General features: G+C 68.8%; 44 protein-coding genes, 1 tRNA gene, 1 pseudogene and 1 riboswitch (1 of these 47 running past the window's edge). Of the genes and pseudogenes, 40 read left to right on the forward strand and 6 right to left on the reverse strand.

Annotation, left to right across the window (positions count from 1 at the left end):
• Positions 1 to 68: 68 nt before the first annotated feature.
• Both IAI58_RS20580 and IAI58_RS20585 read left to right on the forward strand, forming a co-directional pair.
• Positions 69 to 1,259, forward strand: a complete 1,191-nt coding sequence (locus IAI58_RS20580; protein ID WP_207448980.1) for an AAA family ATPase — start codon at positions 69 to 71, stop codon at positions 1,257 to 1,259.
• Between the two features lie 13 nt (positions 1,260 to 1,272).
• A complete protein-coding gene (locus tag IAI58_RS20585; RefSeq protein WP_237182538.1) occupies positions 1,273 to 2,361 on the forward strand; it encodes a ParB/RepB/Spo0J family partition protein in 1,089 nt (362 codons plus the stop codon).
• 14 nt (positions 2,362 to 2,375) lie between these two features.
• Here the strand turns inward: IAI58_RS20585 and IAI58_RS20590 are convergent, their stop codons facing one another.
• From IAI58_RS20590 to IAI58_RS23420, 3 genes are all read right to left on the reverse strand, one after another.
• Positions 2,376 to 3,173, reverse strand: a complete 798-nt coding sequence (locus IAI58_RS20590; RefSeq protein WP_207448978.1) for a glucose 1-dehydrogenase — start codon at positions 3,171 to 3,173, stop codon at positions 2,376 to 2,378.
• 67 nt (positions 3,174 to 3,240) lie between these two features.
• Entirely contained in the window at positions 3,241 to 3,597 is a 357-nt protein-coding gene (locus IAI58_RS23415; protein WP_336512370.1) for a serine hydrolase domain-containing protein, read from the reverse strand.
• Position 3,598: 1 nt separating this feature from the next.
• On the reverse strand, positions 3,599 to 4,183 hold the full coding sequence (locus IAI58_RS23420; protein WP_336512369.1) for a serine hydrolase domain-containing protein: 585 nt from the start codon (positions 4,181 to 4,183) through the stop codon (positions 3,599 to 3,601).
• 200 nt (positions 4,184 to 4,383) lie between these two features.
• Here IAI58_RS23420 and IAI58_RS20600 point away from each other — a divergent pair, with 200 nt between their 5' ends.
• Entirely contained in the window at positions 4,384 to 5,124 is a 741-nt protein-coding gene (locus IAI58_RS20600; RefSeq protein WP_207448976.1) for an SDR family NAD(P)-dependent oxidoreductase, read from the forward strand.
• A gap of 107 nt (positions 5,125 to 5,231) precedes the next feature.
• Here the strand turns inward: IAI58_RS20600 and IAI58_RS20605 are convergent, their stop codons facing one another.
• Positions 5,232 to 6,890, reverse strand: a complete 1,659-nt coding sequence (locus IAI58_RS20605; RefSeq protein WP_207448974.1) for a M28 family peptidase — start codon at positions 6,888 to 6,890, stop codon at positions 5,232 to 5,234.
• Positions 6,887 to 8,623 carry a M28 family peptidase gene (locus IAI58_RS20610; protein ID WP_207448972.1) on the reverse strand — a complete coding sequence of 579 codons (1,737 nt, stop codon included), beginning with the start codon at positions 8,621 to 8,623 and terminating at the stop codon, positions 6,887 to 6,889. The genes IAI58_RS20605 and IAI58_RS20610 overlap by 4 nt, the downstream gene beginning before the upstream one ends.
• A 299-nt stretch (positions 8,624 to 8,922) precedes the next feature.
• Between IAI58_RS20610 and IAI58_RS20615 the strand changes: the two genes are divergently transcribed.
• From IAI58_RS20615 to IAI58_RS20665, 11 genes are all read left to right on the forward strand, one after another.
• On the forward strand, positions 8,923 to 10,608 hold the full coding sequence (locus IAI58_RS20615; protein ID WP_237182973.1) for an ABC transporter substrate-binding protein: 1,686 nt from the start codon (positions 8,923 to 8,925) through the stop codon (positions 10,606 to 10,608).
• A gap of 10 nt (positions 10,609 to 10,618) precedes the next feature.
• Complete coding sequence (locus IAI58_RS20620) at positions 10,619 to 11,593, forward strand: ABC transporter permease (protein ID WP_207448969.1); 975 nt, start codon at positions 10,619 to 10,621, stop codon at positions 11,591 to 11,593.
• Complete coding sequence (locus tag IAI58_RS20625; RefSeq protein WP_208776290.1) at positions 11,580 to 12,506, forward strand: ABC transporter permease; 927 nt, start codon at positions 11,580 to 11,582, stop codon at positions 12,504 to 12,506. The genes IAI58_RS20620 and IAI58_RS20625 overlap by 14 nt, the downstream gene beginning before the upstream one ends.
• Complete coding sequence (locus IAI58_RS20630; RefSeq protein WP_207448965.1) at positions 12,503 to 13,522, forward strand: ABC transporter ATP-binding protein; 1,020 nt, start codon at positions 12,503 to 12,505, stop codon at positions 13,520 to 13,522. The genes IAI58_RS20625 and IAI58_RS20630 overlap by 4 nt, the downstream gene beginning before the upstream one ends.
• 77 nt (positions 13,523 to 13,599) lie before the next feature.
• Positions 13,600 to 14,514, forward strand: coding sequence for an oligopeptide/dipeptide ABC transporter ATP-binding protein (locus tag IAI58_RS20635; protein WP_237182975.1), 915 nt, complete (start codon positions 13,600 to 13,602; stop codon positions 14,512 to 14,514).
• A 26-nt stretch (positions 14,515 to 14,540) separates the two neighbouring features.
• Positions 14,541 to 15,305 (forward strand): IclR family transcriptional regulator, encoded by a 765-nt coding sequence (locus tag IAI58_RS20640; protein WP_207448961.1) that lies wholly within the window; start codon positions 14,541 to 14,543, stop codon positions 15,303 to 15,305.
• 28 nt (positions 15,306 to 15,333) lie between these two features.
• Positions 15,334 to 16,476 (forward strand): M20/M25/M40 family metallo-hydrolase, encoded by a 1,143-nt coding sequence (locus IAI58_RS20645; protein ID WP_207448958.1) that lies wholly within the window; start codon positions 15,334 to 15,336, stop codon positions 16,474 to 16,476.
• On the forward strand, positions 16,473 to 18,248 hold the full coding sequence (locus IAI58_RS20650) for a hydantoinase B/oxoprolinase family protein (RefSeq protein WP_207448956.1): 1,776 nt from the start codon (positions 16,473 to 16,475) through the stop codon (positions 18,246 to 18,248). The genes IAI58_RS20645 and IAI58_RS20650 overlap by 4 nt, the downstream gene beginning before the upstream one ends.
• Positions 18,235 to 20,277, forward strand: coding sequence for a hydantoinase/oxoprolinase family protein (locus tag IAI58_RS20655; protein WP_207448954.1), 2,043 nt, complete (start codon positions 18,235 to 18,237; stop codon positions 20,275 to 20,277). Before IAI58_RS20650 ends, IAI58_RS20655 begins: the two co-directional genes overlap by 14 nt.
• Complete coding sequence (locus IAI58_RS20660; RefSeq protein ID WP_208776291.1) at positions 20,274 to 21,677, forward strand: M20 family metallopeptidase; 1,404 nt, start codon at positions 20,274 to 20,276, stop codon at positions 21,675 to 21,677. The genes IAI58_RS20655 and IAI58_RS20660 overlap by 4 nt, the downstream gene beginning before the upstream one ends.
• Positions 21,674 to 23,020: an LLM class flavin-dependent oxidoreductase gene (locus IAI58_RS20665; protein WP_207448950.1), complete on the forward strand. Its 1,347-nt coding sequence runs from the start codon at positions 21,674 to 21,676 to the stop codon at positions 23,018 to 23,020. The genes IAI58_RS20660 and IAI58_RS20665 overlap by 4 nt, the downstream gene beginning before the upstream one ends.
• 362 nt (positions 23,021 to 23,382) lie before the next feature.
• Here the strand turns inward: IAI58_RS20665 and metZ are convergent.
• Positions 23,383 to 24,570 (reverse strand): annotated as a pseudogene (metZ, locus tag IAI58_RS20670) (O-succinylhomoserine sulfhydrylase); the annotation flags it as partial.
• 54 nt (positions 24,571 to 24,624) lie between these two features.
• A riboswitch (SAM riboswitch) is annotated at positions 24,625 to 24,703 on the reverse strand.
• A 65-nt stretch (positions 24,704 to 24,768) separates the two neighbouring features.
• Between metZ and IAI58_RS20675 the strand changes: the two are divergent.
• From IAI58_RS20675 to IAI58_RS20800, 26 genes are all read left to right on the forward strand, one after another.
• A tRNA-Gly gene (locus tag IAI58_RS20675) sits at positions 24,769 to 24,843 on the forward strand.
• Between the two features lie 382 nt (positions 24,844 to 25,225).
• Positions 25,226 to 26,662: a M20 family metallopeptidase gene (locus IAI58_RS20680; protein ID WP_237182537.1), complete on the forward strand. Its 1,437-nt coding sequence runs from the start codon at positions 25,226 to 25,228 to the stop codon at positions 26,660 to 26,662.
• 24 nt (positions 26,663 to 26,686) lie between these two features.
• Positions 26,687 to 28,273 carry an ABC transporter substrate-binding protein gene (locus tag IAI58_RS20685; RefSeq protein WP_408906212.1) on the forward strand — a complete coding sequence of 529 codons (1,587 nt, stop codon included), beginning with the start codon at positions 26,687 to 26,689 and terminating at the stop codon, positions 28,271 to 28,273.
• A gap of 372 nt (positions 28,274 to 28,645) precedes the next feature.
• Entirely contained in the window at positions 28,646 to 29,236 is a 591-nt protein-coding gene (locus IAI58_RS20690; protein WP_207448944.1) for a response regulator transcription factor, read from the forward strand.
• A gap of 246 nt (positions 29,237 to 29,482) precedes the next feature.
• Positions 29,483 to 29,833 carry a hypothetical protein gene (locus IAI58_RS20695; protein ID WP_207448942.1) on the forward strand — a complete coding sequence of 117 codons (351 nt, stop codon included), beginning with the start codon at positions 29,483 to 29,485 and terminating at the stop codon, positions 29,831 to 29,833.
• 3 nt (positions 29,834 to 29,836) lie between these two features.
• On the forward strand, positions 29,837 to 30,421 hold the full coding sequence (locus IAI58_RS20700) for a Pvc16 family protein (RefSeq protein ID WP_207448940.1): 585 nt from the start codon (positions 29,837 to 29,839) through the stop codon (positions 30,419 to 30,421).
• A 5-nt stretch (positions 30,422 to 30,426) separates the two neighbouring features.
• Positions 30,427 to 31,485, forward strand: a complete 1,059-nt coding sequence (locus IAI58_RS20705) for a carboxypeptidase-like regulatory domain-containing protein (RefSeq protein WP_207448938.1) — start codon at positions 30,427 to 30,429, stop codon at positions 31,483 to 31,485.
• 27 nt (positions 31,486 to 31,512) lie between these two features.
• Positions 31,513 to 33,588, forward strand: a complete 2,076-nt coding sequence (locus IAI58_RS20710; RefSeq protein WP_207448936.1) for a phage tail sheath family protein — start codon at positions 31,513 to 31,515, stop codon at positions 33,586 to 33,588.
• A gap of 13 nt (positions 33,589 to 33,601) precedes the next feature.
• A complete protein-coding gene (locus tag IAI58_RS20715; protein ID WP_207448934.1) occupies positions 33,602 to 34,039 on the forward strand; it encodes a phage tail protein in 438 nt (145 codons plus the stop codon).
• The gene (locus tag IAI58_RS20720) at positions 34,039 to 36,336 is read left to right on the forward strand and encodes a phage tail sheath C-terminal domain-containing protein (RefSeq protein WP_207448932.1); all 2,298 of its coding nucleotides are present in this window, start codon (positions 34,039 to 34,041) and stop codon (positions 36,334 to 36,336) included. Before IAI58_RS20715 ends, IAI58_RS20720 begins: the two co-directional genes overlap by 1 nt.
• On the forward strand, positions 36,333 to 36,851 hold the full coding sequence (locus IAI58_RS20725) for a phage tail protein (RefSeq protein WP_207448930.1): 519 nt from the start codon (positions 36,333 to 36,335) through the stop codon (positions 36,849 to 36,851). Before IAI58_RS20720 ends, IAI58_RS20725 begins: the two co-directional genes overlap by 4 nt.
• Positions 36,852 to 36,862: 11 nt before the next feature.
• The gene (locus IAI58_RS20730) at positions 36,863 to 37,078 is read left to right on the forward strand and encodes a hypothetical protein (protein WP_207448928.1); all 216 of its coding nucleotides are present in this window, start codon (positions 36,863 to 36,865) and stop codon (positions 37,076 to 37,078) included.
• A gap of 1 nt (position 37,079) precedes the next feature.
• Positions 37,080 to 37,781, forward strand: coding sequence for a CIS tube protein (locus IAI58_RS20735; protein WP_207448926.1), 702 nt, complete (start codon positions 37,080 to 37,082; stop codon positions 37,779 to 37,781).
• Positions 37,778 to 38,983, forward strand: coding sequence for a phage late control D family protein (locus IAI58_RS20740; RefSeq protein WP_208776293.1), 1,206 nt, complete (start codon positions 37,778 to 37,780; stop codon positions 38,981 to 38,983). The genes IAI58_RS20735 and IAI58_RS20740 overlap by 4 nt, the downstream gene beginning before the upstream one ends.
• Entirely contained in the window at positions 38,980 to 39,525 is a 546-nt protein-coding gene (locus IAI58_RS20745; protein ID WP_207448922.1) for a phage baseplate assembly protein V, read from the forward strand. The genes IAI58_RS20740 and IAI58_RS20745 overlap by 4 nt, the downstream gene beginning before the upstream one ends.
• Positions 39,526 to 39,533: 8 nt before the next feature.
• Positions 39,534 to 40,292 carry a hypothetical protein gene (locus tag IAI58_RS20750; protein ID WP_208776294.1) on the forward strand — a complete coding sequence of 253 codons (759 nt, stop codon included), beginning with the start codon at positions 39,534 to 39,536 and terminating at the stop codon, positions 40,290 to 40,292.
• A 2-nt stretch (positions 40,293 to 40,294) separates the two neighbouring features.
• The gene (locus IAI58_RS20755) at positions 40,295 to 40,690 is read left to right on the forward strand and encodes a GPW/gp25 family protein (RefSeq protein ID WP_207448918.1); all 396 of its coding nucleotides are present in this window, start codon (positions 40,295 to 40,297) and stop codon (positions 40,688 to 40,690) included.
• Positions 40,690 to 42,699: a putative baseplate assembly protein gene (locus tag IAI58_RS20760; RefSeq protein WP_207448916.1), complete on the forward strand. Its 2,010-nt coding sequence runs from the start codon at positions 40,690 to 40,692 to the stop codon at positions 42,697 to 42,699. Before IAI58_RS20755 ends, IAI58_RS20760 begins: the two co-directional genes overlap by 1 nt.
• The gene (locus IAI58_RS20765) at positions 42,696 to 44,873 is read left to right on the forward strand and encodes a phage tail protein (protein ID WP_207448914.1); all 2,178 of its coding nucleotides are present in this window, start codon (positions 42,696 to 42,698) and stop codon (positions 44,871 to 44,873) included. Before IAI58_RS20760 ends, IAI58_RS20765 begins: the two co-directional genes overlap by 4 nt.
• A gap of 11 nt (positions 44,874 to 44,884) precedes the next feature.
• Positions 44,885 to 47,524 carry a hypothetical protein gene (locus IAI58_RS23350; protein WP_272874862.1) on the forward strand — a complete coding sequence of 880 codons (2,640 nt, stop codon included), beginning with the start codon at positions 44,885 to 44,887 and terminating at the stop codon, positions 47,522 to 47,524.
• 30 nt (positions 47,525 to 47,554) lie between these two features.
• The gene (locus IAI58_RS20775; RefSeq protein WP_207448912.1) at positions 47,555 to 49,417 is read left to right on the forward strand and encodes a hypothetical protein; all 1,863 of its coding nucleotides are present in this window, start codon (positions 47,555 to 47,557) and stop codon (positions 49,415 to 49,417) included.
• Positions 49,414 to 51,456 (forward strand): hypothetical protein, encoded by a 2,043-nt coding sequence (locus IAI58_RS20780; protein WP_207448910.1) that lies wholly within the window; start codon positions 49,414 to 49,416, stop codon positions 51,454 to 51,456. The genes IAI58_RS20775 and IAI58_RS20780 overlap by 4 nt, the downstream gene beginning before the upstream one ends.
• A gap of 11 nt (positions 51,457 to 51,467) precedes the next feature.
• The gene (locus tag IAI58_RS20785; protein WP_207448908.1) at positions 51,468 to 51,668 is read left to right on the forward strand and encodes a hypothetical protein; all 201 of its coding nucleotides are present in this window, start codon (positions 51,468 to 51,470) and stop codon (positions 51,666 to 51,668) included.
• A gap of 4 nt (positions 51,669 to 51,672) precedes the next feature.
• Positions 51,673 to 53,346 (forward strand): hypothetical protein, encoded by a 1,674-nt coding sequence (locus tag IAI58_RS20790; RefSeq protein ID WP_207448906.1) that lies wholly within the window; start codon positions 51,673 to 51,675, stop codon positions 53,344 to 53,346.
• A 3-nt stretch (positions 53,347 to 53,349) separates the two neighbouring features.
• The gene (locus IAI58_RS20795; protein ID WP_207448904.1) at positions 53,350 to 55,425 is read left to right on the forward strand and encodes an ATP-binding protein; all 2,076 of its coding nucleotides are present in this window, start codon (positions 53,350 to 53,352) and stop codon (positions 55,423 to 55,425) included.
• A 10-nt stretch (positions 55,426 to 55,435) separates the two neighbouring features.
• On the forward strand, positions 55,436 to 57,671 hold the beginning of the coding sequence (locus tag IAI58_RS20800; protein WP_207448902.1) for a hypothetical protein. It continues 4,712 nt past the right edge of the window; only the first 2,236 of its 6,948 coding nucleotides appear in the window; it begins with the start codon at positions 55,436 to 55,438; the stop codon falls past the right edge of the window.

Raw genomic sequence — 57,671 nt, forward strand, 5'->3', positions numbered from 1 at the left:
TCATCTATCTTGATTCCGTCGGTAGATCCCTTAACACAGCCGAAGGGGCATGTTTGGGGGAATCGGCCATGGGCGATCACGTCACGGCCTTCCGTAATGTTGCGGAAGTGCTGCGCGCCGCGCAACAGGTCGCTATCGAAGTCGAGAACGCGCCGGAGCGACGCAAGAGGCTGCGCGGTTTCTCCGCCGCCGAATGCGCCGCTCTGCTCGGCATGACAGCGCCGGAACTGCGCGGACTGGCACGTCGTGCCCTTCCAGACGCTCCCCCGCCCCGTGGCCGATTTACCTTCGAGCAGCTTACCATGTTGCGGCAGCAGCCGGGCGGCAGCCGGGCCAGGGCACGCCTGAAAGCGCCACGCGATCCGAAGCGGGAATCCCTGGCGACCGTGGTCTTCACGAACTTCAAGGGAGGTTCGGCCAAGACGACCAGCAGCGTGCATTTCGCGCAGTTCATGGCACTCGCAGGCTATCGGGTACTGCTGGTGGATCTCGACAGCCAGGGAAGCGCGACGGCACAATTTGGCTTCGATCCCGCGCATGAAGCTGGGCCGGAGGAGAGCTTCGCCGCCTGGACCACGGCCCGGGAGGATGGTCAGGAGATCGACGCCGCAAAGCTCTGCCGCCGGACCTACTGGCCAAGCATCGACATCGTGCCTGCCGGCGCCGCCCTTGCGGCAGCCGAGGAAAGCTTGGCGCGCCGTGCCGCATCGGGTCAACCGGAGGAGACCCTCTATTTCGAGGAATTTGGCGCCTTCCTCGATGCCCTGCCGCCCAGGTATGATGTCGTGGTGGTGGATACGCGGCCTGACGTGAACATGCTGATGACCGCAGCGCTCCATGCCGCCAGCGGCATCGTGGTACCCACCCGCGCGACGATGACGGACTTGGCCTCGACCGGGGAATTCTTCGCGCATCTGGCCGGCTATGTCAGCGACTTCACGGAGGCCTTCGGCGCGTCGCTGCCGCTGGCCTTCACCCGGATCCTGATCACAGCCTTCGATCCCACTGACCGCAGTCAGGAAGCGCTTTTCGCCCTGGCGCAGGAACGGTTCGGGGAGATTGTTCTGCCACGCCCCTTCCTCCATTCCCGCATCATCGGCACCGCCGGGCTGGGGAAGGAGACACTGTATGAATACGAACCTTCGACCGACCGGGCAGCCTATCAGCGCGTGCTGTCCAGCGTGAATGCCGTCAACCGGCTGCTGGAGCGGGAGGTGCTGTCCTTCTGGGGCCGTGCCCTGCCGGCCCAGGCAGATTGAGGAGAGCCGCGATATGAACCGCCCGACCAGCGCCCGTTTCGGTCAACTGGCCAAGGCCCTGCGGGAACGGGGCCCCGATTCCGAGGTCGCGGCCCCGGAGCAGGCCGCGGCCCAGCACCGCCCTTCCGCCGCCCTCGGCGCGGTGACGGAAGGCCTGAAGGAGCGGATCCAGCGGCTGGAACATGCCCTGGCCGGTGCCGGCGAGCGTGGCGACAGCCTGGAGCGGGAACTGGCCCAGGCCCGGGCCATCGCCGCCAAGGCCGGCGGTGAAGCCGATGAGTTCCTTTTCCTGGCACCGGAGCTGATCCACGACCCTCTCCCGCGCGACCGGATGCGCTCGGCATTCGCGGGGCCGGAGTTCGAGGCGCTGCTGGAAGACATCCGCGCGAACGGGCAGAACGATGCCGTGACCCTGCGCCGGGCGGGGGAGGGGCGGTTCGAGATCGCGGCCGGCCGACGGCGCCTCGAAGCCTGCCGGGTGCTTGGACGCAGCGTGCTGGCACGGGTGCGGATGCTGGATGACGCGGCCATGCTGCGTATCCAGTTCTCGGAGAATGAGCGGCGCGAGGATATCTCGGCCCTGGAGCGCGCCCGCTGGTTCGCCGAGGTGAAGGGACGGCTGAACGTGCAGGCGAAGGAGGTGGCGGCGCAGTTCGGCCTCGATCCCTCGACGCTCAGCCTCTACCTGCGGCTGGCGCGGTTCCCGACGGAGATCATGGACCGGCTGCGCGACCCGAGGAGGCTGGCCATGCTGCGCGCGCGGCGGGTCATGGAGGCCCTGGATGCCGACCCGCTGGCCTTCCAGCGCATCATCGACACGCTGGACGCCCAGAAGAACCCGGACCCCGATGAGCAGGTGGATGCCATGCTCCGCGCCGCGGAGGGACGGGAGGTCCGTCGCGGTGCCGCCCCGGCAGGGGCACCGGACCGGCGGCATGTGGTGCATGACGGCCAGCGTATCGGCACGCTGACGCGCAACGGAGGCCAGTGGATGTTCCGCTTCGCGACCTCGGTGCCGGAGGAAGCGGTGCAGGCCATCATCGACCGCCTGCCGGAGCTGATGCCCCCCGCGCCAGCCCGGGGTAAGCAGCGGTCCGCCTGAGGGCCGCGCCAGCCTCAGCCATTGTCACGGAAGCCCGGATAGAGCGTCATGCCGCCATCGACGAACAGCGTGGCGCCGACAACGTAATCCCCCATATCTGAGGCGAGGAACAGCGCCACCCGCGCCACGTCCTCCACCACGCCGATGCGACCGTAAGGGATCAGCCGCAGCAGGTCCCGCGCCGCGTCGCCCTCGGTGGCATCGGCGTTGATGGCGGTGCGGATGGCACCGGGGGCGATGGCATTCACGCGAATGCCTTCCTCCGCAACCTCCTGCGCCAGGCTTTTCATCAGCAGCGAGATCCCTCCCTTCGAGGCGGCATAATTGGTATGCCCTGCCCAGGGGATGACCTCATGCACGGAACTCATGCAAAGGATCTTGCCGCGCGCGCGGGAGACGCCGCGCTCTCCCTGCCGCCGGAACTGCCGCACTGCCGCCTGGGCACAGAGGAATTGGCCGGTCAGATTGGTGTCGATCACCTGTTGCCAATCCTCGAGGGTGAGTTCGGTGAAAGCGGCATCCTTCTGGATGCCGGAATTCGCCACCAGGATATCGACAGCGCCAAAATGCTCGACCGCGGCGGCGAACATGGCCTCGACCTCCGCTTGCTGAGAGACATCGGCCTTGACCGCGATGGCCTTGCCACCGGCGGCCTCGATCTCCCGCACCGCCTCCTCGGCGCCGTCACGGCTGCCGCGGTAGTTCACCACCACCGCCGCGCCTGCCTGCGCGAAGAGCTGCGCGATGCCGCGACCGATGCCGGAACTGCCGCCCGTCACCACTGCCACCTGGCCGTCCAGCCTGCATTCCATCGGGTGCTCTCCTACCATTGCCCGCTGCCATAAAGCCCCGGGGCCGCCGGGGTTTGCATCCACGGCCTCAGGCGGTGAGGGCAGGGATCAGCGCCTGCTCCACCAGCTCATGCAGGGCGCGGGCATGCCCACCGGCTCCGCCGGAGCGTTGGGTGGGGTCGGAGGTCATGACGATGCTGAGGCCAAGCGCGGGCACCACATGCGCCATCTGCCCGCCAAATCCCCAGGCATAGGCGCGCCAATACCCGCCGCGCCCGGTCATGAACCAGCCATAGCCGTAGCTGTCGCCCGTGAAGACCGAGGCCGTCCGCGCTGTCCAGCAGGCGCGCACCCAGTCTTCCGGTACCACCTGGCGGCCCTGGAGGTGCCCCATCTGCCGGAACATTTCCGCGAAGCGCAGCAGCGCGCGAGGGGAGAGCAGCATGTCATTGCCGCCGAAGGAGATGCCCTGCGGATCGCGTGGCCAGGGTGGGAATGGCGATACCCAGGGGCTGCCCCAGCCAGTCCCGCGCCAGGGCCAGGGTGCTGCGGCCCGTGACGCTGGTCAGGATGGCGGAGAGCAGGTGGCTATTGCCAGTGGAGTACAGCATCTGCCCTCCAGGCTCTGCGACGAAGGGGCGGGCCAGGGCGAAGCGCACCCAGTCCGGGCTGCTGACCCAGCGGCCATAGAGCGGGCCGGAGGTACGCTCCAGCCCTGCCTGCATGGAAAGCAGCTGGCCAAGCGTCACGCGCGCCAGGCGCTGGTCGGCGGTGGCCGGTAGCTTGTCCCGGAGCAGGGGCGCGATAGGCTGATCGGGGCCCCGGAGATATCCGCGCGCAATGGCGATGCCGACCAGTCCCGCGATGACAGATTTGGACACTGATTTGATGTTCACAGGCTGGTCGGGTGCCGGGCCGCGGAAGCGGCGCTCGGCGCGCTGCGCGACGATCAGCGTATGCAGAGGCGTCAACTCGGCGGCGCGCGCCAGGGCCTGTTGTAACCGGGCTTCCTGCGACCAAGCTCGCCGCATGACCGGCAAGCCGGCGGCCAGACCCAGAAGCAGGCGGCGGGAGGGCAGGGGAGGCAGGTGCGGCACCTCCCGGATATGGCGACAACCCGCCGCCTTGGAAGGCGATGCGGCGCCTCACCATATGCCGCACAGGCGGGCTGGCGCCCTTGTTACCGGACTGGCACACAGGAGGCAGCCGAACCCGATGGAGACGACTCCCGATGGCCCATAGCCGACCCATCATGTTGTTGACCGGCGCCAGCCGCGGCATCGGCCATGCCACCGTCAAGCGCTTCCAGGCCGAGGGCTGGCGCATCCTGACCGTCTCCCGCCAGCCATTCTCGGAGGAATGCCGCTGGCCAGAGGCGCGGGAGAGCCATCTTCAGGCCGACCTGGCCGACCCGGGCGCCATCGGTCCGCTGGTTGAGGAAGTGCGTCGTCGCCTGCCCGACGGACAATTGCATGCGCTGGTGAATAATGCCGGGATTTCCCCCAAATTGCCGGGCGGCGGCCGCATGGGATTGCTCGATACCGATCCCTCCACCTGGATGACGGTATTCAACGTCAATCTCTTCTCCACGGCCGCGCTGGCGCGTGGGCTGTTCGGGCCTTTGAAGGAAGCGAAGGGGACGATCGTCAGTGTCACCTCCATCGTCGGCTCCCGCGTCCATCCTTTCGCCGGGACGGCCTATGCCTGTTCCAAGGCAGCCCTGGCGGCGCTGACGCGCGAGATGGCGCATGAATTCGGCCCCCATGGGATCCGCGTGAATGCCATTGCGCCAGGCGAGATTGATACGGCCATCCTCTCTCCCGGAACCGAGGACATCATTCACCGGCAGATTCCGATGCACCGACTGGGCGCGCCGGAGGAGGTGGCGAATACCATCCTCTTCCTCTGCTCGCAGCAATCCTCCTATATCAATGGCGCCGAGATCCACATCAACGGTGGCCAGCACGTCTGAACCCAGCCGCCCGTCATTCATATCCTGCCGTGAGGAGCTGAAGAACGCGAAGGCCGGTCGGGCGCAGCAACCGTAGAAGGAAAGGTGGTATAGCCAGCCGCCGGCTATCAGTTCCGCAGGGCGTGCTCCGCCTGCCTCAGCCCATGCATCAGGCGGTTACAGGCGCGAGTGGCCGCTACGGCCAGGAAACGCGCCGCGTCAGAGTCTGGCGCCGCATCGGCCCAGTCCCGCAACGGACGCAGCACCGGCCAGGGTGTGCCGGGCAAGGCCGGGTCGTGCTGAAACCGGTCCCCTTCGGACATGTGCAGGCTGACCAGGGCGCGGCAGGCCCGCATCAGTGCCTGATCTGACCGCGCGCCTTCCGCAGCTGCCTGCACTGCTTCCGCCGCGGCGAGGGCGGCGGAAATGGGCGGCGCGTCGTCCCGGCCCACCGGCAGCGCGCGCAGCTCCTGCACCAGGGCGGATGCCGTGTCGCCCGGGGTCAGCGGTAGCACCGGATCGCTTAACAGGCGCCACAGCGCATGGACGAAGACTTTGGTGTCGCGAATGAGGAACTCCTCATCCACCTTGTCAATCAGGTCATGCGGCGTATGCCACCACCAGCCGAGGGAATTCCGCATCTCCGGCGGGCCGAAGGTCGGTGTACCCGGAACCTGCGTGCTGAGCCCGCCGAACATCGAGGGAATGCCGATACCCCAGAAGGATTGGTCGCTGCTGCGGGAAGGGCGCTTGCCGGCATAGTTCTGTCCGGTTTCCCGCCGGATGGCTTCGGCCGCCAGCGACACCAGCTCCGGCGTGACTTCCGTCTGGGTGAGCGTCGTGGCGCCGATCCCGCCGGTCGAATCAACATTCACATGGGCGGCACAGCGGCGATCCAGATCATCCCAATTCTGGTCAGCATACCACGCCGAGCCCGAATAGCGTCCATGGGAATGCCCGGACCAGAAGCAGACGCGCAACCCACGGCGCCAGCCGGCGCGATGGCTGGCCAACAGCCTTGCGACCTCCAGCATGGTCGCATTGGCTGATCCATTATCCATCACGCCTTCATACCAGGTATCGTGATGGCCGGAGAGGAGGATGAAGGGCGCCTCCGCGCCATCCTCGCCATCTAGTTCAGCCTCGAGCAACGGTGTCGGCCGCCAGCCGGTATCGACCTCCGCATGCAGCACGGCCTCCAGCGCCTCGCCAGCCTTCATTCGGGCATGCAAGGTCCGGCCCGCGGACTGGGCGATCGTGCAGACCACGGTGGTCGGCAGCGCAGCCAGGGTGATGTCGGTCGGATTGCCCCAGACCGGGGAGATGCACATTTCGTGCAGGTGCTCCTGCGGGCTGATATGCAACTGCCCTGCGGCACCGGCTGCCGAGGCGCGGGCGGAGACCGCAGGACTAGCGATCCCGTCCACCAGCAGGATCTTTCCGCGAAGGTCTCGCCCTTGGAAATCGGCTTCGGCGCCGCGATCCACATAAGTGAGTTCACCGCGCAACCCGCCTGCCGGAGAAGGGCGGGAGAAGGAATGCGTGATGGCTTGCGGCGTGGTGCCGCCAGCTTCGACCCGTGCGGGGCCTGGCAGGCTGATATAAGCGTCGTGTATCAGAAGGCGTGTTCGGTAGCCGAAGCTATCCATCTGCGCCTTGAGATATCGGAAGCTCTCCAACTCCTCCGGCGTGCCTGACAGCTTCACGCGCTTCGCGAACTCCCGCACATGCTCCATGAGCGCCGGGCCGCCGACGTTGCCGGTCAAGTGGGCGACGGTATCGCTCATGCCAGCGCACCCTCCACCATCCTTGTGGCAGCCCGGACCGCTGCGACATAGCGGTTCTGGCCACGCATCAGTTCCACATGGCCGCTACGGCGCAGCTTCTCAGGTAGGTTGGGCAGTTCAGCGGCAACGGCCAGCGTCGGCAGCGGCGGTACTGTATAGGCGGGGTCGTGGCGGAAGCGCGGTTCACGCGTTGCATTCAGCGGAATCAGCAGCCGGGCGAGGTTCAGGCTTGTTGCGTTACGCACCCCTGGCCCGGCATGTTCCAGCTTCTCCACAGCCGTTCGCAGCATCCGGGTTGCGGCACGCGCGGCTGAGAGGTCCGCCATATCGCCGGAGGAGGATTCGTACCGCGAGATCGTGTTCAGGAACTCGTCGCATGTGGCCAGCCAGTCGAAGGGTAAAACTTCAGCATTTACCACACGAAGCACAGAGAGGAGATAGATCCTGATATCCGTCAACAGGATATCGCGGTCGGCGATCTCGATCGTATCATTCTCCGTGTGCCAGGCGATATTGGCGCCGCACCCTGACACATCGTAGTATCCTTTCTCTTCCCGTAGCTTCTCAGGCATGGTCGAGGAGAGCATGAAGAAGCTGGGCAGACCGATATTATTGAAGGAATAGTCGCCAGCCTGCGGCGGCCGCAGCGTCTTCACTTCGGCATCAGGCACGATGTCCAGAATGGCCTGCGTGGCAATGGCGGCGCTTTCCGTGAAGGCGCGTGTATCGTGATAACTGGTGGCCCAGCGGCAGCCCGGGCTGTCACAATTGATCTGCACCACGCAATTCTCATCCAGATCCTGCGCGAACCGGTCGGAGAACCAAGTAGATCCGGCATAGCGGCCGGTAGAATGGCCGGGCCACCACGCGATCTTTACGGAACGGCGTAGATCTCCACGTCCTTCCCACAAAACGCGTGCAAGCTCCAGCAGGGTGGCATCGCCAGTAGCGTTGTCGCCTACGCCGACATCCCAGCTGTCGTAGTGACCATGAACCAGAGCGTATTTTTCTGGCTCCGCCGTGCCGGGGATGGTTACGACGGGCACCTTCTGCGGGAACCAGCCTTCCAGCATCTCCGTCTTGATCGTGACCTCAGCCCCCTCATCGGCCATCTCCATCAGCGCCCGACCGTCGGGATTGTTGACAGCAACAACCGGAATCTTCGGCTTCCTCGGCAGGTCTGCCAGATCGGGGCTGCCCCAGATGGTGGTGCAGGTGCCCCAGTGGATATCTATACCAGGATTGACCGCGATCAGCCCGACTCCGCCCCACTCCTCGATCAGGGAGGTAAGGGCCGGGTTGCCGAAGCCGGAGATGACGACAATCTTGCCGCCGACCAGTGCGCGCAGTTCTTCGACCGAGCGGATGCTGCCGCCGAACAGGGTCGAGATGTCGCGGTTATAGCTGCGAAGCGCCTTGGGATTCGCCTGCAGCTTCACCAACGGCGCTGTCCGTCCTTCCGGCACTGACAGAGCAGAAGAAGGAGCTTTGGCCCGGAACGCCCTGCCACCCGCCGTGACAGAGGCGGAGAGAGGCACCGAAAGGCAGATTTCTGGCTGATGCATCTCGAAGGGAACACCGAGTGCGGCGAGGCGCTGGCCTATGACATCGGCAGCGCCATTGACGTCTTCCGGCATCCAGCGAGGCATGGTCGAGAAGGTTTCTACCAACGACCATGGGGTGTCGAGGCCGACTTTGTCGAGGAAACGGCGCTCCAGATCACTGATTGGCACCCTTGATACTCCCCACCATCTGGCTTGTTACGGCTGTTGAACCGATGGTTCTCCTGCGCCAGGAACAGGTCAACTGTTTTTCGTAGTGGCCAGAGTATGACCCTCCCAAACTGAACGGAAATTAGTCAGATTTCTGCGTTAACGAACAGAGTTTGGGCTGTCTTGGCGATTCTTCTCCAGGAAGCATGTTTTCTGGCCTGCTGCCTGAAGAATTCCTTCCACGAGAACGAAACAACGGTTTAGGCTCGGCAGCAGATGGCGCGGCTACGCGCCGACCTGCCCTCATGGAGGATGCTGCCGTGACCGCTGTCATGCTCTCGCGACGTGCCCTGCTGGCCAGTTCTGCGCTGATGCTCTTGCCTGTCATCACATCCACCACCGCTCTCGCCGCCACACCCGGGGATAAAATCCGCAAAATATCCCTGCTTTGCGCGGCGCAGGCGAGCGATCCGCAGGAATTTCAGGCCGCGCAACTGATCGCCTCTGCCTGGCGCCAGCTTGGGCTTGACGTTGAGGTGAAAGGCCTGCCGCGTCCTCAGCTTTCCGATATCGTCTGGAATAACAGAACGAAATGGGACATGACGATGTGGAGGATGGTCGGCCGTCCGGAGCGTAGCGACCCGGATGAGTTCACCTTTAACCTCTATAATCCATCAACGATCGCCACGGGTTATAACTTCGTCGGTTACGACAATCCGGATTTCCAGAAGATCGCGGAAGAACAGAGAGCGGAGCCGAACCTCGAGAGGAGGCAGGAACTACTTTACGAAGCGCAGGAGATCATCGACCGCGATCAGCCCTATTTGTTCCTGGTCTATCCGAAGAATGTTCTTGCTTACGACAAAAGCATCTGGAAGCCGGAGAGCATCGTCGAGCAGAGCGGAATCGGCATCCGCTGCTTCTGGACCTTTCTGCGCGCCGAGCCTGCGGGCGCTAAGAGGGATATGGTTGTCAACGCCGCCGAGTCGCTGATCGCGTTGAACCCGCTGTACATCAGTGGTGCCATCGACAGCTGGGTGACCGAACTCATCTGGGATCGCCTGATGCGGGTTGGCCCCGACGGCCTGCCGCAGCCTTGGGCTGCCGAGAAGGTAACGCAGGTGGACCCCACCACCATCGATGTGGTGCTGCGCGCGGGCCAAACCTGGCATGATGGAAAGCCGGTGACGGTGGAGGACGTCGTTTTCTCCTTCGAGGCGCCAGCCACCAGCGACAAATCGCCGATGTACAAGCCTTTCGTGGCCAATATCGACTCGGTGAAGGCGGTTGACGAGCGTACTGTGCGCTTCGTGCTGAAGACACCCAGCTCTGCCTTCGCGACGTCCACCCTGGCCAAGATCAACCTTGTCCCAAGGCATGTCTGGCAGCCTATCCTCGCCGACCTCGCCAGCAAGCCACAGAATGCCGAGACAGTTCAGGAAGAGCGGCCAATCGGTTCCGGACCCTTCAAGGTCTCCCGCTTCAAACTGAACGAGGAGATCGTGCTGGAGGCAAACCCGCAATATTGGGAAAAGCCGCGTATGGACAGATGGATCATGCGGGTTATCACCAATACCGGGGCTGCGATGAGCATGCTACCGCGCGGGGAGATCAACTTTCTCACGGACTACAGGGGCGACCCTAAGCTGCTGGCGGACATGGCCAAGGGAAACCCGAACATCGAGGTGGTGGCCACCACCGACATGGGCTTCCGCTTCGCAGCACCGAATTTCCGCCGCCCGCCTTTCAATGATGCGCGCTTCCGCCGCGCTCTCTCCCTGGCCATCAACCGTCAGTTGATGGCGGCTGCGGCATGGAACGGGTTTGCTACGCCAGCCAATTCCTTCGTGTCTCCGGCGCTGAAGTTCTGGAGCAAGCCAGGCATCGATGATCTGAAAGTCGATATGGCAGCAGCCAGGAAGCTGCTGGAAGAAGCGGGGTATGTCACCGTGCGCGGCAAGCTGCATTATCCTGAGGGCGTCAAGGAAACCCTGACCGAAGGTTGAGGCAAAGCGCGTGCCATATTTCCTCAAACGCCTTCTGCACATGGTCTTCGTGCTATGGGCTGTGGCGACGATCGTGTTCCTGATGTTCCGGCTGATGCCCGGTGATCCGAGCACGGCCTTCATCGACCCCACCTTCACCGAGGACCAGCAGCGCGAGATCCGGGCGCAGTTCGGCCTCGATCGCCCGCTACCGGAGCAGTATCTGATCTATCTGGGTAACCTGTTGCGCGGCGAGTTCGGATTGTCCTTCCGCCAACGACAGCCGGTTCTGGACATGGTGCTGCAGGTACTGCCGAACACGCTTCTGCTAACGATGACCGCCCTGATCATCGCCTATCTTTTCGGGACATTGCTGGGCGCTGTGATGGCCTGGAAGCGTGGCGGCGTGTTCGAGGCAGTCAGTGTTCCCCTGGTCCTGACCACCCGTGCCGCACCGGAATTCTGGGTGGGGATGGTGATGCTCGCAATCTTCGCTTTCGGAGTCGGATGGTTTCCTTCTGGCGGCGCCAATTCGGCGGGCGCGCATTACAGCTCCGAATGGGCGCGGATCTTCTCGCTGGATTACCTGCAGCATCTGGCGCTGCCGGCGTTCACCCTCGCCATCTACCTGCAGGGCCTGCCCGCTCTGCTGATGCGATCCTCGATGCTGGAGGTCATGCGGGAGGAATTTGTCACGATGGCCCGGATGAAGGGGCTTTCGGAAAGGTCAATCATGTTGCGTCACGCGGCGCGCAATGCCCTGCTGCCGCTGGTTACCGCCTTTGCCCTGGGCTTCGGGCAATCCGTCGGCGGCAATGTCGTGGTGGAGAACGTCTTCAGCTGGCCGGGGCTCGGTCGTCTGCTGGCGGATGCCATCGCGAATAGCGATTACCCCCTCGCGCAATGCGCTTTCCTGCTGATCGCTCTCGTGCTGGTGCTGATGAATATCCTGGCCGATCTCCTCTACGGCCTGCTGGACCCGCGGGTAGCCCATGGCCGTGGCTGAGGTCAGCGCGGTAACGACCGCCGCCCCCGCCACCAGGGCGCCACGCCATGGCGCGTGGTCGGCCTTTACGCAGCAGTTGCTGCACGATCCCTATGCGCTGGTCGGTGTCTCCATCTACATCGCCTATATCATCGTAGGGCTCTGCGCGGACTGGCTTGCACCCTATGACCCCATGGAGATCCTCTTCACACCGGAAGGCGGCCTGGCCGCATCGCTGCCTCCGAGCGCCGAACACTGGCTTGGTACCACCAATCTCGGACGGGACATTTTCTCGCAACTGGTCATGGGCACGCGCCCGTCGCTGATCGTGGGGCTTTCGGCCGCGGTGGCCGTGGCGGTCATCGGCACGGTGGTGGGCCTGCTTTCCGGCTATTTCGGTGGAGGGCTGGACCAGGTTCTGATGCGCCTGACCGATATCGTCATCGGCCTGCCCTTCCTGCCTTTCGTCATCGTCGTCACGGCGCTGCTGGGGCCGCAGCTGCAGAATATCGTCTTCGCGGTGGCCATCATGCTCTGGCCCAATGCGGCGCGAGTCATCCGCAGCCAGGTCCTGACGCTTTCGCAGCGCCAGTTCGTCGAGGCCGCGCGCGTGACGGGCGCCAGCGAATGGCGCATCCTGTTCGTGCATGTGGCGCCGAGCGTGCTGCCCTTCTCGGCGCTCTACGGTGCCTTCGCGGTCGGCTGGGCCATCCTGACCCAGGCCAGCATCTCCTTCCTCGGCTTTGGCGACAGCGACACGATCTCCTGGGGCACCATGTTGCAGGATGCCTATGCCTCCCAGGCGCTGGACCGCGGGCAGTATGCTTGGTTCATGCCTGCGGGCCTCTGCATCGTGCTGGTGGTGCTGGCAGGATTTCTGGTCAGCCGTGGCTATGAGGAATTGCTCTTCCCCAAGCTGAGGGACGGGAAATGACCACATTGCTCGCAGTCCGCGACCTCGGGGTGGCCTATGGCCGTGGTGCGGTGCAGGCGGTCGACGGCGCGGACCTTTCGGTCGAGCGTGGTGGCATGCTCGGACTGGTGGGGGAATCAGGTTGCGGCAAGACGACACTCGCCCGTGCCCTGATAGGCGTCCTGCCCGGCGGCGCCAGCATCACGCGGGGTCAGATCCTGCTGGATGGCACGGATCTGGTTGCCCTCTCGCCTGCTGAACGTCGCGCCAAGCTCTGGCGCGAGATCGCCTTCATCCCGCAGACGGCGATGAGTGCGCTCGATCCTGTCTATCGCCTGCGTGACCAGATGCGGGAGGTGCTCTGCGACCGCGGCGGCCTGCCGCGTGCCGAGGCCGATATGCGGGCGGCCGAGCTGTTCCGTGCTGTCGGCCTGCACCCCCGGCGGCTGGATGATTACCCGCATCAGTTCAGCGGCGGCATGCGCCAGCGTGCTTCCATTGCCCTGGCACTCGCCCTCCGCCCCAAGCTGGTCATCGCGGACGAACCGGTGACGGCGCTGGATGTGATCGTGCAACGCCAGGTGCTGGATACATTCCGCGACCTCAGCCGGCAACTTGGCCTTTCCGCGATCATCGTCACGCATGACATCAGCGTCGTCGCCTATCTCTGCGGGCAGGTGGCTGTCATGTACGCCGGCAAGGTGGTGGAGCATGGCCCGACCTCTGCAGTACTGGAACAGCCGGCACATCCCTACACCATGGGCCTGATGAACGCTTTCCCCGACCTGGAATCGGAGGAGGCGGTGCTGGCGCCGATCGAGGGTTCGCCGCCGCCGCTGCATGATCCCCCCAAAGGCTGCCGCTTCGCACCGCGCTGCCCCTTCGCCATACCCGTCTGCACGGCTCTCGTGCCGGAACCGTCCACGCTGGCGCCCGGCCACTGGGCTGCCTGCCATCGCGTTGGCGAGGCCACCGTGTTGCGGCAAAGAGCGCGTGATCCTTCCACCTGGCGGAATGTCGTGGGGCAACAGGCATGAGCGAAGCTGTATCCGCCCCCATTGTCGCTGCCCGGGGGCTATCGAAGCATTACCCCCTCCGGCGCGGCCTTCGTCAGATGTTCCGCGGAGAGCATCCGGTCCTGCGTGCCGTGGACGGAGTGGACCTGACGTTGCGGCCGGGGGAGAGTGTCGGGCTCGTGGGCGAGTCCGGCAGCGGCAAAACCACCATCGGCCGGCTGTTGTTAAAGCTGACGGAGCCCAGCGCCGGGCAGGTCGCTTTCGAGGGTGCCGATCTCAGCCAGCTCGACCGTATGGGGACCCGCCGGTTCCGACAGCGGGCCCAGCTCGTCTTCCAGAACCCCTTCGACGCGCTGAATCCCCGCTTCAGCATTGGCCGCGCCTTGCAGGAGCCGCTGCTCAATACAGGGGTGCCGCGCGCCGAGCACGAGGCGCGGGTGGCAGAGGCGCTGCGCACCGTTCATCTCAGCGATCCTTCGCAGGTCGTGGATCGCATGCCACATCAACTTTCCGGCGGGCAGTTGCAGCGCGTGGTTCTGGCGCGTGCCCTGGTGCTGCATCCCCATTTCCTGGTGGCAGATGAGCCGGTCTCGATGCTCGACGTTTCCGTACGGGCCGGAATCCTGAACCTGCTGCGCGAATTGCAGGAGAGGCTGGGCCTGACGACACTGGCCATTTCCCATGATCTCACGTTGGTGCGTTATGTCTGCGAACGCACGCTGGTGATGTATCTGGGCAAGGTGGTCGAGGATGGGCCGACCTCACGCGTTATCGCCAATCCGGCGCATCCCTATACCACGGCACTGATCAAGGCCGTGCCACGTCCGCATGTTGACCAGCCTCGCGACGCGCTGCCGCTGCACGGCGCCCTGGGCGACGCCTCGGATCTCGCGGGCGGCTGCCGGCTTCGCGATCGCTGCCCCCATGCCTTCCGGCGCTGCGCCGTGGAGGAGCCTCGCCTTGTCGAAGTCGCTCCGGGACATCGGGCGGCCTGTCACCTGCACGCGATGTAAAGCAGGAGCGCCGGGAGGAAACGGCCATGGACTATACGATCGCGGCGGTGGACCGGGCGCTGGCCCTGCTGGAAGTGGTAGCCGAGACGCCCGGCGTCGGGTTGAGCGAACTGGCGAGGCTGACGGGCAGCACCAAGACGCTGGCCTTCCGCATGGCCACTACTCTGGAAGCACGTGGTTATCTGCTGAAGGATTGCGAGACGCGTGGGTATACCCTGGGTTACAAGCCGCTGCTGCTGAGCGAGCGCATGCAGCATCAGATGCCGCTTCTGCGCGTGGCCAAGCCCGTGCTGGATGATTTGATGAACCGGACGCGGGAGAATGTTTCCCTACTCGTCCGGGACGATCTGCAGACCGTCTGTATTGGCATCCGCCAGTCGCCACAGCCGATCCGGCTCTATGCCGAACTCGGCCGACAGGGGCCGCTACATGTCGGCGGCGGACCGAAGCTGCTGCTGGCATTCGCGCCGGAGGAGGTGCAGGAAGCTGTCCTCACCGGCCTGCTGGAGCGCTTCACGCCCGAGACGATCACGGATGCCGGGCGGCTACGCGCCTTGCTCGTCCACATCCGTGAGCGGGGTTACAATATCAGCCATGGCGACCAGGATGCCGGTGCCTTTTCCATCGCGGCACCTGTCCGGGACCATTCCGGCCAAGTGGTCGCCTCCATTTCCGTCGCTGGCCCGCAGTCACGGCTGACCGGCGACCTCGAACGCCTCTACATCCGCATGATCGTCAATGCCGGCGCCGAGATCTCGGCGTTGCTGGGCTGGCGGGATGCGGCAGCGTGAGACCACCCGGACCGATTGGAGCCAGGCCATGAGCCAAAGCAATATCCCGCCCTTCGTGGCCGATGACCTGCTGCGCGAGATCCGTTCCTGGGTGGAGATCGAGAGCCCGACAACCGATGCCGCCGCGGTAGACCGGATGATGGATAAGGCTGCCGCCGATGCGGAGGCCGCCGGCGCGCGCGTCACGCGCATTCCCGGCCGTGACGGCTATGGCGGACATCTGCTGGCGACCTCTCCCTGGGGGGAGGAGGACGAGCCCGGTATCCTGGTGCTCAGCCACCTCGACACGGTGCATGCGATTGGCAGCCTCGCCGGCCCGCTGCCCTTTCGTGTCGAAGGTGACTGCGCCTATGGCCCGGGCATCTACGACATGAAGGGCGGTGCGCTGATCGCGCTGGCGGCGCTGAGGCATCTGGTCCGGTCGGGCCAGCGCGCGCCGCTGCCGGTGCGGCATCTCTTCGTCTCCGACGAGGAGGTCGGAAGCCACACCTCGCGTGAGCATATCGAGCGGGAGGCGCGCCGCGCACGCTATGTCCTGGTGACGGAGCCGGCGCGAGAGGGTGGTCGTATCGTCACGGCCCGGAAGGGTACGGCGCGGTTTGACCTGAAGGTCAAGGGAAAGGCCGCGCATTCGGGTGCGCGCCATGAGGACGGCCGCAGCGCCGTCAAGGAACTGGCGCGGCAGATCATCGACCTGGAGGCCATGACGGATTACGGCACCGGCGTCACGGTCAATGTCGGCCATATCGGCGGCGGCACCCGCGCCAATGTCGTGCCCGACTACGCCTGGGCCGAGATCGACATGCGGGTGCCGAACCAGGAGATCGGTGAACCGGCCGTGGCCCGCATGCTCGCGGTCAAGCCCTACGACCCCGACGTGACGCTGGAGATGACGGGTGGGCTGAACCGCCCTGGCTATGAGAAGTCCGATGCGATTGCATGGATGTTCGACCATGCGCGAGGCCTGGCGGCGGAGATCGGCTTCGATCTACGAGACCTGAAGACTGGCGGTGGCAGCGACGGCAATTTCACCGCTGCCATGGGCGTGCCGACGCTGGATGGTCTGGGCGTGGATGGCCAGGACGCGCACAGCTTCAACGAGCGGCTGTTCATCTCCTCCCTAGTGCCACGCGCGACGCTGATGCTGAGGCTGATGGAGACTTTGTCGTGAACGATGTCCTGCAGACGCGGCTTTGCGATCCGGTCACGCTGGAGATCGTGCGAGGTGCCATCCGCGCCGCGCAGGCAGAGATGGAGGCGCTGATCGAGCGCACCGCCATGTCCGCCTTCATCCGCGAAAAGAAGGATTTCTACACGGCGTTGTTTGATGCTGATGGGGTCATGGCCGTGGGTTCCAATGTTCCGGTCTTCGGCGATATCTGCGGAGCGGTTTTTCGCGACTTTCCGCCGGAGGACATGAAGCCCGGCGATCTCTATTGGTATAACGACTGCTATGGCTCGCATGGGGCCGTCAGCCATTCCAATGATCACGTCTTTCTCGCCCCCGTGTTCCATGAGGGACACCGCGTGGCTTTCGTGATGGGATGGGCGCATTTCGCCGATATCGGCGGGTTGCGCCCGGGCTCCATCAGCCCGGATGCGACCGATATCTTCCAGGAGGGCATTATCATTCCGCCGACGAAGCTCATCGCGGCAGGGGAGATCAATACCGCCGCGCTGAACATCTTCTACCGCAACTCCCGCTTCCCGCGCGCGGCGCAGGGCGACACCCGCGCCCTGATGGCCAGTGTGGAGCTGGGGGTGGCGCGCATGGCGGAGATTGCCGGGCGTTTCAGCGTCGATGTGCTGGCCGATGCGCTGCGCCAGCTCTTCGAGCGCACGAGGGAGACGGTGCGGGAACGGTTACGCGCGACCTTCCCGGTCGGCACGCACCGCTTCACCGATCGGATCGACGGGGACGGGCATGGCTCCGGCACTCTGCGTATTCGCTTTTCCCTGACCCGCACGGAGGATGACCGCTTCATCCTCGATGCCAGAGAGACGGATGATCAGTCGAAAGGGCCGGTCAATTTTCTGATGAACCCGGATGTTCCGGGCATGGCGCTCGGTCTCTACTTCCTGGGTGGCGAGGCGACGCAGGTGGTCAATGCCGGCGGTCCGCGCGCGCTGGATGAGGTGAGGCTGCGCGAGGGCTCGTTGGTGCAGCCGCGCTTTCCTGCGGCATTGGGCATGCGTGGCCTGACCATGATGCGCGTGCTGGCCGCGCTGAACGGGCTGGTCTCCGTGGCGGGCGGGGAGGCACCGGCGGCCCATGCAGCCTATGTCATCATGCTTCTGCGTGGCACGGCGGGCGGCAAGCCCTTCCTGATGAGCGATGGCATCGGCGTTGGCTACGGCGCGCGTGGCTTCGCTGATGGTATCGATGCCGTCTATTTCGTGGCGCAGGAGAATTATCCCGTCGAGTTCCTGGAGCTCGAATACCCGATCCGCCTCAACGAATACGGGATGCACCGCGATAGCGGCGGACCGGGGCGCTGGCGCGGCGGCTGCGGCATCGTGCGGGAGTACGAGGTGAGGGCCGAGGAAGCCGTCATGGCCATCCGCATCGACGGTGTCGAGAACCCGCCATGGGGCGCGGGCGGTGGCATGTCGGGCCGGCCGGGCCGGGTGGTGGTCAATCCCGGCACGCCACAGGAGCGGGTGCTGCGTCCGCTTTCCGATGGCAACAGGCTGGTGAAGGGCGATGTGCTCCGCATCGAGACGGGGGGAGGCGGTGGGCGCGGCCATCCCTACGACCGGCCGCCGGAGACGGTGCTGGCCGATGTGCTGGGCGGCATGGTCAGCGTGGCAGCGGCGGCGCGGGATTACGGCGTCGTCGTGGCGAATGGCGCGGTGGATCTGGCGAGCACCGAAGCCCTCCGCGCCGAGAGGCCGCAGACAAAGGAATTCCACCGCGGGAGCTACGCGCATGTCCTCGACTGAAACGGCGCGGCCGCTTTCCGTCGCCGTCGATATCGGCGGGACCTTCACCGACATCACCATCCAGGACAGCCTCAGCGGCCGCGCCTGGACAGCCAAGACGCCCTCGACGCCGCACGACCCGTCGGAAGCCTTCCTGACCGGCGTGCGCCTGGCGTTGGAGGCCGCGCGCGGCGAGGCCGTGGCTGTGGGCCGCGTGCTGCATGGCACCACCATCGCCACCAACATGATCCTGGAAGGGAAGGGGGCCAGGGCGGCGCTGGTGACGACCGCCGGATTCCGCCATGTGCTGGATATCGGCCGGCAGGACATTCCGCGCCGCGTCAATCTGCATGCATGGGTGAAACCCCAGCGCCCGGTCCCACCCTCCCGTGTCTTCGAGGTGGCGGAGCGTGTCTCGGCTCAGGGAGAGGTGCTGTTGCCACTGGATGAGGGCAGTGTCCGCGTTGCCGCCGAAGCCTGCCGGGACGCGGGCGTGACCGCCGTCGCTGTCTGCCTGCTGCATGCCTTCACCGCGCCCGGGCATGAACGCCGCGTGGCGGAGATGCTGCGGGACGCGCTGCCGGGTATCGCCGTCACCGCTTCGTCCGACGTGCTGCCGGTGGTGCGGGAATATGAGCGCAGCCTGGCCACCATTCTGAACGCGCAGGTGATGCCTGAGGTCTCCACCTATGTGCAGCGGCTGGAACAGCGGCTGGAAGGCGAGGGGATCGCGGCGCCCCTGCTGCTGATGAAGAGCAATGGCGGTGTGGCCGGCGCCGCGGCCATCCGCCGGGCGCCTGCCGTCACGGCCCTGTCCGGCCCGGCGGCGGGCGTGGTGGGCGCGCGCGCCGTCGCGGAAGCCGCGGGCTTCCCGGATATCATCACCGTCGATATCGGCGGCACCAGCGCCGATATCTGCCTGATGAAGGGCGGCGAGGTCGGACTGACCCAGACTGGCCATGTCGGTGAATGGCCGCTGCCCCTGCCCATGGTGGATATGGTGACGATCGGCGCGGGCGGTGGATCGCTGGCGCGGGTGACGGCCGATGGCGCCCTGGCCGTGGGGCCGGAAAGTGCCGGCGCCGTGCCGGGTCCGGCCTGCTATGGGCGTGGCGGCACCCGTGCCACCGTTACCGACGCGCATGTGGCGCTGGGCCATCTGCCTCCCAGCCTGCTGGGCGGGCGCATGACTCTGGACGTGGCGGCAGCCGAGGCGGCGGTGCGGGAGAATGTCGCGGGCCCTCTGGGGCTCGGACTGCACGAGGCGGCGCGGGGCATCCTGGCCATCACCGATGCCAATATGGTGGGCGCGGTGCGTGTCGTTTCGGTGGAGCGGGGGCATGATCCGCGCGACTTCGCGCTGGTGCCCTTCGGCGGCGCCGGGCCGCTGCATGGCTGCGCCCTGGCGGAGCTGCTGGGCATCGGCACCGTGCTGGTGCCGCCGTCGCCGGGCGTGCTCTGCGCCCAGGGCCTGCTGGCCGCCGACCTGAAGGCCGAGTTCAGCCGCAGCCTGCCCGACGCCACGCCCGAGGCGGTGGAGGCCGGCTATGCCGAGCTGGAAACCCAGGCCGAGGCCTGGTTCGCGGAGGAGCAGGTGCCTGCCGGGCGGCGGGAGACCCGCCGCGTCGCGCTGATGCGCTATGCTGGCCAGGGCGGGGAACTGGCCGTGCCCTGGCCGGACGACATGGAGGGCGCGGCCGCCGGATTCGCGGCCCAGCACCGGGCGCTTTACGGCTTCGACCTGCCGGAAGGCGCGGTAGAACTGGTGACGCTGCGGCTGGAGGCTGCCGGCCGGCTAAGCGGCAGCATCACTTCCACCCTGCCGCCGGGCCAGGGCGCTAGGCCGATGGGCCAGCACGCCGTGCACTTCGCTGGAGGCACGCAGCAGGCCGCGCTGTATGACCGCGCCACGCTGGGGGCAGAGGATGAATTCTCCGGCCCCGCCATCGTCACCCAGCTGGATGCCACGACGCTGGTGCCGCCGGGCTGGAGGGCACGCATGCATGCCTCCGGTGCCCTGGTGCTGCGCCGGCAGGAGATTGCCGCATGAGCCGCGATGCCGCGATCGCCGCCGCCCGCAAGTTGCTGGAGGATGGCAGCTACCTCACCGCCATGGCCCGGCGCGTCGCCATTCCGACCGCCAGCCAGGACCCCGAAAGCGCGCCGCATCTCCGGGCCTATCTGGCGGATGAAATGCTGCCCGACCTGCAATCCCAGGGCTTCACGGGGGAGATCTTCGAGAACCCGACAGGCAAGGGCGGTCCCTTCCTGATCGCGCGGAGGATCGAGGACCCTTCGCTGCCGACGCTGCTGACCTATGGCCATGGCGATACCGTGCTGGGCCTGGACGCCGGCTGGCATGAGGGCCTTTCCCCCTGGGTGCTGGCCCGGCGCGGGGAGCGGCTCTATGGCCGCGGCATCGTGGACAACAAGGGCCAGCATACCGGCAACCTGATGGCCATGGAGGCCGTGCGGCAACTGCGCGGCGGCCGCCTGGGCTACAACGTCACGGTCATGCTGGAGATGAGCGAGGAAGTCGGCTCCCCCGGCATCGAGGAAATCTGCCGGCAGCAGCGGGAACTGCTGGCCGCCGACGTGCTGATCGCCTCCGATGGCCCAAGGCTGGTGCCGGAAGTGCCGACCCTGACGCTGGGCACCCGTGGCGCGCTGGGCTTCGACCTGCGCGTGAAGTATCGGGAGGGCGGGCATCATTCCGGCAATTGGGGCGGGCTGCTGGCCAATCCCGGCATCCGGCTGGCGCATGCCATCGCCAGCCTTGTCGGCCCTGAAGGGCAGGTGCTGCTGCGGGACCTCGTGCCGGAGCGCATCCCCGACAATGTCCGCCGTGCCCTGGCCGATTGCCGCGTGGATGGCGGCGCGGACGGGCCGGAGATCAATCCCTGGTGGGGCGAGCCCGGCCTTTCGGCGGCTGAGAAGGTCTTCGGCTGGAATACTTTCGAGGTGCTGGCCTATAGCACCGGCAACCCCTCCGCGCCGGTCAATGCCGTGCCGCCCGAGGCCTCTGCCCGCTGCCAGATCCGCTATACCGTGGACAGGGATGTGGAAACCTTCCTGCCTGCCATCCGCCGGCACCTGGACGAGAAGGGCTTCAGGGATGTCGAGGTTGTATCCGTGAAGGGGGGCGCCGAGTGGCGCGCCACCCGCATGGACCCGGATGGCCCCTGGCCCCGTCTGGTGGCGGACTCCATCCGCCGCACCACCGGCCGCGCGCCGATGATCGTGCCGAATGCCGGCGGCTCCCTGCCCAATGATAGTTTTGCCGTCACGCTGGGCCTGCCTACCATCTACATCCCGCATTCCTACAGCGGTTGCTCCCAGCACGCGCCCAACGAGCATGCGCTGATGCCGCTGGTGCGAGAGGGGCTGGAGATCGCCGCCGGCGTCTTCTGGGATCTGGGAGAGCAGCCCTGGCCGGGGCGGGCGGTATGATGCCCGGGAAGCCGATGCATCTGGGCGCCTTCTTCTTCACCCCCGGCAGCCATTCCGCCGGCTGGCGCCATCCGGACGCGGTGCCGGAGACGGATATGTCCTTCTCGCATTACGTCTCCATGGCGCAGACGGCGGAGCGAGGGCTGCTGGACTGCCTGTTCTTCCAGGACACGGCGGCGGTTGTCGGAAGCGGCGCGCTGCATGGCGGCAGCCCCTGGCGTCCCGGCACCGGCCGCCAGGTCTTCCCGGAGCCTGCGACACTGGTGGCCGCGCTGGCGGCGGTGACGCAGAAGATCGGGCTGGTGGCCACGGCCACCACCACCTACGGCGACCCCTACACGGTCGCGCGCCGCTTCGGCAGCATCGACCATATCAGCGGTGGCCGCGCCGGCTGGAACCTCGTCACCTCGCAGATTGAGGACGAGGCCGGCAATTTTGGCTTCGACAGCCATCCCGGTCATGCCGAACGCTACGAGCGTGCCGAGGAATTCCACGACGTCGTCTGCGGCCTCTGGGACAGTTTCGAGGAAGGGGCCTTCCCGCGCGACAAGCAGACCGGCCAGTTCCTGGACACCGGCAAGGCGCATATCCTGAACCATGCCGGCAGGCACTTCCGGGTTCGTGGACCGCTGAACCTGCCGCGCTGCCCGCAGGGGCGGCCGGTGATCGCCCAGGCCGGTTCATCCGGGCCTGGCAAGCAGCTCGCCTCCCGCGTGGCGGACATGATCTTCACCGCGCAGAGCATCCTGGCCGAGGGCCAGACCTTCTACCGGGACGTGAAGGCGCGCGCGGCGGAACATGGGCGTGACCCGGACCATGTGAAGATCATGCCGGGGCTGATGGTCGTCACCGCCCCCACCGAGGAAGAGGCCCAGGCGAAGTACCGTTCGCTGGAGGCGCTGGTGGATGACGAGACGGCCATCGCGCTGCTCTCCCGCCTCTGCGGCGATCTTGATATCCGCAGCTATCCTGTCGATGGCCCGCTGCCGGAACTGCCGCCGAGCAATGCCGCCCGTGCGCGGCAGGAGCATCTGGTCGCCAAGGCGCGACGGGAGAAGCTGACCATCCGGCAGGTGGCGCGCTATCTCGGCACCTCGCTCGGCCATCACATGGTGGTTGGCGCGCCGGCGAAGGTGGCGGATGTCATGCAGGAATGGCTGCAGGGCGGTGCCTGCGACGGATTCATGCTGCTCTTTCCATACTACCCAAAGCCGCTGGAAGACGTCGTCGATCACCTGGTGCCGGAACTGCAGCGCCGTGGCCTGTTCCGCACCGCCTATGAAGGCTCGACGCTGCGGCAACACCTCGGGATCCCTGAACCCCGCAACCGCTACGCTCTCTGAAACACATCAGGGAGCGGCGCTGTGCGGAGCGCCCCCAGGGACGGGGGGGCGGGATGCCCCCCCCAGCCGTCTCAGCTCTTGCGGCGGCGCTTGGCCGGCGTTGCGGCGGGCGCCGGATCAGCCGCGGCCGGCTCCGCCTCCGGCCGGCCCTGCGGCTCACGGAACAGGCCCTGCATCGCCTCGGCGAAGAGATCCGGCTCCTCCTGCCTGGCGGCACGGGCCGGGGCTTCAGCCGGCGCGGCAGGCTCGCGCTTGTCACGGGGCGTCTTGGCTGCCGGGGCGCGCTCTGGCGCTGCCGCCGAAGCCTCCTCCACCACCATGCGCGCGGCCGATTTCGGACGCGGGCCGGTAGTGCCGGCTGCGGCATCCAGCGCCGTCGCGATATCCTCGATCAGGTCCGCCACATCCTCCAGCCCGACGGAGAGCCGCACCGAGCCATCGCTGATGCCCAGGCGCGCCCGTTCCTCCGGGGCCACCTTGCTATGGGTCGTGGTGGCGGGGTGGGTGACCAGGCTCTTGGCATCGCCAAGGTTGTTGGAGATGTCGATGACCCGCAGCGCGTCCAGGAAGCGGAAGGTCGCTTCCTTGCCGCCCTTGATGTCGAAGCTCACCAGGGAGCCGCCGGCCGCCATCTGCTGCTTGGCGAGGCCATATTGCGGATGGCTGGCCAGGAAGGGGTAGTAGACGCGCGCCACTTCCTCCCGCTCCTCCAGCATCTGGGCGATGGCGGCGGCGCTGCGGCACATGGCGGGAACGCGCAGGTGCAGCGTCTCCATGCCCTTCAGGATGGTCCAGGCATTGAAGGCGGACATGGCCGGGCCGGTGTTGCGGGTGAAGGGCTGCAGCACCTCCTCGACCCACTTCTTATTGCCCAGCACGGCGCCGCCCAGCACACGGCCCTGGCCGTCGAAATGCTTGGTAAGCGAATAGACCACCACATCGGCACCGAACTTCAGCGGCCTCTGCAGCAGCGGGGTGGCGAAGACATTGTCCACCACCACGATGGCGCCGGCCTTGTGAGCCAGCTCGGAGACGGCGGCGAGGTCCACCAGCTCCAGCATGGGGTTGGAGGGCGTCTCCAGCAGCACCAGCTGGCAGGGGCGCTTCAGCGCGGCCTTCCACTGTTCCAGATCGGCGCCATCGACGAATTCGGTCTGGATGCCGTAGCGCGGCAGCAGGGTGGAGACGATCCAGTAGCACGAGCCGAACAGCGCCCTGCTGGCGACCACCCGGTCCCCGGTCTTGAGATGCGCCAGCAGCGCCGCGCTGACGGCGGCCATGCCGGTCGCGGTCACGCGGCAGGCTTCAGCGCCTTCCAGCAGCGCCAGCCGCTCTTCCAGCATGGAGATGGTCGGGTTGCCGAAGCGCGAATACTGGAACTTCTGCACCTCGCCCGTGAAGGTCTGCTCGGCCTGCTGGGCGCTGTCATAGACGAAGCCGGAGGTGAGGTAGAGCGCCTCCGACGTCTCGTCCTGGTTGCTGCGCATCAGCCCGCCGCGAACGAGGAGGGTGGCGGGCCGCAGCGGGCGGTCGGAGACAGGCTTGGCCATTGGGCGCGAGACTCTCGGGTTATGTAAAACCCGGCCCGGTCGGACGAGGACGAGCGGTGCCCCGCCACGGCCGTTTAGCGCGGTTGTTTAAGCTCGCCGCAAGCTGGCCGGACAAATCGCGAGCGCCCCATTTCCGGGGCGGGCCGACCTTACGCCCGGCTTGCCGAGCGCACAAGGGCAGGCTAAGACTGTTGCGACGCGGGCGTAGTTCAGAGGTAGAACGTCAGCTTCCCAAGCTGAATGTCGTGGGTTCAATTCCCATCGCCCGCTCCATTTTTCAGATATTTAGCCTTGTCGCGGTGCCCCGGATGAAGCCGGAGGCCAAGCGATTCGGCGGCTGCGCTGCAAGCCCCGGGCCCATCCCGGCCGGCATCACAGCGAAGGCCCCTGCCGGGCCCGCCGGCCGGCTCCCTCACAGCAGCAATGCATCATCCGCGCCCCTGTCGAATGCCCAAGCTCAGGCTTGCCGTCGGCTGCGCGCGCGATCCGCGTCCCTGTTCAGCCGGGTGAAATCCGAAGAGGGCCGGAGAACACAAGGCAGATATGTTTCCAGGCACTGGCACGTGTTGCCCCGGGGACCCGTGGCGCACTAGGTAGCGCCCTGCCTTTCCATTCGCCTGACTGAACGGCGAAACCGACGCCTGCAGGAGAAAGCATGCGCAACGAACCCGTCGCCCTGTCCGACCTTTCCGCCAGCGTCGATAGCAAGAGCCCAGCCTTCACGGCCGTCGCCGACCGGATCTGGGACCATGCGGAACTGCGCTTCGACGAGTACCGCTCGATCGAGGAGCAGATCGCCCTGCTGGAGGCCGAGGGCTTCCGCGTCACCCGCAATGTCGGCGGCATTCCCACCGCCTTCGTCGCGGAATCCGGCTCCGGCGGACCGGTCGTGGGCTTCCTGGGCGAGTTCGACGCCCTGGCGGGGCTGAGCCAGGAAGCGGGCGTGACGGAGCCGCGCCCGGTGAAGCCCGGTGCCACCGGCCATGGTTGCGGCCATAACCTGCTGGGGGCCGGCGCCATGCTGGCGGCCGTGGCCGCGCGGGATGCCCTGGCGGCCAACGGCCTGCCGGGCACGGTGCGCTACTACGGTTGCCCGGGCGAGGAGGGCGGCTCCGGCAAGACCTTCATGGCGCGCGCCGGCGCCTTCGACGACATCGACGCCGCCGTCTCCTGGCACCCGGGCGTGGTCAGCGCCGTGATGTCCTCCCTCTCGATGGCCAATTTCCAGGTCTATTTCCGCTTCAAGGGCCGCGCCTCGCATGCCGCGGGCTCGCCCTGGCTGGGCCGCTCGGCGCTGGATGCGGTTGAGATCATGAATGTCGGCGTGAACTACCTGCGCGAGCACATGCCTCTGGACTGCCGCGTGCACTACGCCATCACCAACAGCGGCGGCAATTCGCCCAATGTGGTGCAGGCGGATGCCGAGGTGCTCTACCTGATCCGTGGCCCGCGGGTGAAGGACGCCCAGGCGCTGTTCGAGCGCGTGAAGGCCTGCGCCGAGGGCGCCGCCATCATGACCGGCACGCGGATGGAGATGGAGATCGACAAGGCCTGCTCCAACACCATCCCGAACACGGCGCTGGAGATGCGCATGTTCGAGAACCTCTCCAACCTCGGTGCCCCGGCCTTCGACGAGACCGACCGCGCCTTCGCCGCCGAGATCCGCCGCTCGCTGAGCGAGGAGGACATCGCCGACAGCATTGGCGCCGTCGGCGCGCCGGAGGAGGTGGGCGCGCAGCCGCTGCATCAAGGCGTGCTGCATTTCGACGGCACCTCCCGCCCCGGCACCGGCTCCACCGATGTGGGTGATGTCAGCCAGATCGTGCCGACGGTGCAGTGCTGGGGCCCCACCTGGGCGGTCGGCACACCCTTCCACACCTGGCAGGCCGTGGCGCAGGGCAAGAGCCCCAGCGCGCACAAGGGCATGATCCAGGCGGCCAAGGGCATGGCCGCCACGGCGCTGGACATCTTCCAGGACCCCGAGCTGCTGGCCCGCGCCAAGGCGGAGCTGAAGCAGCGCACCGGTGGCAAGCCCTATGCCTGCCCCATCCCTGACGACGTGCTGCCGCCGCCGCTGCGTGGCCGCCGCTGATCAAGACGGAACCGCAAGATCATGATGCACACGAAGCTCCGGCACGCCCTGCGCGCCGGCACTGCCGCCTTCGCGCTGCTGGTGCTGGCACCTCTGGCGCAGGCCCAGGAACTGAAGGTGGCGATCGGGTCGCAGGTCACCTCGATCGACCCCCACTACCACAACCTCACCCCCAACTCGACCGTCGCCGGGATGGTCTTCAATTCGCTGGTTGGCACTGACGCGCGTGTGCGGCTGCGGCCGAACCTGGCGGAATCCTGGCGCCCGGTCGATGACAGCACCTGGGAATTCAAGCTGCGTCGGGGCGTGAAGTTCCATAACGGCCAGGACTTCACGGCGGAGGATGTCGCCTTCACGCTGGAGCGTGTGCCGAACGTGCCGAACTCGCCCTCTTCCTACGCGCAGTTCACGCGGGCCATCAAGAGTGTCGAGATCGTCGATCCGCTGACCGTCCGCTTCCGCACGGAAGGCCCCTATCCGCAGCTACCCAACGACCTCACCGGCGTCATGATGCTGGACCGGCAGACGCATGAGGGCGTGACCACCGAGGACTTCAACAGTGGCCGCGCCGCGATCGGCACCGGTCCCTTCCGCTTCGTCTCCTATCGGAACGGCGAGAGCGTGGTGCTGGAGCGCAACGATGCCTACTGGGGTGACAAGCCGCATTGGCAGAAGGTGAGCTACCGCATCATCACCGGCGATGCGGGCCGTACCTCCGCGCTGCTGGCTGGCGACGTGGACCTGATCGACCAGGTGCCGACCAGCGATCTGGCGCGGCTCCGCAAGGACAGCCGCATCCGTGTGGAGGAGACGGTCGGCCTGCGCCTGATCTACCTGGCGCTGGACCAGGCGCGGGAGGATAGCTCCCCCCTCATCACCGGCCCCAACGGGGAGAAGCTGGACCGCAACCCGCTGCGCGATCCGCGCGTGCGCCGCGCCCTCTCCCTGGCGCTGGACCGGACGGCCATCGCCGCGCGCGTGATGGAGGATGCGACGGTGCCGACCGGGCAGATCATGCCCGAAGGCACCTTCGGCTATGCCCCCGATATCGCCGCGCCGAAGGCTGACCCGAACGCCGCGAGGAAGCTGCTGGCTGAGGCGGGCTATCCGAAGGGCTTCCGCATCACCCTGCACGGCCCGAACGACCGTTACATGAATGATGCGCGCATCATCCAGGCCGTCGGCCAGATGTGGACGCGCATCGGCGTGCAGACGGCGGTGGAGGCCCAGCCCTTCACCACCTTCGTCGCCCGCGCCGGGCGTGGTGAGACCAGCGCGCATCTGATGGGCCTGGCCGCCACCACGGGCGAGGCCGGGACCATGCTGCGTTCCCTGGTGGCCACCCAGAACCGCGAGGCCGGCATGGGCGCTTCCAACCGCGGCCGGTACTCCAACCCCGCGCTGGATGCCAGGTTGGCGGAAGCCATGCGGACCCTGGACGACGGCAGGCGCGAAGCCCTGCTGCAGGAAGCAGCGCGCATCGTGGCCGAGGACCAGGCGCTGATCCCCGTGCATATCCAGAAGAATGCCTGGGCGATGCGGCGCAACCTGACCATCGATGCGCGGGCCGACGAATATACGCGCGCGCAGGACATCCGCCCGGCAGAGTAAGCCGGCCAGAAAGACGGGATCGGGGTCTTTCAGCGCGCTGGAAGGCCCCAACTATCTCTATGAGCGAATACTTGGCGGTTTTCTGAGTGAGGCACATGTCCACGTCAGGAATTAATATTATACTCGTTCGTCAGCCATGAAGAGTTCATTGTTCAGGTCGTTTGTCTGCAACTGACTACAACGTGATTTGCACTGCTTACGCTTTCTTTTTGAGGATAACACTCCCGCAGAATATGTTGCGAAATCAGCATGGAGGGGAGGGCGGTGAGCCAGAGGGCCGGTCCCGGCTCCGTTCCCATGGCCAGGCCGTCGGCGGCCGGCGCAGGGTGCGACGGATCGCTTCGCGTTGCTGTCGCCAGCGATATTCGCCTGGTGCGCGACGGCATATGCCTTGGCCTTGCCGAACATGCCGATGTCACCGTGGTCGGCACCACCGGATGCAGCAACCCGGATCTGCGGCAGCTCAGCGCCTGGCTGCCGGCGGTGGTGCTGGTGGATATCGACCGTGGCAACCCGACGCGGATCGCGCAGCGCCTTGCCCAGGCCTGCCCGGAGGCGAAGCTCGTGATGTTCGCCATCGCCGAGGAAGATGAGGAAGTGCTGGCCTGCGCCGCCGCAGGCTACGCCGGTTATGTGCCACGGGATGGCGGGACGGTCGAACTCTATCGCGCCGTCATGGATGCGGCGCAGGGCCGCCTCTGCTGCGCGCCGCATATCGCGGCGGCGATGTTCAACCGCCTCGGCAGCCTGCTGCGCCCGGAACGGCATCTCGCCTTGCCGGAGCTGACGCCACGCGAAAGCTCAGTGCTGCACCTCGTTGAGCAAGGCTGCTCCAACAAGGATATCGCCCGCCAGCTGCGGATCAGCGCGGCCACGGTGAAGAACCACATGCACAGCATCCTGCAGAAGCTGCGTTGCAGCCGGCGCGGCGAGGCCGGCGCGAGGCTGCGCCTTGGCCGCTGACGTGTTGAGGGATACCGACCTTCCCTCGGCCTGATCCACAACATGATGCAAGCGGCCTGCCGGCGGTTCCGAAGACCTTAGCTCCATCCAGCGGAAGTTTCGGCCCGTCTTTGCCTACCCGCGGCATAGGCCGTTCGGCCCAGGCCATCCATCCGGTGGCCCGGATCGCCGACCTGCCCGTCCGGTCCATGGCGCCGCCATGGACCCGCGTCCGATACTCCCGGCCTGCACGCGGGAGTATCCGCCTTGGCCAGGACCGTCCTGATCGCCGATCTGCCCCAGACGCTGGAGGATCTGATCGCCGGCATCCTGTCGCGCCGGGCGGAGGTGACAGTCGTACGGGGCGCGACGGGAACCGACGGCCTGCTCTCCGCGGCCCGCAAAGCCGGCGCGGGCGTCGTTGTCGTTGCCCGCACCGATCCCGCCGATCCCTTTGGCGTCGATCCGGCTTATGGCACCGCGGCTGGCATTGCCGTGCTGAGCCTCTCGCCGAATGCCAGCTGGGCCTGTCTGCACCGGCTGCTTCCCTCCCACGAGTGCTTCGAGGATGTCTCGGTCAACGAGATCGTCGACGCCGTGCTCGGCAAGGCGGGCTGAGCCATGGATGGCAGCATTCTCGGAGATGCCAGCCTGAGCCTGCAACGGATGCTGGAGGACGAGATCCGCATCAGCTTCCCGGACACCTCGGTGTCGCTGGAATCCCCCAAGCTCGCCCGTCCGAATGCGCCGGGGGAGATGGTGGTCTCGCTCTGGCTGCACCGCGTCAGCCGGCAGGCGGATATGCTCAATCATCCGCCACGGCGAATCGGTCCCGACCGTGTCGAGGCGCCACGCCTGCCCATCGACCTGCATTTCCTCGCCACGCCCCTGGGTGGCGATGCTGTGACGCGGCAACGCCTGCTGGGCGTGACGCTGCAGGCACTGCAAGCCAATGCCGTGCTGGCCGCCGACCGCCTGGCGGCTCCGCTGGTGGCCGCCGGCATCGACGCGCTGCGGCTGCATCTGGAGCCCTATGACACGGAGGATCTGGCGCGGCTCTGGCATGCGCTGTCCGAGCCATTCGAGCTTTGCGCTGCCTATGTGGTGGATTTCGTGCTGCTGCCGGCCGGCAGCCAGCCCCGCCCGGCCGCGCGCGTGGTGGACCGGCGGCTGCGTTTCGGCGCCGCCCCAGCCGTGGCGGGATAGGGGCGATGCGCGCGGGCATCATCCTCGACCTCACCGCGCGGCGACTGGTGCTGGCGGTGCTGCGCGTGCTGGACGAGGACGGCGTGACGCCCGTGCATCTGCCGGAAACGCCGCCGGCCGCCGACGATCCCAGGGTGGTCGTGCTGGTCCGGGAGCCGGGGTTGCTCGCCATCGCCGGCGATCCCTCGCTGCTGCTGCTGCCCGGGCCGGGCAATCCGCCCGCCGTCACGCTGAATCTCCGCCTGACCGGTTTCCGCCCCGCCGAGATCACGATGACGCTTCCGCCCGCCGCGGTTCCACCGGTGGGCTTGCCCGATCTCATCCTGCGCCGGCTTCCTAAGGATCTGAATGGCAGGATCGTCGTGGCGGTGACAGGCGCTCCCTTGTCCGGCATCGCCGTCACCATCGCCCCGGCCTCGCCGCTCACGGGGCATCCGCTGCTTCTCTCTCCCGTGCTGGCGGCCGATGTTCCGGCCGGCACGGATGTGCGCGGCTTCGGGTTGAGCCCGGTGGGCGGCGCCGTGCCCCTGAAACACCTCCACGCGCCCGCCGAGGCCGGAAGCACGGCGATCGAGCTGGATGACCGCCAGGATTTGGCCGTGGGGCAGATCCTGCGCTTCGGCCCGCCAGGGCGCCGCAGCTTCGGCCGCGTCACCTTCGTGGCCGCCGGCCCGGCGCCGCTGACGGCCCCGGGGCTGGTGCTGCTGGGCGCGCCGCTTTCCGCCAGCCTCCGTCAGGGTGACGAGGCTGAGGCCTTCACCCTCGGCGTGCCCGCCGGGCCTGGCACCACCACTCTTGGCCAGGCCTATGCCGGGGAGGGGATGTTGGTCACCGCCGCGGCGGTGGCACCCGGCGCCGTGCTGGCCATCGGCCCAGCCGCCACGGCGGCCCTGCATGGCAGTCCGGCCCTGAGCGACGCGGATGGGCGCTACCGCATCCCCGGCCTGGCGCGCCTGCCGCGCCTGACCGCCAGCGTCGCCGCGCCCGGCTTCGCGCCGCGCAGCCGCACGGTGGTCATGGCGGCGGACGGCGGCAGCAGCCTCGATTGGCGACTCACCCCATGACCGCGCCGAAGGCCGCGAGGAGGGCCCATGCCTGATTACACCGCCCCAGGCGTCTATATCGAGGAACTGGACCTCAAGCCCCCCTCGATCGAGGGCGTCAGCCTGAGCACCGCCGGCTTCGTGGGCGCCACGATGCGCGGGCCGACCACCGGGCGCCCGATCCTGGTCACCGGCCCGGCCGAGTTCCGCCGCCGCTTCGGCGGGGTCTTTCCCGCGACCTCTCCTGTCGCCGCCGTGGGCGAACTGCCGCTGGCGGTGGAAGGCTTCTTCGCCAATGGTGGCAAGCGCCTCTACGTGATGCGCGTGGCGCCCGCCGGGACGACAGCCACGCAGTTCGCCACCCAGGGCGGCCTGGTCACGCGGCTCGCCACGGGCTCGCCCGCCACGGTCGGGGCGACGACCTTCCGCCCGGCCACGCTGCGCGGCCTGCGTCCGGGACTGGAGGTCACGCTGCGGATGCTTCGTGACGGCGTTGCCTACAGCTCCAGCCCGTTGACCATCGCCGCCGGCGGCATCGACCGCATGACGGGGCTGGTCACGCTGTCGGCGGTGATCGACATGACGCCGGCCGGCGGCCCCCCCGCTTTCGCGCCGGACAGCACGGCGGTCCTGACCAATGCAAGCGGCGTCGGCGCCGACGGCAGCATCGCCACTGGCGCGCGGCCGGCCTCGCTGACCCTGGTGGCCGCCGATGCCGGCGCCTGGGCCGACGGGCTCGTGGTCACCGCGCAGCATGAAGCCGGCGCCCGCGCGGAATATGTGGCGCTGATCGCCCCCACGGCGGTGGATGACAACAAGCTGAGGCTGAGTTCCACCGCCGGGTTCTATGTCGATGCCTGGGTGGAGATCGACCGTGGCGCCGGGGCGGCCAAGGCCTATCGCCGGGTTCTGGCCGTCAATGGCCCGGTCGTGACGCTTTCGGGCGATCCCATGGCGGCGGGCGATGTCGACCCGTTGCCGAATACCGGCCGCACCCTCGTCACTGTCGCCGAATTCGGCCTGACCGCCACCTACGAGACGACGGTGGAGCGTATCTCCGGCCTCACCCTCGCACCGGTGCCGGGGCGGGGGGTAGAGGCTGCGCTGGCCGCGCGTTCCACGCTGATCCACGTGCTGCCGGGCTCCATGCCCGCCACCACGGACCCGCTGACCTTTCCCTCCGGCGCCGACGGCCTGCGCTTCGCCGTCAGCGCGCCCGGCGCCGATGCCGCGCCGGCCGCGATGGATATCATCGGCACGGATGGCGGACCCGGCGCCCGGACCGGATTGCGGGCGCTGGAGGATGTCGAGGATATCGCCATGATCGCTGCCCCTGGCTGGGGCGACCAGGCGGTGCAGCAGACCATGATCGACCAGTGCGAGGCCATGCGCTACCGCATTGCCTTGCTGGACCCCGAGGCGACCGGAGGCGCCGCCCCGACCCTGCCGCAGATCCAGACGCAGCGACTTCGCTTCGACAGCAAATACGCCGCTGTCTACTATCCCCGTGTCACCGTGACCACGCCCGGCGGGCCGCGTGCCATCGGCCCATCCGGTCATGTCGCCGGGCTGATCGCGCGCATCGATGCGGAGCGCGGCGTGGTGAAAACACCGGCCAACGAGGTTCTGCGCGGGCTTCTGGACGTGGAGACGCAGGTCAACCGCGCCGAACACGGCGTGCTGAACCCCGGCCCGAACAACATCAACGTCATCAGGAACTTCCGTGACGAAGGCAGGGGAATCCGCGTCTATGGCGGGCGCATGGTCACCAGCCTCTCGGACTGGCGATACATCGCCGTGAGGCGTCTTTTCATCTTCATCGAGAAATCCATAGAGCGCGGCACGCAATGGGCCGTCTTCGAACCGAACGGGCCAGATCTGTGGTCGAAGCTGACCGACAGCGCCGATGCCTTCCTGACGCGGCTCTGGCGTGATGGCGCGCTGCTGGGGAACAGGAAGGAGCAGTCCTTCTTCATCGCCTGCGGCCCGGAGACCATGAGCCAGGACGATGTCGACAATGGCAGGCTGATCATGGAGATCGGCATCGCGCCGGTGAAGCCCGCGGAGTTCGTCATCATCCGCATCAGCCAGACCGCCTCCGGCGCGCTGGTCGAGGAAGCCTGAGGGAGAACCGACCATGGCGAACGGCGATCGAAACGATCCCCTGCGCGGCTATAACTTCCGCGTCGAGATCGGGCCCATCAGAAATCTGGGCTTCCGCGAGTGCTCCGGCCTGACCTTCGAGACCAACGCCATCGAATACCGCGAAGGCGCCGACAAGCAGCTGCATGTACGGAAGCTCTATGGTCTCCGGACCTTCGGGAACCTCCTGTTCCGGCACGGCATCATCGGCGATCGCCGGTTGTGGGAATGGTATCTGCAGGTACTGAACGGTTCGGCTCCGCGCCGGGAGGGCGCGGTGGTGCTGACCGATGAGGCCCAGGCCCCGCAGTGGCGCTGGCGCTTCTATGAGGGATTCATCTCGAAATGGGAAGGACCCAGCTTCAATGCCACGGCGAATGAGGTAGCCGTCGAGAGCATCGAGATCTGCGTCGAGCGGGTCGAGGTGGTCTGATGGATCGCGCGCCCGGTCTCTACTGGACCCCACCACGGAAGCCCGCCGCGCTGCCGGCGACGGCGATCGACGTGCCGGCATTCATCGGTCTTGCCGAGCGTGGGCCGCTCCATGCCGTCACGGTGGTCGAGGGCTGGCCAGGATTCAAGGAGATCTTCGGGGGCTTCTGGAGCGGCGCGCAACTGGCCTGGACGGTGCGCGGCTTCTTCGAGAATGGCGGGCGGCGCTGCCATGTGGTGCGCGTTGCAGCCGCGCCGGCCGCAGCGCTGAGCAGCGGTGTGCAGCCGGCGAACCGGCTTTCCAGTCTCGTGGACAGTACGCTGGGATTCGCCGCCGGGGCCGCTGTGCGCGTCGAGCAAGCGGTCGATACCACCGCCACCGGTCCCCAGCCGGTGGATCGTCAGGCTTCCATCGTGGCGGATGCCGGGGGGCTACTGGCCGGCGACCGCGTTGCCATCAGCCAGGCCGGGCAGAGAACCATCTGGCGTGTATTGCAAGACGTCGATCCGGCGGCGCAGCGGCTGACCTGGGATAGCGCGCTGCCCCCGGAATATGACCTGACGCAGCCGATCGATTTCTCATTGACGCGCGCGGTCATGTGGCTGCTGGACCATGCTGCGCCGGGTGCGCTGCATTGGGCCGCACCCTTGCCGGATTCTCTCGCGCTCAATCGGCCGATGCGCTTCATGACCGGTACCGCGCCGGCCGAAGGCGTGCTGTATGACGAGAACGGCGCTCCGATCCTGCGCATCGCCGCCGCGACTGCGGGCGCCTGGGGCAACGCGCTGGAGGTCCGGCTTTCACGTGGCGTCTCGGCGGAGACGCGCAGTCGCAGCGTGCCGGTCGCCGATGCGCCTGACGCGCTTTCCGCCGCCTCGCTCAACGGCTTTTCCGAGGGCGCAACGCTGACCCTGTCGCAGGATGGCACACCGCCATTGCGTCGCCGCCTGCGCGGTATCGACACGACCGCGCGCCGGCTGTTGCTCGACCAGTCTCTGGTCGGGTTCTCCATGGGTGACGCCGCCAGCGGAGCGCGCCCCATTTCCGTGCGGAGCGAGAGTTTTTCCCTGACCGTGCTGGAAGCGGGACGCCTGGTGGAATCCCACGGCGCGCTGGCACTGCCCGAGAGTGGCGATCTCCCGCTGATCTCCAGACGCATCCTCGCCACGCGCCTGGCTACCCCGCCGGGATATCCAATGCCCGATCCACAGGCCGGCCTCTTCCCGGCCGGGGTCCTCCTGCTCTCCGGCGGCCGCGATGGATGCGCCGCCGTGACCGACCTCGACCTCCTCGGCGGACTGGAACTCCTGGCGCAGGTCGACGAGCCGGCCGCCATTGCCATACCCGACGCACAGCCCGAGCCGACCGCCGCGCGCCAGACGGCGACCCTGCCGGCCATGCCGCCCGATCCCTGTGTGCTGGACGGGGCGCCCTCCATGTCGTTGCCGGAAGCCATCGTCAGCGTGCGAGAGGCCATGCCGCCCTTGACTTCAAGCGACCTGCGGACGGTGCAGCGCGCCATGATCGCGCAATGCGAGGAGAGGGGGGACCGCATCGCCTTGCTCGATGCTCCACGTGGCGGCGTGGCCGATCCCTTCGACCCTGATGCCGTGCGGGACTGGCGCATCGGGATCGAGACCCGCTTCGGCGCGCTCTACTGGCCCTGGCTCCAGGTGGCTGATTCCGACGCTCCACGCGCCGCCAGCCGGCTGATACCGCCTTGCGGCCATGTCCTGGGCATGGTCGCTGCGTCGGATGCCGGTTTCGGTCCGCAAAAGGCGCCTGCCAACCTGCCGATGGAATGGGTGCAGGCAGTGACACGGGAGGCCGAAGAAACACGCCGCGCGCTGCTGAACGAAGCAGGCATCAACGTCATCCGGGCGTTACCCGCGCGCGGAATTCGTGCTTGCGGCGCGCGCAGCCTGTCGCAGGAGCCGGACCATCGGCTGTTGAACATGCGGCGCATCATGATCATGTTGCGCCGCGCCCTGCGCGTTGGCTTGGCCTGGGTTCCCTTCGAGCCGGATAATACCATGCTGCGGCGCCAGATTCGCGGTGCGCTGGAATCCTTCCTGGAGGAACTGTGGCGCCAGGGCGTCCTGGCCGGCACGGTGGCAGAGGAAGCCTTCGCGATCAGCATGGAGCCGCCCGATGACGGGCGGCTGGTGATCAATATCGCCGTTGCCCCGGTTGCTCCGGCGGAATTCGTGCTGCTGACGCTGACGCGGCAGGACGAAGCCGTGGAGATCGCCGAGCCAATGGTCCCGCAGCGCGACAGGCTGGGAGCAGCCGCATGAGCGACACGCTGCGCAAGGACCCGGTCGTCGGATTCAACTTTGCCGTCTCGCTGACGGAGAGCGCAGGAATCGGCAGCTTCGTCTCCCTCACTGTGGGGCTGCCGCCGCAGGGCGGCTTCTCGGAGGTCTCCGGCCTCGACCTGACGATACAGGCGGAGGAATTCCGCGAGGGCGGCAATAACGGCACGGTGTTGAAGTTCCCGGGCCGGGCGGTCTGGGGAAATCTCAAGCTGCGGCGTGGAATCGTCCGCGCCGCCGATCTCTGGGACTGGCATCGAGGCTTCCTCGAAGGCCGCGGCAAACGGCGGGATGGCGTGGTGACCCTGCTCGACGAAAGCGGAGAGGCGGTACGCAGCTGGCGCTTCACGCGCGGCCTGCCTGTGCGATGGACCGGACCCGGCCTGAATGCGCGCGAGGCGCAGGTGGCGGTCGAGGAAATCGAAATCGCGCATGAGGGCATCCGGCAGACCGGCGGCGACGGCAGCTTGCTGGGTGCAATCGGCAATCTCTTCTGAGGATGGCGGTGATGGACGAGAACACGGAAACGAGCGTGCATATCGAGGAGATTGAGGCCAGCGTCAGTGTCATGGACGATGCTGCCTTGCTCTCGCCCGATGTCATGCGCCGTGTCGTGGCCGAGGTCATGGCGCGGATGGAGGCCAGCCAGCGGAGCCGTGGCATCGCGCTCGCCAACACGCGCCTCGGCCGCTCGGCCGCGCTGCGGCCGGACCGGGTCGGCTGAGATGAAGGCGCTCGCCAAGGCGGAGATCCACCGGCTGAACCCGGACGGCACGCCTTCCGGCAAATCGCTGCGCGTGCAGTTCAATCCAAATGAATTCACCCTCACCAAGGGCGCGCAACTGGCGGAGATACCTATTCCGGGTCTGGATTCACCCATCATCCAGTTCGTGCGCGGTCAGGCCGAGACCATGGGGTTCGACCTGTTCTTCGATTCCACGGAATCCGGTACAGGGCCCACCGCCGAGGCCGTGACGGCGAAAACGGATGCCTTCTACGACCTGGTGAAGATCGAGGGCGACCGCCACGCGCCGCCGGTCATCCTTTTCGCCTGGGGTGGTGATGCATTCCCCGGACACCGTACCGCAGACAGCCAGCAGCGCCACGGCTTCAAGGCGGTGGTGGAAAGCGTGCGCCAGCGCTTCACCTATTTCTCCAGCCTGGGCCTGCCGTTGCGCGCCACGCTGACCCTGGCGCTCCGCGAATACAAGACGCTGGACCAGCAGATCCAAGAGTTGCACCTGCGCTCTCCCGATCACACCAAGGCGCATGTCGTCCGTGCGGGCGAGACCATCACCCGCATCGCCGAACGCACCGCTGGCGATCCGCGCGACTGGCGCAGGATCGCCGAGGCGAATGGCATCGACGACCCCCTGGCTCTGCCTCCCGGGCAGCGGCTGCTCGTGCCACCGGTGGACTGGCCATGACCGGGACCCTCATCGAGCTGGCCACGAGCAACCGGTCCTATTACGTGCCGGGCTTCGAGCTGCGCGTGCGCGGCGCGCCGATGCCGCGCAATGTGGTTCGCGATATCAGCGAAGTGACCTACGAGGACAGTGTCGAGCGGGTCGACAGCTTCACCTTGACGGTCGCCAACTGGGATTCCCTTCGCCGGCAGCCGAAATACATCGGCCTGCCCCGCGACCGAGCGGGCGAGGCGAATGCCAGGATCTTCGAGCCGGGCAATGAGCTGCAACTTCGGATCGGCTACGACGGTAAGCCCGTGCTGATGATGACCGGCTTCATCACCACGCTGGATGTCGAGTTCTCCGATCAGTCGGTTCCGAAGATGACAGTCCACGGGCTGAACGTCATAGATCGCCTGCGGATCCGGCAATACACCTGGAGCTGGCCGGATGACAGCGCCACCAGCATCCGCGACAGCGACGTCGCCAAGGCGCTGGAAGGTCCGCCCGGCGATGATCGCGGACGCCCGGGCCTGGGCATTCCCGTGCGTATTGACGCGGCGGCGCGGGGGCGGGAGGTGCCGCAGCCACATATCTTCATGAACAATCAGTATCCGATCGTTTTCCTGCTCGAGCGCGCGCGCCGCCTTGGCTACGAGATCTCCATCGATGAGGAGGCGGCAGCGGGGCAGGCCAGTCCTCGCCGCGTTCTCTTCTTCGGCCCGAGTACCCAGCGCCCGGATGTCACCTATGTGCTGGAATGGGGCAAGTCCTTGCAAAGCTTCCGGCCCCTCTTTTCCTCGGCGGGGCAGCTCTACTCGGTGCGCGTCTGCGGCTGGAACCGGCGCACGAAGGAGCGGATCGAGGAGCGGGTGACGCTGGATGAGATCGCGCCGGCGGAGCTGCCAAACCCTGACCTCGTCGCCGTGGCGCGGGCCGCCAACCGGGAGGATGTGGTGACGGATGAGCCGGTGAGCAGCGCCGCCGATGCGCGTCGCCTCGCCATCAGCCGGCTATGTGGCCAGCAGCATGAGATGGTCACCGCCTCCTGCGCGACGGTCGGCCTGCCTGACCTGCGGGCCGGGCGCAAGGTGATGATCCGTGGCACGGGCCTGCCGTTTGACGGCGTCTACTTCATCACCGCGACACGTCACGTCATTGGCGAGAGCGGCTACCGCACGAGTTTCGAGGCCAAGCGTATCGGGCCGGAGCCAGGACGATGAACGCATTCCATTCCGGCACCGAGAGCGTCAGTCGCATGGAAGGGTTGGTGACCGGCACAGTCGCCGATGTCGACGACCCGCTGGGCGAGGGCCGCATCAGGGTGAATATCGACAACATGCCCGGAAAGCCGCTGACCGACTGGGCGCCTGTCGCGGCCGCCATGTCTGGCGGCGGGCGGGGCTGCTGGTTGATGCCGGAAGTGGGCGACGAAGCCGTGGTCGGCTTCCTGCACGGCGATCCCAAGGCGCCGTTGGTGCTGGGCTTCCTCTGGAACGGCCGTGACAAGCCGCCGTCGAAGAGCGCGCGGGAGCGCATGATCCGCTCATTGAACGGCCATACCATCCGGCTGATCGACGCCGACCCCGAAGCGGGGGCGCAGGGTGCGGTAGTCATCGAGGACGCGCACGGCAACCGTATCACCCTGTCGAACGGCCGGATCTCCATCAGCGCGGTCGCGCTCCTGGCTCTGGAGGCACCGATCATCACTCTTTCGGGGACGGGATGGAGCCGCGTGGTTTCGCCTAGCTCCAACCCGATCTGAGGGGATGGATGATGACGCAGCCCATTACCATCAACCCGGATATCCAGAAGCTGCTGGAACTGCCGGATTGCAAGCTGCTCTCCCTTCCCAAGCCGGTACCTGCCAGGCTGCGCCTGCCGGGCGGCGGACAGCTTTCCGCCTTCACCGATATCTCCAAGGGAATCCCCACCGACTGCACCATGTCCTTTAGTCTGGTGATGCAGCTGGCGCCGATGCTGGCTTCCATCGAATGCCTGGTGAAGGTGCTCGGCCTGCTGAAGCCGCTGATCGACATCATCAACGGCCTGCCCGCACCTCCTGGCCCGCAGGTCCTGCTCGATTTCGGCAAGGCGGCCGAGAAGGTGATGGGCTGCATCACGGCCTTCACGCCGGTGGGTGGTTTGATGCTCTTCATCAAGGACATCATCCTGCTCATCTGCAGCTTCCTGAACTGCTTCATCGGCCAGCTCTCCACGGTCATCGACCTGCTCTCCGGGCTTGCGCTGCAGATGCGGTTTGCGGAGGAGGCGGGAAACGAGGAACTGCAGCGCGTGCTGAAATGCGCGCAGGATAATGCCATGACCTCCGCCGACCATCTGCAGGGTGCGATAGGACCTGTGACCAATCTGATCGGCCTTGTGGAACCGTTGCTCGGCCTCGCCGATATCAAGATCGAAACACCCTCCATCGTTCCCGGCGCCGATCTGGAGGGCATGCGCGCCACGCTGCAATCGCTGCGGGATCTGGTCGATACGCTGCAGCAGATCGCCGAGGGGATCCCGGGATGAGCATGGCGCGCCCTTTCCTGGGCCGAGGCGTCGGCTTCCCCTTCCGGGTGGGCCCGCGAGGGAACCTGCCCTGGGTGGAGGGGGCGGCGGCGGTGGAACGCGCCATCTGGATCATCCTCTCCACCGCGCGGGGCGAGATGCCGATGCAGCCGCGCTTCGGCTGCGGCATTCAGGAGCTGGTCTTCGCCGACAATACGCCCGCCTCCCGCGGCGTCGTCGCCCAACTGGTGACGGAGGCACTCTCGGAATGGGAGCCGCGCATCGACCTCGTCGATATCCGCGTGCGTGAGGGCGGGGAGCAGACGGTGATGGCGATCGAGATCGACTACCGCCTGCGCGCCGACAACGCCTTCTTCAATCTCGTCTATCCCTTCTATCCGCGGGAGGGCCGGAGCTAATGCCACTCGTCGCCCCCGAACTCGACGACCGCCGCTTCGACGACCTGATGGCCGAGGTGCGCCGGCGCATTCCGCGTTACGCGCCGGAATGGACGGATCACAATGACAGCGATCCCGGCATCATCCTGGCGAAGCTCTTCGCCTGGATGACCGAGCTGACGCTCTACCGCGTCAACCGCATCCCCGATCGCGCCACTATCAAGTTCCTGGAACTGCTCGAAATCACGCCAAAGCCTGCCGGCCCCTCGCATACGCTGCTGGTCTTCACGCCTGCCTTGCAGACCGTCAGCGAGGTGATCGTGCCGCGCGGTACCCAGGTCGCTGCCGCCGCGGACGAGGCAGGGCCCATCCTCTTCGAGACCGAAGCCTCGGCCGTGGTGCTCGGCACACCGCTGACGGCGGTGCAGGTCTTCGACGGCATCGGCTTCAGTCAGGTCACCACACGGGCCCAGGCCGCCGGGCAATGGTTCCATCCCTTCGGCCCGCGCGCGGACGAGGGATCGGCGCTCTGCCTGGGCTTCGCCACGCAGGCGGCCTTCACCGCTCAGGATTTCGCGCTGTATTACCGCCTGCCGGAGAGTGCCAGGCCACCCGTGCCCTTCCGGTGCGGCAGCACCGGGCTGCCCGCACATGCCGGGCTGGTATGGGAATTCCGTGACGCCGCCGGCTGGCAGCCGCTGGCGCTGATCTCCGACGGCACGCGCAGCCTGACGCAGGACGGCAGCATGGTGCTACGCGGTCCCGGCGGGCGGGCGCGTCCTGTCAGGCTGGGGGAGGTGGCGCAGCCACTTTATTGGCTGCGCTGCCGGCTGGTCTCCAGCAGCTACGAGGCGCCGCCGAAGCTGGATGCGGTGCTGCCCAACGCGGTCGCGGCCGTGCAGGCGGCGACGGTGGAAGGCGAGTTCCTGGGCCGCAGCGATGGCCGCCCGGACCAGCGCTTCACGCTCGGCAATCTGCCTGTGGTGCCTTTGCGCCTGGCGCGTGAGGTCGCAGCGCCGGATGGAGGGCGGGTGACGGTCGAGAGCCTGCTGCTGGAGATCGACGAGGGCGACGGCTTCCAGCCCTGGCAGGAGGTGCCGGATTTCCTCGCCTCCGGCCCGGAGGACCCGCATTACACCCTGGATCGCGGCAGCGGCGCCATTGTGCTGGGCGACAACCTGCGGGGCCGGATTCCGCTGGTGGCCGCGGGCGGCGGCGTGGTGGCGCGGCGTTACCAGTATGGCGGCGGGCGGCGGGGCAATCTGCCGGCCGGCAGCATCGCCAGCATGCAGGGCTTCGTGGCGGGCATCGAGGCCGTCACCAACCCCTATGCCGCGACCGGCGGCGCGGATGAGGAGCCGATGGCCGACCTTCGCCGCCGGGCCGCCGCGGAAATCGCCAGCAATGGCCGCGCCGTCACGGCGCAGGACTTCGAGACACGCGCCCTGGCTACGCCCGGGGCCCGTATCCGCCGCGCCAGGGCCGTGCCGTTGCTGCACCCGAACTATCCCGGCGCCGAGGTGCCCGGCGCGGTGACGCTGATCGTCGTGCCGGATGCCGAGGGGCCGGCACCCATGCCGAACCAGGCGACGCTGGCCGCCGTCTGCGCGCATCTGGACAAGGTGCGGCTGCTGACGACCGAGATGTTCGTTGTCGCGCCGCGCTACCGAAAGGTGCGGGTGGAGGTGGATGTCGAGATCCGGCCGGATGCCGATCCGGCACAGGTGAAGCGCGCGCTGGAGGGGCGGCTGGATGCTTTCTTCCATCCGCTGACCGGCGGGATGGACCCGCTGACCGGCGAGCCCGGTACCGGCGGCTGGCCTTTCGGCGGCAGCATCTATGTTTCCGACCTCTTCCGCCTCGTGCTGGAGACGCCTGGCGTGCTCCGCATGGCCGATGGGCAGATGGTGGTGCGCGTGGATGGCGAGCCCGGCACCTTCTGTCGGGACACGGAGATCTGCCCCTATGACCTGACCTGGTCAGACGGTCATGACGTCCGGGTCCGCATGGCCACGCGGGTGGTGCGATGAGCCGCATCGTCCTCGATGGCCGGATCGGCTGGCAGGCGGCGGCGCTGAACGACACCGGCGCGGAGGCGACGCTGGCCCTGGCCGCCATTCCCGCCCCCGGCCCGCCGCTGGCCGATCCGGATGGCACCCTGGGCGGGCTGACGACGCCCGTCTGGGCCGTGGCGGCATCGCTGGACGCGCTGTTCCTGCTGGACCGCGCGGGCACGCGCATCCTGATCTACGATCCTTGCCTGGAGCGTTTCCGCCCACTGGCCTGTCTCGGTGGAAAGGGCGCTGCCACAGGACAGCTGGACGGTGCGCGCGCCCTGGCGCTGGACCCACGGGGGCGGCTCTGGGTAGCCGATACCGGCAACCGTCGTGTGCAGGTGGTGGACCCGGCGCAGGGGCGGGTGGTGGCGGTCATCGGGCCGCTGGCGGCCGAGGCCCATGGAGAGGCTTGGCCGGTCCGACCGATTCCCGGACAGGATCAGTACGGGCTGCCGGATGGCAGCCGCGACTGGCCATCCGGCACCTGGGAGCCGGCCGCGCTGGCCGCCTTGCCGGAAGGCGGGGTCATCCTCGCCGACCGCGCCAATGACGCGCTCTGGCGGGTGACAGCGCAGGGGCAGGTGAGCCAGTTCGCAGCTGCCACCGCGCCTGTTGCCCTGCTGCGGGACCATGAGGGCCGGCTGCATGTGGTGCAGGAGGGGCTGGACACGATCCGCGTGATCGGCCCGGACGGTGCCTTCATCGAGGATGTCGCGCTGCCCGGGAGCCTGCGGGACCGCTTCGGCCCGCCCGCTCTGGCCGTCGACGCCGACGGCACGATCTGGATCTCCCCGCGCACCCCTGGCCCCGCCATGCTGCTCTGCCGCGATGCGGCCGGGCGCTGCGGGGCGGCCATCCGGCGGCAGGTGCCGGCGCGATGCACCGTGCTGGCCTTCGGCCGCGATGGCATGGCCATCCTGGGCGATGCGCGGCGCCCCTGCCTGATGCGCGCTGAGACGACGCGGTATCCCGGGCATGGCAGCGCCCTGCTGGGGCCGCTGGACAGCCGCCTCGGCGGTTGCCTCTGGGACCGTGCCGCGCTGACGGCGGCGCTGCCCATGGGCACGCGGGTCATGCTGGAAAGCTTTACCGCCGAAGCGCCCTGGAGTGCCGCGGAGGTCACGGCCCTGCCCGATGACCGCTGGCGCGGGCTGGAGATGACGGCCATGGATGCCGACGGCTGCTGGGATCTCGCGGTGCTCAGCCCGCCGGGCCGCTATCTCTGGCTGCGCCTGACGCTCTCGGGCGACGGCATGGCGACGCCCGCGCTCACGCGCATAGAAGCACACTGGCCGCGCCTCACCAGCCGCCGCTTCCTGCCGCCCGCCCTGGCGCCGGATGCGGAAGCGGCGGATTTCATGGACCGTTTTCTGATGGTCTTCGATCAGGTGCGCGCGGGCTATACGCGCAAGCTGGACGATCTGGCGGGATTCTTCGACCCCATGGCCACGCCCGCCGCGCCGCCTGGGACCTTCGGCACGGATTTCCTGGACTGGCTGGGCGACTGGATCGGCCTTTCGCTGGAGCGGGCCTGGCCGGTGGAGACGCGGCGGCGGCTGGTGAAGGAGGCCGTCGCGCTCTACCGCCTGCGCGGCACGCCGCGCGGGCTGCGGCGCCACGTCGCCATCTACACGGGCACCGAGCCACGGCTGATCGAGCATTTCCGGCTGCGCCGCTGGATGTCCCTGGGCAGCGGGCGGCTGGATGCCGGGCTGCAGCTCTGGGGTCCGGAAGTGGTGGCGCGGCTGCAACTGGATGCCTTCGCGCAGATCGGCCGCTTCGTCCTGACCGACACGGGCGACCCGCTGACCGACCCGCTGGCCGCCGGCGCGCATCGTGCCACGCTGCTGGTGCCGGCCACCGGGCTCCGGGGCGAAGAAGCCGCGCGGCATCAGGCGGCGGTGGAGCGCATCGCCGCCCAGGCGGCGCCCGCGCATGTGCAACTGACAGTCCGGATGATCGAGGCCGGCTTCAAGCTGGGCTGCGACGCCGTGCTGGGCGCCACGACGCAGTTGCCGCGCCGTGTCCGGCCGGCCCGGCTGGACGAGATGTCGCTGGGGCAGGCCGCTCTGGCCGGCGCCGGGGCCTTCCGGCTCGGCCCGCGTGGCGGCGCCCGGCTGGGCAGTGAAACCAGACTGAGTGGTTAGGGGAGCGCAAGATGCCGCATGACATGGCACTGGATGGCCCGATCGCCTGCCCCGACTGCGCGACGGAAGGTTTCGCGCGGAATGTCTGGTTCGACGGGCGCGTGGTGACTGCGGTCGACTTCGTGACCGAGCAGGATTTCTGGGCCACCAAGCACCGCCGGCACGCCCGGCTCCTGCATGGCTGGGGCGTGGTCTGCGGGCTGCGGGTGGTGGAGCACCCGAACCCTGCCTGCCGCGCCCAATGGGTGGTGGTGCGCCCCGGCAGCGCGCTGGATTGCTGCGGGCGCGAGGTGCGGGTGGACCAGCCGACCCTCTTCGACCTCCGCGCCGCTTTCCTCTCGGCCTGGCGCTCCGCTCATGGCAAGGCGGCCGAGCCCGATGCCGCCACCCACCGCGTCGAGATCGTGCTGCGCTATGCCGAGTGCCCGGCCGAGCCGGTGCCGGTGCTCTTCGAGGGCTGCGCGCCGGGCGGGGAGGCCTGCCTGCCGAGCCGGGCGCTGGAGGGCTTTTCCCTCGACCTGCTGATCGACCGGCCGTCCCCCGCCGCGCCCCAGGCAGGCGCGGCGCTGGAATGGGCGCGGACGCTGGGCGGGGCGGGCGCCACGCGGATGGCGCTGCACGAGCCTTCCGGCCGTGGCTTCATCCTGGCCGGCGGGGCCGCGGCCAGCCTGCTGGTGGTGGATCTGGAAACCGGCGCGCCGCTGCTGGGGATGGCGGATAGCGGCTTCGACCCGCTGGACATCGCCATTTCCGCCGACGGCCAGCGGGTCGTGCTGGCCGTCGCGCCCAAGGGGGGCGGCGCCCCGGAACTGCGCGTGCTGGATGCCGCCAGCCCGGCCACCGCCGTCACGCCGCTGCCGCTGGCGGGCGGGGACGGGGGCGCCGTCGCCCTGCGTTTCCTGCCGGATGACCGGCTGGCCGTGACGGTCACGGCGGCGAATGAGTTGCGGATCTGGGGCAGCGACATCCTGACCACCGCCACCCCCGGCGCGCCCTCCATCGTGGCGCTGGCCGATGGCCCGGGCGCGATGGCGCTGCCAGTGAACGCGACGCATCTCTATGTGGCGCTGACCGGCGCGGCGGGTATCGCCGCCGTGCGGCTGTCGGACCTCGATCCGGTCATCCTGCCCCTCGGCAGCGGCGGCACGGCGCGGCCGGTGGCACTGGCTGCGGCCCGGCGCGGGGGCAAGGACCTGCTGGCGGTGGCCGATGGCGCCGGGGCCGCCGTGCTGCTGATCGAGGCCAGCCCCGATGCCGCCGCCCCGGCGGACCAGGCCGTCGCCCTGGGTGCGCCGCTGACCGGGCTGGGGGGCGCGCCGGTGGGCGTGACGCTCTCGCCCGCCGGGGACTGGGCGGGGCTGCTGCTGGAGGCGGCGGATGGCAGCGGCGTGGCCCGCGCGGCATCCGTCACGCGCATCGCCAGCGGCGTGGTGGACCCGGTGGGGCCCGCGCTGCCGGTCGGGGATGAGCCCAGGGCGCTCCTCGGCGCGGCGGATGGCGGCCTGCTCTACGCCGTCTATGCCGGTGCCGCGCCGCCCGCGGGGGGCGTGGCGGTGCTGGAAGCCAAGGGCGATGACTGCCGCGCCCGTCTGCACGCGCCGGAGGAATGCCCGGCCTGCGGAGCGGATGACGCGCTGGTACTGGCCACCATCGCCGATTACCGCTTCGGCGATGCCGTCACCGATGCCCGGCTGGACCATGGCCCCGCGCGGCGGGAGCTGGCCAGCACGGGGGCGCTGCAGCAAGCCTTGCTCTGCGTCATGGACCACGTGGCCGGTGGCATCCCCGGCCCGGCCGGCCCCGCTGGGCCGAAAGGCGACCCGGGCCCGAAGGGCGACAAGGGGGACAAGGGCGACCCTGGTGGCGGCGGGGAAGGCACCCCCGGCCCCCAAGGGCCGCAGGGCCCCGCCGGCCAGCGTGGTGAGCAGGGGCCGCCGGGCGAAGCCGGACCGCCGGGCGCGCAGGGTCCACAGGGCCCGCAAGGGGAGAAGGGCGACAAGGGTGATCCCGGAGCGGCCCCGAAGCTCGACCTGCCGCGCATCGTTGCCTTCAACTGGCCCCATGCCGGCATCCTCAACCGTGAGGACGGTCGCACGCAGGAGATGATCAAGCTCGGCCTGCTGGTGGCCTTCGACCGGGACTATCCTGTCCTGGCCGAGAGCTTCGCCGCGCGCGAGGTCTGCGACAACGTCGCGCAGTTCCTGGTGGCCCGGACCGGCCGGATGGAGCCGGGCTTCTCGCTCAGCTGCTACTGCCAGATCGACACCGAGGTGACGGGCGTGATGCTGGAGGGCCGCTGCGGAGAGCCGCCGACGATCCTCGACGATACGTCGATCACCAACGGGCCCGTCACCGGCCTGCGCCTCCGCCCCGGCAACCGGGACGGGGAGCGGGTCTTTCCCAACCAGGAAATCTGGCCGCCCGGACGCTACCGCGTCGTCATCGAAGGCAATTTCATCCTGGGCGAGAAGGTCGCCGAAGTGACGGGGCCGCTGGGCGGGGGCGAGATGATCCAGGCCAATCCGGCGCTGGATGCCGAGCATTTCGGCCCCGGCCTCAATGGCGACTTCCTGCCGGCCATGCCGCGCCGCTGCCCCACCGGCAACGGGCTGGAGGGCGGCCGCTTCGTGAGCTGGTTCGAGTTGGTCTGATCCGCAAGGAGGCGTGCAATGGATGCCAATATGACCACCGGATCCAACGGGACGACGGTCTGCGGCTGCCCCGCCTGCCGTGGGCTGCAGATCTTCGAAGCACCGAAATATGCGACGGGCGCAACGCTTTCGGCCGAGGATCTGGCCAGCGAGCAGGCTTTCGTGCGGGCCAAGATGCGGCTGCACAACCGCTTCCTGCATGGCTGGGGCGTGGTCTGCGGCTTGCAGGTGGTCTGCGACGACTGCGACGGCTCGGTGCGAGTGGAGACGGGCTATGCCATCGACCGCTGCGGCAACGACATCGTGCTGGCGGATTCCACGCGCTTCGACATCGCCAAGGCCATCCGCGCCTGCCGTGATGCGCGCCGGCCGAAACTGGGGGATTGCGACCCCTTCACTCCCGCGCCCGATCCCGGCTGCGCCGATCTCGAGACCCACTGGTGCGTCACCCTGCGCTTCAGGGAGGTGGAGAGCGCGCATAGCCTTTCGCTGATGCGCCAGCCGGCAGGCCAGGGCTGCGGCTGTGGCGGAAAATGCGGCTGCGGGGGAGGCTGTGGCGGCGGTTGCGGATGCGGCGGCTCCGCCACCCGGCTCACCGCCAGCGCGGTGACCAGCGGCAGCACCACTACCGGCGTGCTGGGCTACGCGCTGCCGGGCTGCACGCCCCGGCGGCTGGTGGAATGCGCGGAACTGGGCGTGGTGCGGCACAAGGGCCCCTGCGGCCCCGATCTGCGCGAGGGCCTGGCCGGACTGACGCAGGGGCTCGTGACGCCGGACAGCCTGCTGGGGCGGGCGATGGGCTGCGTCAAGGAAGCCCTGGCTATCCTCCAGGACCGGCTGACCGAGACGGATATGCGCGCCATCGCGGCGCTTCTGAACCAGCAGCCGGGCGCGGAGGTCACGGCGCAGCAGATGCGTGACGCTCTCTGCCGGCTGCGGCAGGCGCTGATCGACTTCATGATGCGCCATGACCCCGTGCGCTGCCAGGCGCTGCGTGAGCTGGACCAGCTTTCCGTGCCGCTGCCGCAGGCCGGTGACAATGTGCCGGGCACCAACCTGCCTGCCGGGGAGAGCCCCGCCAGCTATGCCGACCGCGCGAGCCGCGTGGCGGAGGGGCTGTTCAGTCTCTGGCTCCAGTCCGTCATCGACTGCCTCTGCGCCGCCATCCTGCCGCGCTGCTCGGAAGATCCGCTGGAGGATTGCGTGCCGATCGCCTGCGTGACCATGCGCGGGGACAAGGTCGTCAGCATCTGCAACCATAGCTGCCGCAAATATGCCGGCGCCTTCCCGACACTGATGCACTTCCTCTCCGTGGTGCCAGTCGTACCGCTGGTTTCCCGGCTGCTGGCGCTGCTCTGCTGCTCGCCCCTCGCCGCGCTCTTCGGCTTGGGTCGGCGGGATGAGCGCGCCCTGCGTTTCCGTAGCGCCCTGGCGGCGGGGAACTTCGCCACGCCGCGTAACCTGCTGAACATGGCGCGAAACCTCGATCTCGGGGCGCTCGCCTCTCGCTGGCTGTCCGATGTCGCGCAGGCGCCGCCCGTGGTGGCGCCGGTCGGTCAGGATTCAGCCATCGCGCTACGGGAACTCTCCGCGCAGGGCCTGCGGGTCACCCTGCGGGAAGCCGATGAGGCCACTGTCGCGGCGCAGGGCAGGGCCGGGCTCGGGCGCTTCTTTGCGCGGCCCTCGGGCGAGGCAACCCTCTTCGTCCGGGACGGGAAGGTCGTGGGCTTCGCCAGCGGCGCGACGGCGGCGGCCGGTGGCGACGGGACCAGCATGAGGGAGGCCGCTACGCAGTCCCCGGCAGGCCCGTCCAAGGAACTGGCGGTCCTGCGGAAGGAGCTGGCGGAACTGCGGAGCCAGGTGGCCACCCTGAGCAAGCGGAGCAGGAAATGAGCGACGCCACCCAGCGCATGCATTATTTCCAGCGCCAGATGCTGGGCGCGGCCGACTTCACCGTCGAGCAGAGCTACCACCGGAACTGGCGCCGCCGGCACAATCTGGGGCCGCATCTCTGGGGGGTGATCACCGGCCTGGAGCTGGTGGAGATTCCGCGCGAGGGCGACGCGCAGTTCTGCGACGTCTTGCTGATGCCGGGCATGGCGGTGGACATCTTTGGCCGCGAGGTGCTGGTGCCGGCGCCCACGCGGGTGGAACCGGCGCTCTTCGCCGCCATGGCGGGCGATCAGAAGCGTGAGGTCTGGATCGCCTTCGCCGAGGCCGCCATGCGGGATGGCGCTACCCTCGCCATGATCTGCACGGGCACCGAGAACTTCCCGCGCGTGGCCGAGGGATTCCGCCTTTTCGCCGGCACGCAGGACAGCGCGCTCTGGGACCTGGAGAGGGCCGAGCTGCCGGTAGGCGGGCAGGCGGCGCTTCCGCCCTCGGCTGATCCGGTCCCCGGCACGCCGCGGCTGCCGGCGGATGGCACCATGGCCGCGCAGACCTTCGTCGCCGAGGATGAGATCCAGACCTGGCTCATCCGGCTCGGCAGCCTCCGCTGGGATGGCGGCGCGCAGAAGTTCCGCCCCGTGGCGGCGCCGGCCGACCTGATGGAGGGCCGCCGCTGGGCCGGCCTCAACGGCACCTCGGTATTGAGTGAATCCGGCGCGTTGCGCCTCGCGCCACGGCAGGCGGCGGCGGATGCCGATGCCCGGGACTTCGCCACCCTTGAGGGGCGGCTGGTGGTGCAGGGCCGGCTGACCGCAAAAAAGGATGTGGAGATCCATGGCGGCCAGCTCCGCTTCCAGAATGTGCTTGGCGAGGCCGAGAACATCCCGCTCTGGATGCAGCGCCGCGCCGCGCCGGGGGTGACGACCGAGTTGCATCTGCATCTCGGCGATGACGAGAAACCGGACCGTCGTCTCTCCATCGGGGCCGGGGCGGATGAGACGGCCGTGCCCGCCCTGGCCATCCGTGGCGACCGCAAGCTGGATGCCCGTGACGGCAAGCTGCGCCTGCCCGGCGCGCCGCGCCAGTCCATCGACCTCAGCCTGGAGAAGGACGACGAGGACGGCGCCTATGGCATCGGCGTACAGAATGGCGCCGCCTATCTGCGAAGCAAGGCAGAGGCCTACTGGTACAAGGGCGGCAAGCATGCCGATGCCGCAGGCGATCCCGGCGCCGGCGGCAGCGTGCTGCTGCGGCTAGACCAGGATGGCAGCCTCTTCTTCGGTGCGCGCACGCGGCAGATGCTCAATCTCTGGAGCACGGGATACGGGCTCGGCGTTCAGGACGGCACGCTGTACTCCCGCTCGGATTTCGATTTCGCCTGGCATCGCGGCGGCGCGCATGTGGATTCGCGCGGCCATCCGGGCGCGGGCGGCAGCAGGCTGCTGCTGCTCGATGCCAGTGGCCGCTTCTTCTTCGGCAACCGCACGCAGCAGATGCTCAACCTCTGGGGCGAGAACTATGGCGTCGGTGTGCAGGACCGGACCTTCTACCAGCGAAGCGATGCCGATTTCCGCTGGTATCGCGGCGGCACGCATAGCGACCTGCGCGGCAATGCCGGCGGAGGCCAGGAGGCGATGCGGCTGGAGCCGGGCGGGCTGACGGTCAGCGGCGGGGTGCGCGCCAGCGGAGACCTGGTGGCCGATGGCGATATCCGTAGCCGCGGCCAGCGCGTGCCGCTGATCGATGTACGCAGCGGGGTGGAGACGGTGAACATCGTGCCATCCCCGGCAGGTTCCGCCACAGGCATCCACGGCATCGACGTCACGACCGCGCTGGACAACTATGGAAGCGCGACGATCATGGTCGCGCTCTCCGACATCTCCAACAACAGCACCGCGACCAATGCCCGCTGGCGCGTGGCGCCCGAGGGCGCGCCGCAGCGCCTGGCTGGGAACCGGGCGCGGTTCTCCATACGCTTCCAGGTGGACGATATCGACGGGAATCTCCGCCAGTTCAGCTGGATCGCGGTCTTCACCGCATGAGGGAGGCGAGCATGGACCTGCCACTGGAACATACGGCATCCCTGGAGCAGCGGCTGGTCGCGCGGCTCGGCGGGTTGCGGCGGGAATTCGCCCTGGGCGAGCGGCGGCTGGCGGCGCTGGATCAGGAACGCTCCAGCCTCCAGGCCATGATGCTGCGAATCGCCGGCGCGATAGAACTGCTGGAGGCGGAACTCGAACCGCCGCCGCGCTGAGCCGATGTCACCGCGCCTGACCATCGGCAGGGTATCGATCACGGCCAGGGTACCGCGCGACCAGCCGGCGCTGCCCGGCCTCGCGGGCGACCTGCGGGAGTTGGCGCAGCGCCTGCTGGCGCCGGCCCTGGGCCAGCGTATCGCGGCGATGCTGCCGGCCGGCGGCGGAGTGGTGGTGGTGCGCCGCCTGCGTGTCGATCTGGCGGTCATGGCGCGGTGGGACGCCCGCCGGATCGCCGCCCGGCTGGCGGACGCCATCCTTGCCGCGCTCGGTGCCGCGCTTCGCGGGGAGGGGGAGGCGGTGCTGCAACACGGCAGCCGTGCCGCGCACCGGGCCCAGGTGCTGGCCGATGTGGCCGCGGGCCGGGGAGGGCTCTGGCAGCATGGAACCTGCAAGGCCATGGCCGCGCGGCCCATGCCCCAGGCGCTGGCGGCGGTGCTGGAGGAGGCGGGAGAGGACGGGCCGCGCGCCCTGTCCCTGCTCCCGACTGAAACGGCTGCCCGGGTTGTGCGGCATCTGCCGCAGCCGGAGGTTCTTCGGCTGGCGGGATCCTGGCGGGTCATGCCAGGGGCGCGCCGGGGGCCGGTGGCCCCGATGCCTTCGCTCATCGCACGCCTTGCCGCGCTCGCGCGGGCGGTGCCGCCAGACCTGTGGCGGGAGCCACCGCGCGCCGCCCTCTTCCTCCTCTCGCGCGATGTCGCGGAGCGGGTGGGTGAACCGGCTGCCCTGGCGCCGGCCATCGCCTTCCTGCTGGCTGCCCCGGTCCCGGCGGGCCCGCCGCGCGCGCCATCACCGCGTCCGGGCGTCGATGATTTTTCACGCGACGCCGCGCCACGCCCGGGCGAAGCGCCTTCCTCCGCGCCGCCCCCGCGCCCGGGGCCCGAATGGCTCGGCCTGACGCCTCATGCCTGGCTCTACCTGCTCTGGCGCGATGCGCTCGACCTCGGCGCCCTGGATCTCGCCGCCGTCATGGCGGGCGATGCGGCAAAAGGTGCGGCGGCGCTGGCGCGTGCCCTGGCGGGGACAGGGCGGGCCGATCCGGCGGGTGATGCGGCCCTGGCGCCGCTGGGCCTGTCTTCGGGACTGGTTCCGCCATCCTGCTGCCCGGCCGCCGAGGTACTGTCACGGCTTTCCGCGCAGGCCTGGCCTCCAGCCCGGACGGAAGCCACCTTGCTGCTCCCCCTCGGCCAAGGGTGGCTTCTGGCGAATGCCGCGACAGGCGCGTGGCTCCACTGTGGTGATGGCTCCGCGCCGGACCCGGAAAGCTTCGGCTTTCCCGTGCTGGCGGGCGGCCTCTGGCATCCCGCACCTCCTGACAGCCCGCCACCCCTGGCGCGCCAGCCCGACCGCCCGGCGCGGGACGCTGTGGCGTTGACCCCGCCAGGTGCGCCGGATGCCGGTTCCGGCCTCGCCTGGGCGGCCCTGGCCCAGGCGGTGCTGCGCCGCTTCGCGCGTCGCCTGCCGGGCTTTGGCCATGCCGGGCCGGACTGGTTGCGCGCCAATCTGCTGGGCCCCGGTGCCCTGCGGCGGGGGCATCCGCCCGGAGAGCCGCCCTGGCTGGAGGTGGTGCTGGACCCGCCGCCGCTGGCGCTGCTGCTGCGCATGGGAGGGCTGCTGCCGGCCAGCTACCGGCTGCCGGACGGGACGCGGGTCGATCTGCTGCTGGCGGCGGGCTGAGCCATGGCCACCGCGCCCCTGGCCGACCTGCTGGACCATCTGGCGCTGCTGCGGCTGCGGCTGGCGCGTCAGGTCGCGCTGCTGCGCGCGACCGGCCGCTTCAACGAGGACCCCTTCCGTGGCCTCTATATCGGGGAGGCGGAAGCCGATGCCGCATCGGAGGATGTCCCGCCTCAGGGAAGCTGGGCGGACCGCGCCGCCATCCTGGCCGAGCGCATCGCCACGCGCGACCTGCTGCTGCGCCAGCGCGCCGGTGCCGAGCCGGGCCTGCCGATCCCCTGCCTGACGCGGCACTTCGGCCTCGGCCGCCCGGGCGCGGAGTGCCTGGTGGCGGCGGCCGGCGCCCTGCTCGACCCACGCCTGCCGGTGCTGCTGGCTTATGCGCAGAACGACGCCGCCGCCCGCCAGCCGACGCTGGGCCTGATGCTGGAACTGCTGGCACCGGAGCCGGCTGCGCGCGTGGCGCTGTTCCGGCTCCTGCAGCCTGACGGCGTGCTGCTGTCGCAGCGGCTGCTGGCACCACCGCCCGCCGAATTCATGGCCTCGCCGCGCCCCACCATGCCGTTGCTGCCCGACGCGGCGCTGATGGGCCTGCTGCTGGGGGAGGCGGATACCGCGCTAGGGGGTGCGCTGGCGCCATTGCCCGCCGTTCCACCGGGGAGCGATGGCGGGCTGGCGGCGATGCTGGCCCGGCAATGCGATCCCCTGCGCGGGCAGGCGTCGCTGGTCCTGCTGACGGGGCCGGGGGGCGACCTTGGCCAGGCCGCGCTGGCCGCCGCCGAGGCCGCCCGGCAGGGTGCCGGCCTCCTGGCCCTCGACCCATCGCACCCTGCCGGAGCGGGGCTGGAGGATGCGGCCTTCGCTGCGCTTTGCGGTCGTGCCCTGCGGCTGGTGGATGCCGCGCTCCTCCTGCCGGCCGCCGACCTGCCTCCGGCCCGATTGCATGCGCTGCTGCGCGCCACAGCGCGGCCGGGGCGGCCGGTCTTCTGTGCCGGGCCCGTTCCCGATGCCTGCCTGCCAGCCGGCCTGGAGGTCGTGGAGATCGACATGCCGGCGGCGGACGAGGCCCGCCGCGCCGGCTGGTGGCAGGCCGCGCTGGTGCCGGAGGGCGCGGCGGAGCTTGGCGTCGCCCTCGCGCGGCAGACGCGCCTCGGACCCCTTGGCATCGCCGCGGCTGTCGCCCGCGCGCGGCGCCTGGCCCCGCCCGGCGAATGGCCGCCGGCGACGCCCGAGCCACTGGCGCAAGCCGCGCGCAGCGGGGCCGGCGCGGCGCTGGCCCGCCTGGCGCAGCCTGTTCTCGGCCAGCAGCCATGGGAGGATCTGGTGCTGCCGCCTGAGCCGATGGAGGAGCTGGAACTTCTGCTGGCGGCCGCGAGCCAGGGCGCGCGCCTAGCGGACTGGGGCTTCGGCCGGCGGCAGGCGGCGCTGGTGGCGCTCTTCGCCGGGCCAAGCGGCACCGGCAAGACCATGGCCGCCGGACTGGTCGCCCGCCGCGCGGGGCTGCCCTTGCACCGCATCGATCTTTCCGCCGTTGTCAGCAAATACATTGGCGAGACCGAGAAGCAACTGGATCAGGTGCTGCGGGAGGCCGAGGCCATCGGGGCCGCGCTGCTCTTCGACGAGGCCGACGCGCTTTTCGGCAAGCGCACGGAGGTGCGAGACGCGCACGACCGCTACGCCAATCAGGAAGTCGCCTTTCTGTTGCAGCGGATCGAGTGTTTCGACGGCCTGGTGATCCTGACCACCAATCTCGGCGGGCATGTCGATCCCGCCTTCCTGCGCCGCATTGGCCATGTGGTGCGCTTTCCCATGCCGGATGAGGCGATGCGCCTGGAACTCTGGCGTCGCGCCTTCCCGCCGGCGGCGCCGCTGGCGCCTGGGCTGGACCTGGCGGTGCTGGCGCGCGGCTTCGATCTGGCGGGGGGCAATATCCGCAACGCCGCGCTGGGCGCGGCGCAGCGCGCGGCGGTGGAGGGCCGTGCCATCGGCATGGCGGACGCGCTGCGTGCCGTGACGCGGGAGATGCGGAAGCTCGGCCGGGTGCCGAGCCGCGTCGGCCTGGCCGGCCAGGCCGCCTGAGGGGCGGGCCATGAGCCAGACCCTCGGCAGGACCGCCACACACCAGCCGGCGGGCAGCCCACCCGCCCGCGCCCCGCCTGTGCCCGAGGAGGCCCGGCACGGGCCGCTCTGGGCACAGGAGGAGCGGGAGCCGCCCGCCAGCCGCGCGGTGCTGGAGCGGGCGCAGGCCCTGGCCGGGAACCAGGCCATCGCCGGTCGGCGGGCCGAAGCCCTGGACGCAGCCCCCGCCCCCGTGCCGGAGGAGGGGGAGGCACCGGCCATCGCCGTGGATAGCGAGGCCACGGCGCCCGAAGCCCCGCAGCCCGTGACCGCGCCCGGCGCCACGACCGCGCCCGCACCGGGGCCTGAAGTGCCGGAGCCGGCACACGGCCCCCTCTGGGCCGCGCGCCCCATGCCCGCGGCGGGCGGTGCGGTGCCGCGCGATGCCGCCGCCCTGCGAGCCGCCGCCGCGGCAGGAGCCGCCGCGCTGCCCATGCCGGCCTTCTCGGCCGAAGCGGCCGTCGCGCCCATCCAGTCCGCCGGCCGGACCATTGAGGCGCGGGGCCAGGCGCGGATCGGCGCCGCGCGCGTGGCGCCGCGCCATCTGGTCCGTGGCGCCCGCCAGCCCGCGCCGCCGCCGCGCGAGGACCCCGGCCCAATCCCCGCGCAGATGGAGGCGCTGCAGGCCAAGGCGCGGCGGGAGCTGCCGCCCGCCGCCCTGCCGGAGGTGCAGGCCAGCCCGGAAGGCACCATGCCCAATCTCGGCGGGCCGGTGCTGACCGAGGAGGAACTGCGGCTGGTGCGGCTGGGCGATGTCGCCATCGATGCGCGCGGGTTGAGCGCGGAGGAGGCCACCCGGCTCAAGACCATCCGCCAGCAGCTCAGCCAGGGCGCCGTCGCCTCCATGCCGCCGCCTGCTACCTCCAGCGTCGCCAGCCCCGCGCTGACCTCGGCGCCGGTGCTGGACGAGCCGGTGACGGGGGAGGCGCTGACGCCGGAGCAGCGCGCGCTCTTCGCCCAGGTGGTCGGGCAGGTGGCCGGGGAGGCCGAGGCGGAGGCCGCCGAGGTGCTGGCCACCGTGCGGCAGACCCATGCGGCCTTTCCCGGTGGCGCCCTGGAACAGGCCTGGCTGGCGAGCGAGGGCGTGCTGCGGGATGACGACCTGAAGCCCACCGTCCTGGCGGCTGTGCGGGGCGAGGCGCGGCTGCTGGCGGAAAGCCTGGGCATGGCGCAGATGGAGGTGGAAGGCGCCATCGTGGCGCGGCGCGATGCGCTGAAGGAGCAGCGCGATGGCGTCTGCATGGCTACGGCCGCCGCCGTCAGCGACGCGCGCAGCGCGGCCTCCGCCGCCGCGCTCGGCCTCCGTGCCCAGGCCGGCGCCAGCGCCGATGCGGCGCGCGAGGCCGCCATGCGGGACCGGCGCGGCAGCCGGCGCGGGCGGCCCACGGCGCGGGAGCGGGTGGAGCGCAGCGTCACCGCCATCCGCGACAAGGTGGTGGAAGCCGAGGCGCGCTTCGACGCGCAGCTCCGCAACCGGCAGCGCGCCATCAACGAGGCGGTACGGCGCCAGGGCAATGCCTACCGCATGGCGCAGACGCGGGACGAGCTGGCGCTGGAGCCGCTCGGCCTGGCGGCTATGGGGCGCCGGGCCATGGTGCGCCGCTGGGCGGATGGGGCGGCGACCGCGTTGAACCGGACACGGGACAGCCTGAATACCGCCGCGGGCACCGCCGTCGCCGGCTTCAAGACGGAGCTGGAGGCGGCGGGGCGCGACGCCTTCGCGGCGTTGCGCGACTGGGGATCCCGCCAGTCCGGCGCGACCGAGACCTGGTGGACCGAACTCGACCAGCAGCTGAACACCTGGGCCACCGACGCCACGGCGCAGACCACCGCCTGGCAGGGCGCGCAGGCGCAGGCCTCCCGCGTCGCCCTGGCGCAGGATCTGGCCGCGGTGCAGCGCATCGTGGCCCTGCAGGAGGCCGGGCAACGGGATGCCGCGCGCGAATACCGCGCCTCGCTGGGCCGCGAGAGCCAGGCGGTGGTGAACGGCATCCTGGGTGCCGGCGGCGTGGTCGATCTGGTGGCGGGACTGACGGCGGGCCTGCGTGAGAGGGTGCGCGCCGCGCAGCAGCCGGTGCTGGAGCCGCTGCTGGAAGACAAGGTGATGGCGCTGCCGGACAAGGCGGAGTCCATGGCGGTCATCACCATGCTGCTGCAAGCCTCCCAGCCCGAGTTCGATCTCAACAAGGCAGCGACCGACATCCATG

The organism is Roseomonas marmotae, from assembly GCF_017654485.1.
In the GTDB taxonomy this organism is placed as follows: Bacteria; Pseudomonadota; Alphaproteobacteria; order Acetobacterales; family Acetobacteraceae; genus Pseudoroseomonas; species Pseudoroseomonas marmotae.

Excerpts from the sequence above, each read along its gene's own strand:
- IAI58_RS20645 (WP_207448958.1), top strand. The coding sequence starts at position 15,334 with ATGAGCCAAAGCAATATCCCGCCCTTCGTGGCCGATGACCTGCTGCGC.
- IAI58_RS20720 (WP_207448932.1), top strand. The coding sequence starts at position 34,039 with ATGGATCGCGCGCCCGGTCTCTACTGGACCCCACCACGGAAGCCCGCC.
- IAI58_RS20625 (WP_208776290.1), top strand. The coding sequence starts at position 11,580 with ATGGCCGTGGCTGAGGTCAGCGCGGTAACGACCGCCGCCCCCGCCACC.
- IAI58_RS20725 (WP_207448930.1), top strand. The coding sequence starts at position 36,333 with ATGAGCGACACGCTGCGCAAGGACCCGGTCGTCGGATTCAACTTTGCC.
- IAI58_RS20755 (WP_207448918.1), top strand. The coding sequence starts at position 40,295 with ATGGCGCGCCCTTTCCTGGGCCGAGGCGTCGGCTTCCCCTTCCGGGTG.
- IAI58_RS20775 (WP_207448912.1), top strand. The coding sequence starts at position 47,555 with ATGACCACCGGATCCAACGGGACGACGGTCTGCGGCTGCCCCGCCTGC.
- IAI58_RS20745 (WP_207448922.1), top strand. The coding sequence starts at position 38,980 with ATGAACGCATTCCATTCCGGCACCGAGAGCGTCAGTCGCATGGAAGGG.
- IAI58_RS20685 (WP_408906212.1), top strand. The coding sequence starts at position 26,687 with ATGCACACGAAGCTCCGGCACGCCCTGCGCGCCGGCACTGCCGCCTTC.
- IAI58_RS20640 (WP_207448961.1), top strand. The coding sequence starts at position 14,541 with ATGGACTATACGATCGCGGCGGTGGACCGGGCGCTGGCCCTGCTGGAA.
- IAI58_RS20735 (WP_207448926.1), top strand. The coding sequence starts at position 37,080 with ATGAAGGCGCTCGCCAAGGCGGAGATCCACCGGCTGAACCCGGACGGC.
- IAI58_RS20710 (WP_207448936.1), top strand. The coding sequence starts at position 31,513 with ATGCCTGATTACACCGCCCCAGGCGTCTATATCGAGGAACTGGACCTC.
- IAI58_RS20765 (WP_207448914.1), top strand. The coding sequence starts at position 42,696 with ATGAGCCGCATCGTCCTCGATGGCCGGATCGGCTGGCAGGCGGCGGCG.
- IAI58_RS20700 (WP_207448940.1), top strand. The coding sequence starts at position 29,837 with ATGGATGGCAGCATTCTCGGAGATGCCAGCCTGAGCCTGCAACGGATG.
- IAI58_RS20590 (WP_207448978.1), bottom strand. The coding sequence starts at position 3,173 with ATGGAATGCAGGCTGGACGGCCAGGTGGCAGTGGTGACGGGCGGCAGT.
- IAI58_RS20665 (WP_207448950.1), top strand. The coding sequence starts at position 21,674 with ATGATGCCCGGGAAGCCGATGCATCTGGGCGCCTTCTTCTTCACCCCC.
- IAI58_RS23415 (WP_336512370.1), bottom strand. The coding sequence starts at position 3,597 with ATGCTGCTCTCCCCTCGCGCGCTGCTGCGCTTCGCGGAAATGTTCCGG.
- IAI58_RS23420 (WP_336512369.1), bottom strand. The coding sequence starts at position 4,183 with ATGCGGCGAGCTTGGTCGCAGGAAGCCCGGTTACAACAGGCCCTGGCG.
- IAI58_RS20780 (WP_207448910.1), top strand. The coding sequence starts at position 49,414 with ATGAGCGACGCCACCCAGCGCATGCATTATTTCCAGCGCCAGATGCTG.
- IAI58_RS20795 (WP_207448904.1), top strand. The coding sequence starts at position 53,350 with ATGGCCACCGCGCCCCTGGCCGACCTGCTGGACCATCTGGCGCTGCTG.
- IAI58_RS20730 (WP_207448928.1), top strand. The coding sequence starts at position 36,863 with ATGGACGAGAACACGGAAACGAGCGTGCATATCGAGGAGATTGAGGCC.
- IAI58_RS20785 (WP_207448908.1), top strand. The coding sequence starts at position 51,468 with ATGGACCTGCCACTGGAACATACGGCATCCCTGGAGCAGCGGCTGGTC.
- IAI58_RS20655 (WP_207448954.1), top strand. The coding sequence starts at position 18,235 with ATGTCCTCGACTGAAACGGCGCGGCCGCTTTCCGTCGCCGTCGATATC.
- IAI58_RS20630 (WP_207448965.1), top strand. The coding sequence starts at position 12,503 with ATGACCACATTGCTCGCAGTCCGCGACCTCGGGGTGGCCTATGGCCGT.
- IAI58_RS20660 (WP_208776291.1), top strand. The coding sequence starts at position 20,274 with ATGAGCCGCGATGCCGCGATCGCCGCCGCCCGCAAGTTGCTGGAGGAT.
- IAI58_RS23350 (WP_272874862.1), top strand. The coding sequence starts at position 44,885 with ATGCCGCATGACATGGCACTGGATGGCCCGATCGCCTGCCCCGACTGC.
- IAI58_RS20760 (WP_207448916.1), top strand. The coding sequence starts at position 40,690 with ATGCCACTCGTCGCCCCCGAACTCGACGACCGCCGCTTCGACGACCTG.
- IAI58_RS20750 (WP_208776294.1), top strand. The coding sequence starts at position 39,534 with ATGATGACGCAGCCCATTACCATCAACCCGGATATCCAGAAGCTGCTG.
- IAI58_RS20635 (WP_237182975.1), top strand. The coding sequence starts at position 13,600 with ATGTTCCGCGGAGAGCATCCGGTCCTGCGTGCCGTGGACGGAGTGGAC.
- IAI58_RS20740 (WP_208776293.1), top strand. The coding sequence starts at position 37,778 with ATGACCGGGACCCTCATCGAGCTGGCCACGAGCAACCGGTCCTATTAC.
- IAI58_RS20790 (WP_207448906.1), top strand. The coding sequence starts at position 51,673 with ATGTCACCGCGCCTGACCATCGGCAGGGTATCGATCACGGCCAGGGTA.
- IAI58_RS20680 (WP_237182537.1), top strand. The coding sequence starts at position 25,226 with ATGCGCAACGAACCCGTCGCCCTGTCCGACCTTTCCGCCAGCGTCGAT.
- IAI58_RS20580 (WP_207448980.1), top strand. The coding sequence starts at position 69 with ATGGGCGATCACGTCACGGCCTTCCGTAATGTTGCGGAAGTGCTGCGC.
- IAI58_RS20585 (WP_237182538.1), top strand. The coding sequence starts at position 1,273 with ATGAACCGCCCGACCAGCGCCCGTTTCGGTCAACTGGCCAAGGCCCTG.
- IAI58_RS20600 (WP_207448976.1), top strand. The coding sequence starts at position 4,384 with ATGGCCCATAGCCGACCCATCATGTTGTTGACCGGCGCCAGCCGCGGC.
- IAI58_RS20715 (WP_207448934.1), top strand. The coding sequence starts at position 33,602 with ATGGCGAACGGCGATCGAAACGATCCCCTGCGCGGCTATAACTTCCGC.
- IAI58_RS20605 (WP_207448974.1), bottom strand. The coding sequence starts at position 6,890 with ATGAGCGATACCGTCGCCCACTTGACCGGCAACGTCGGCGGCCCGGCG.
- IAI58_RS20705 (WP_207448938.1), top strand. The coding sequence starts at position 30,427 with ATGCGCGCGGGCATCATCCTCGACCTCACCGCGCGGCGACTGGTGCTG.